A 57,671-nucleotide genomic window follows, 5' to 3' on the forward strand; every position below is an offset into this window, starting at 1 on the left:
TACGTCCGGTTCGGAGGCGAGTATTGGGAAACCTATCATAGAAATATGACAAGGCGCCGGGTACTTAGCCTACATAATCAGATTGTAAAAGCTGTCAATTCGCACTTTTCCAACGTCACGATTCCGCATCAGATCGCCGCATTGGAACAGCGCATGAGGGAATTGAAAGCCTTTAGTATCAAGATACTGAACCTTGCCAAACAAGCTAAGGAATGGTTGCGAATATAAGATCGCGCCCCTCGCCCAGTGGAGCGTTGTATTATAACAAGGAGAAAGTGGATAAGGATGAAGCCGAAGTGCTCCTCTGGCAGAAGATGCTCGAACCGTTCGATAAACACGGGCGAATGGATATCGACGCTTGTATGGATAGTTTCCGGCCATACCTCGAAGCCAACCGCAGAACGACCAATACGGTATTCCATGTTTTACTGAATCCTTCGCCCGAAGACAAACTGACAGGCGAACAGTTACGGGAAACCGCCAAGGAGTATATGGAACGTATGGGATATGGAGATCAACCTTATATTGTTTTCAAGCATAATGACATTTCCAGAGAGCATCTCCATCTGGTATCGTTGCGTGTCGATGAGAACGGACATAAGCTGTCGCATGATTTCGAAACAGAATAACGGAGAGCAACGGCAAAGAATCGGGACTGTGGCTTTTCCGCGGTTCCGTTTTTTGCGCAGCGGGACATTATAAGATCTTCGACATCAACCTGCGGCAGCATTTCTATTCGCCGGAGGTGGTCCACGACTCGCTCTGCCGCAGCAATATTCTGAAAACAAACGACGAGGAGTTGACCGTCGTAAGCCGGATGTTCGGCATACAGGCGCAGTGCCGCGACCTGCTCGAAAAATACGGACTCCGTACCGTGATACTCACCTGCGGCGCCGTCGGAAGCCATGTATTCACTCCGGACGGCATGTCGTACGTCGCCACGCCGCACGTCGAAGTGGCCGACGGTGTCGGCGCGGGGGATTCGTTCACGGCGCAGATCAGAAAGGAATAGGCGGCGGTCAGTTGACCGCCGCTTGTTCTGATGAAACACCCGGAGACTTTCGTTTGCAATAACGTTCGCACTGCCCGGCGATGTCGTAGCCGAGCATCGCGCCGAGCATGAAATCCTCCTCGGCGGAGAGTTCGTTGAGCGGCTTGTGGATGAATGTCGCCACGGTCTCCAGACACATGCGGTTGCCGAAGTAAAGATTCACCTTGCTGTCGGTCACCGACTGAATCCGGTAAGCGATACCCAGCCTTTCCAGCCGCTCGGAGAGCAGAGAAGCGCAGGTGCGGCACATCGTGCAGAGCACCAGACTCCGTACACCTTTCTGGAACTCGTAAATCTGGTGCAGGAACAGCTTCATCGAATCGTAACGGCTGAACTCCTCGGCGCTCATCGTTACTCGTTTTTAATCTGTTCGCACCATGCGGCAACCCGCCGGTCGGTCTTGTCGGGCGCGCTTTCATCGACGGCAAGTCCCACGAACTTTCCGCCGCGGCAGACCAGCGAACCTGTTTCGTCATACCCTTCGGGCGCATAGGCTCCGACGAACGTGCAGCCGCTCTGCTGCAAGCCGTCGTAAATCAGCCCGACGGCATCGCAGAACGTATCGGGATAGGAACCGCTGTCGCCGCAGCCGAAAAGCGCCACCTTTTTACCGCTCAGATCCTGCGCCTTCAGCTGATCCAAAAAGCCGTACCAGTCGTCCTGCAATTCGCCTGCGCCCCACGTCGAAGAACCCAGCACGAGCAGGTCGTATTTCTGCACTTCGCCGGCCGGCGTATCGGCCACATTGTGTACATCGGCGTCCGCGACGCCCAATTGTTTGGCAATATCCGCAGCCACGGCCTCGGTCGTGCCCATCGTACTGCCGAAAAAGATACCAGTCATAATTTCGTCGTTTTTGGTTTACGGCAAAGAAACAGCATTCCCACCGGATCGTCAATACCGGATTTTAGGGGTTTTGGCGCGGCCGGATAGCATTATGATGGGATGCCGCACGAACGCAACTCATTATTATTGGTGATGATTGCAATGCAATTTACCAAGATATGGCGATTGCCGCATATGCCGGGGCGCTATACTTTTGTCCCGTGAAAACAGAACTATGCGGCTACTCCTGAAATATTTGCTATTTATCCTGCTGCCTGCGTACACGTACGGGCAGTCCGGCCGGCCCGACGCCGGGATCACGTTCGAAGTTACCGATTCCCTGCACAATCCGCTGGCGTATGCTACGGTGGCGCTGACTCCTATGTCGGGGGGGGGAAAGGCCTACGCGACGACGACCGATGAGGAGGGCCGGGCACGTTTCACCCTGCCCGCGAATACCTACAATGCGGATATCTCATATATCGGATATGTCTCCCAACGGATGGAGGTACGGCCCGTCAGCGGCAGCGACATGCTGCGGACCGTCCGGCTCCGGACAAGCGACACGCAGATCCGCGAGGTCGTAGTCACGGCGACCCAAGTGCGGGGACCGGTCTCGGGCGTGCATATCGGCCGGGACGCGATGAACCACATCCAGCCGTCGAGTTTCGGGGACCTGCTCGAACTGCTGCCCGGCGGACGGGCCTCCGACCCCTCGTTTTCCTCCTCGAACCACATTCATCTGCGCGAGATCGGCACCTCGAACAGCGATTACCAGACTACATCGCTCGGCGTTTCGTTCGTCATGGACGGAATTCCGATGTCGAACGACGCGGGCATGACATACAATTCGGGAACGACCGTCGGCAATAATATTTCATTGAACAGAGGCGTCGACATGCGCACGATGCCGACCGATGAAATAGCTTCGGTAGAGATTCAGCAGGGCATTCCGTCGGTCGAATACGGCGATCTGACCAGCGGACTGATCAAGATCAAGCGCAAGGAGGGAGGCCGCAACCTCGAAGCCCGCTTCAAAGCGGATCTGGGCAGCCAGCTGCTCTATGTCGGCAAAGGATTCGAATGGGGCGCTCCGGCCGACCTGCTGACGATGAACGTCGGCGCGACATGGCTCAACTCCCACGACGACCCGCGCAATACGCGCCAGAACTACCAGCGTGCGACCGGATCTTGGCGCATGAAGAAACGCTGGGAAAGCACCTCGGCCTACCGTTACACGTTGGGCGGATCGCTCGACTACACTGGCTCTTTCGACCGCCAAAAAAGCGACCGGGATATCGACGAAGGCCCGGCGGGCATCCCCCTCGAACGCTACAAATCGAGTTACAACAACGTCGTCGCGGCGGTGAATTTCACCGCCGAATCCAAGGGTGCGAATTTTTTCCGCAGCTTCGATTTTTCCGCTTCCGTCTCTTCCGAATTCGACCTGATCGACCGCTGGCGTTACCGAGCGAACAGCGGCAACGTCCCTATACGCACGGCAGTCGAAGAGGGCGTCTTCGATATGGAAGTGCTGCCGGTCCGCTATGAAGCGACCCTGCAGGTGGACAACAAACCGTTCTACGCCAACGCCAAGGCGGCAGCCCTGCTGGGAGCCGACACCCCGCTGAGCCGCAACACGATCCGCATCGGAGCCGAATGGAACATGTCGAAAAATTACGGTGGCGGTCTGCTTTACGACGTGACGCGCCCATTTACCGACCTGATGAGTTCCCATCCGCGGCGTTACGACGCCCTGCCGGCGCTGCACCGGCTCTCGGCGTTTCTGGAGGACAATACGACGATTACGGCCGGCGAGTGGCGGATCGAGATAATGGCCGGACTGCGTACGACGGCCATGGCCAATCTCGGAAGCCGTTACACCCTGCAGGGCAAATTCCATTTCGATCCGCGTGCCAACCTCTCGGTGACGCTTCCGGCGTTCGACATGGCAGGCGACCCGATGCGCATCACATTCGCGGGCGGCGCGGGATGGCACACCAAAACGCCTACGCTCGACCAGCTCTTCCCCGAACCGGACTACTCCTATTACACGCGGCTCAACTATTTCCCGGCGGACGACGAATCGAAACGCCGTATCAATGTGGAAGTCTTCAAGCACGACCCCACCAATTACGACCTGAAGGCGGCGCGGAACTTCAAATGGGAGGTGCGCGGCAATGCGGAGTGGAACGGATACGGATTGTCGGTAACCTATTTCCGGGAGAATATGACCTCGGGATTCCGCACCTCGACCGACGTACTCACCCGGACCTACCGCGAATACGACACCGGACCGCTCAAGAATATGGAGTTCACCGGACCGCCGCAGCTCGAATGGCTTCCCTACAAGGACAAAACGGTATTCCAGACCGTCGGCGTCAAGACCAACGGAAGCCGCACATTCAAGCAGGGCATCGAATTCTCGCTCTCCACGCGGCGCATCCGGGGGCTGGCCACGAAACTCATCGTCTCGGGCGCCTATTTCAAAACCCGCTATGAGAACAGCGAACCCCAGTACGTCCTGACGACCGTACAGCTCGCAGAAGGGACGCCCTATCCTTACATCGGGCTTTACGATCAGGACGACAACACGTTTCACGAAGTATGCAACACCAATTTCCTGCTCGACACCCAGATTCCCAAACTGGGGCTGATTTTCTCCACGTCGTTCCAATGCCAGTGGTTTTCCGGCATGAAGGCCGAATGGTGCAATCCTGCGCCGACCAGCTACCTCGACCTGCAGTTACAGGAACATCCGTTTACGGCCGAGTCGGCAGCCGACGGTATTTTGCAGCATATGATCCACGACAACGTATCGAAAGAAGCCTATCTCTACCGTCTCACGCCTTTCAGTATGAACGTCAATCTCAAAATCTCGAAACGGCTTTACCGCGACCGGCTCAACATTGCGATTTTCGTAAACCGGCTGTTCACATACAGTCCTTCGTACAGAAACGAGACCAGCGCACTGGTACGCCGCTATTCCAGCCCCTATTTCGGCATGGAACTCAACTTCAAACTGTAATGCGATGATGATGAAATCTACCATACGGACCCTGTTTCTGCTCTCCGCACTGCTGTTTTCGGCCTGCGAAAAAGACGATTCGATTTTCACCGAACTGTCCATCCGGTTCGTGATGCCGGACAGCCGCCCCGTCGAAAAGCTGGAAATACGCACGGACATCTCCTACTTCGACAATATCAACTCCGGAGAGCGGGTGCCATTTCCCGCCGCCGAACAGAACAGCGCGACAATACGGCTCCGCAAAGGGGTTTACACGTTCATCGTCGAAGCCGACGCGACCTATTCGACCGGAGAAAAGAAGATTCTGCGCTGCACGGATTACAATCAGATTCCAGCAGCAATGACTTGGGTAGAGGACAGCGAATCGATCGTGTTGTTACTAAAATCGATCTGACGATGATGAAGGCCCTTTTTCTGTCGATACTGGCGCTGCTGCCCGCCGCCGCTTCCGCCCAGCGCGATACGCTCGGCGTATTGGAGCGTTCTTCCGTTTTCAGCGCGGAGGACGAACGGGCCGTAGCCGGATTTCATACGGAGTCGCCCGCGATGATGCTCTACCGCAGCGAACAGTCGCTTTCGCAGATCTCGCTCCGCATCGACCTGCGCCGTGAGCAGGAGGCGCTGCTGCAGCCGCTGGGCGACGGAGCCTTCGACGGGGGATTTTATGCCGAAAGCTACCGGCGGCTCAGCGAGCGGTCGGCAGCGTGGGCAGACGCCCGGTACGTCCGCGGCAACCGCCGCAACGTCTGCTGGAACTCCACGGCCGACTACCTGCTGCTCTATCCCTGCATCACGGCGGATTCCGCCGGAGGAAACCTCTCGACCGAGGAATATGCTTTCGGCGGCGGCTATGTCCACCGGGTGGGACGCTTCGACCTTGCGATCCGGGGCGACTACCGCGCCGGACAGGAATACCGTCAGGTCGATCCGCGGCCCCACAACGTCGTGTCGGATTTCACGATCAAACTCGGCGTAGGCATGCAGTTCCCTCAGTACGTTTTGGGGCTGGACCTGCAGGGGCGGCTCTATAAACAGGATCAGGACATAGACTTTTTCTATCCGCCCGGCGCCAGCTCTTCCGAGCTGTATATGACCGGACTGGGCAGTTATTACACCCGCTATTCACTGAACAGCGAGAGTTTCAACATCGGCTATGACGGAAAGGGTTGTCTGCTGGCGGCACAGCTCATGCCGCGGCACGCGAAAGGCTGGTATGCCCGTGCCGCATTCGAAAGCCTTACGACGGAGCGGCTCAACAAATCCAACAACACGGTCCCCATAACCCGGCTCAAAACCCGTCAGGCGACCCTCTCCGCAGCCTACCGCAGCGGCCGCTGGAGCCTGCGCGCCGGAGGCGGCTATGAACTGCGCCGCAGTATCGAAATGATAGCCGACCGTACGGGACACAGCGTCATCGTCGATGAACAGGCGATGTATAAGAACCGTATCTGGCACGCCGACGCCGAAGCGACCGTCGAATGGCGGCGCGGCACGGTGAATTACATGCTCAGTCCCCGCGCGGAATGGCGGCAGTCCACGGCCACGTACGCCTATCCGGCACGGCGGATGCGGCTCGCGCAGTTCTGCGGAGCGGTACGCGGCAGCGCAGAATGGCTCCGTCCGCAGTGGCGCGTGAAAGCGACGGCAGGAATCGGCTGTTACGTCTCGCCCGACGAGGAGGTTTCGCTCAGCAACGTGCTGAACAACATTTCGGAATACCTGACTTACACGGCGGCGCGGCTGAGCGGCCGGGCCGTCTCCCCCGAGGTGTCCCTGCGGGCCGAACGCCGCCTGAGCCGGAATCTGGCCTGCTTCGCCGAGGCGGGGTGGACGCCCCGGTTTTACAGCGGAGGATTGTCCGAACACGTTCTGACGGCGACGTTCGGCATCCTGTTCTAAACGATCGAACCAATATTTGTCAAACCAATAATAAAAACCAATTATGAAAAAGCTTTTCTTAATTCTCACCACGGCCCTCTTCGCAGCGGGCTTCGCATCCTGCACCGACGATCCCGAAGAAACGGTCAATCCCGTCGTCGTATCCGAAATCTTGCGCGCGCTCGGCGGCAATGTGCTGGTAAACGTGCCCGAGGAAAATTTCGACGTGAATATTCCCGCCGATGCTGCGTCGTGGGTTCAGATCAATAAAGCCGAATCTTCGGGCAAAGCGCTGGTGCTGTCCGTCGATGAGAACGAAACGGGGACGGAACGTTCGACCGTCGTGAACGTGACGCGGAGCGGCAAGAGCACCGTTCTGGCGACCGTAACCATCAAACAGAGCGACATCACGCTGCAAGCCGGCGAATTCGTGATCGAGGAGATCTACTTCACAGGCACGGCGCTTCCCGAAACGGGAAAGCCTGACAAGTGGCTGGGCGACCAGTACATCAAGATCCGTAACAACTCCGACGAAGACCTCTATGCCGACGGCATGATGCTGATCCTTTCGAGCGGACTCAATTCGGGCATGAACAGCGAGATGATCGAAGGCAAGGACTTCCGCAAGGAGTGTTGTGCGGGCAATGCGTTCTACTGCATTCCCGGCAACGGACAGGATGTGCTGGTCAAAGCCGGCGAGTCGCTGATCGTCGTCAACAACGCCCAGAACCACACCATCGGCAACCCGAACTCGTGGGACGCCACGAAAGCCGATTTCGAGTGGTACGACGTTTCGTCGAACGAGAACTATCTGGATATCGACAACCCCGACGTGCCCAACCTCGACAAATGGTACGCTTCGACATTGACGGTCCAAGTGCTCCACAACCGCGGCTTCAACGCCGTGGCTATCGCCATGCCGCCCGTCGGCCTGACTGCAGAGCAGTTCCTCGCCGAATACCCGCTCAAAGACGCCCAGTATATCTTCCACTCCCCGAACGGCTCGGACTACACGCTGCCGCTGCGCAACTGCTACCGCGTGCCTAACGAATGGATACTCGACGCCGTGAACACAGGCTGCCGCGACGCATACTACATCGCCCCGTGGGACGCTTCGCTCGACGCAGGTTACGCATGGTGCGGTACGGCCGACGGAGATGCCGGCCGCTTCGGCAAGTCGGTGATCCGCAAGAGCGGTTCCAGCGGCAAACTCATCGACTCGAACAACTCGACCAACGACTTCGAGTCCAATACGAAGGCGTCGCTGATCAAGTAAGCCGGAAGAACGACCATTCTTTATGACCGATTCTGTCATCGAATGCCGCAACCTCACCCATTGTTACGGGGAGCGGCTGATATACAAAGACCTGAGTTTCGAGGTTCCGCGCGGGCGGATCCTCGGACTTTTGGGTAAAAACGGCACCGGAAAAACCACGACCATCAACATTCTGAGCGGCTATCTCCAACCGCGCGCCGGACAGTGTCTGATCTTCGGCGAGGATATCCGCACGATGCGGCCCGAAACCCGCGCCCGGATCGCCCTGCTGATCGAGGGACACGTGCAGTACGCCTTCATGACCATCGAGCAGATCGAACGGTTCTATGCGCGGTTTTATCCCCGCTGGAACCGCGACGCCTATTACGGACTGATGGAAATGCTGAAGGTGGCGCCCCGGCAGCGCATCTCGCGCATGTCGTGCGGACAGCGTTCGCAGGTGGCCTTAGGGCTGATTCTCGCCCAGAACGCCGATCTGCTCGTGCTCGACGACTTCTCGATGGGGCTGGACCCCGGTTACCGCCGCCTGTTCGTGGAATACCTGCGCGACTATGCGCAGAGCGAGGAGAAGACCGTTTTCCTTACCTCGCACATCATTCAGGACATGGAAAAGCTCGTGGACGACTGTATCATCATGGATTACGGAAGCATTCTGGTACAGATGCCCGTCGGCGAACTGCTCGGCACGTTCCGGCGATACACCTTCACGCCGGGCGCCGACGTCACGATCCCCGCCGGCGACGGCCTCTACCACCCGAGCGTCGTGAACGGGCGCGCCGAACTCTATTCGTTCGACTCCCCTGCGACGGTACAGGGCGTGCTGGAGCGCGCGGGCATTGTCTGCAGCGACCTGCGCGGCGAAACGCTGAACCTCGAAGACGCTTTCATCGGACTGACCGGAAAATACTAAACCCGAATTATGATCAAAGCCATATTCTACAAAGAGTGGATCAAAATGCGCTGCTTCTATCCGCTGAGCGCATTGTTCCTCTTCGGAGCCACCGCCTATGCGCTGCTGCGCGTCCAACGGGTGATAACCTTCAAGGGTGCGGCGCACGTCTGGGAGGTGATGCTCGAAAAGGAAGTTGTCTTCATCGACATTCTCCAATACCTGCCGGCCCTGCTGGGCGTATTGCTCGCAGTGGTTCAGTTCGTCCCCGAAATGGCCCAGAAACGGCTGAAGCTGACGCTTCACCTGCCCTTTCCACAGTGGAAGATGATTCTGCTGATGTCAGGCATCGGGCTGGGAGCGCTGGCATTGCTGTTCATCGTGCAAACCGCCGTGCTGTGGGGGTACTTCCACGCCCTGCTGGCGCCCGAACTGGTCGCGCGGATTCTGCTGACGGCGCTGCCGTGGTATCTGGCCGGGCTGACGCTCTACCTGCTGACGGCATGGATCTGTCTCGAACCCACATGGAAACGGCGGCTGGCGAATCTGCTGATCGCCGTGGGCGTCTGCCGGATCTTCTTCCTCTCCGACACCCCGCAGGCCTACGACGGCATGCTGCCGTGGCTGGCGCTGCTGCTGGTATGTTCGCTGTTCTTCCCGCTGCTTTCGGTATACCGTTTCAAGCAGGGATGTCAGGATTAACCCGCAAAACGACAAATCTATGATAAAGAGTATCAAAACCGGAATAATCCTCCTTGCGGCGCTTCTGCTGGCATGGCTGCTGCCGTGGTGCTACGCGTTCGTGTTCGCATCGCCTTCGTGGTCGCCGTTCACGCTCTACAGCTGCGTGACGCACGGATTCGCATCGGTGGATTTCGACCGCGAAAACAACGTCGCCGGACGCGATCTGCAGGGCAACACCTACACCCAGCAGCAGTTCGACAGTATCCTGCCGACGTTCTATTACCGCCAACTCGCCGCCGAAGGGAGGTTTCCGTCCGAAATCGAGGGCGTGGCGGTCGAATCGCGCGACGTGGAGCGCACGAACTTCATGTTCCGCACGTCGCCCGGCGAAATCAACCGCCGCAGACCGACGGTCTATCAACTGCTGGAATCGATGCCCGACCGCATCGATTTAGAACCGGCGACGGACGTGTTCCGCATCACCGGCGAGGGAATCGAGTTCGTCGATATGGAGACCAACACCATCGACCAAAAGAAGAGCGCGGCATTCACCAAAGTCCTGCGGGACAAGGGATTTTCGTTCCCGGCCCGCGTCGTCTCCGGCAACCCCTCGACGCGCAAGCGGTACGACAACGGCTACCTGCTGGTGGACGACGCGCAGCGCGTCTACCACATGAAGCAGGTCCGCGGCCGCCCGTTCGTGCGCCGTACCGACGTTGCGGACTCGCTGCAAATCGGCCAGATTTTCGTCACGGAGTTCGCCGACCGCAAAAGTCTCGGTTTTCTGGTGGACAGCAAAAAGCGTTTCTATACGCTCGGTGCGGAGGATTACAAACTGCACGAGATTCCCGTCGGGAAATTCGGCCCCACACGGGAGAACATGATGATCATCGGCGACATGTTCTACTGGACGGTCACCATCCAAGGCGCCGAATCGAAACGCTATGTCGCCGTGAACGCCCGCGACTATTCACTGGCGGACGAATACCGCCCCGAAGAGAAACCGCAGGCATGGGCCGAGTACGCAAAATACCTGTTTCCCTTCGAACTGTCGTTCACCTCGCCGCTGGACGGCTACGTAAAGCCCCGGATTGCGGAGGTGTCGTTTCAGGCCCTCTGGCTGGGACTCGCGCTCGGCGCGTTCTATGCGCTCATCCGCCGCAGATCGCCCGGCGGACGGCTCTGGCAGACCGTCGGCGTCGTCTTGTTCGGACTCTTCCTCTTCGTCCCGCTGCTGGTATTCGGCACGGCAAAACGATGACAACAAACCCATACGCAAGAGAAGGGCGGACGTTTTCGACGTCCGCCCTTTTATCACACGCAGTTTCCCGGATCAGGTCAGGAAAATAAACAGCAGCGGAATCAGAATCCCCGCGATCAGCTCGACGCCTCCGCGGCCCCGCAATCCTTTCGGGCCGCGCATCATCACCAGCCCGGAAAGCACGATTACGATCAATCCCGCTAAAAAGACATCCGAAAAGACCGTCCACCAGCGCGACGGATTGTAATGCAGCCGGTTCAGACTGCTCAGCACGGGCCGCTTGCGGATCGACTCGTAGACGGCGTGTCCCGACGCCAGATCGACCGTCAGCGAACTGCCGCCCCGGATAAAGACTTTCAACCGGTCCGGTTCGGGAAAGTAATGTTTCAGGTAATTGCCCTCCTCGCCGACGCGCAGGAGCAGTTCCTCGGCCCGCGCACGGGTCCACTCCTGCTCGGCGCGCGGTATCTCCTGTGCGAAGACCAGCTCGGTCCGGCGCACCGAATAATCGGAATTGAAATCGCGTTTGTGGTTGAGCATGAAGCCCGAAACCGCATAAATCAGCAGTACGCCCGAAAAGAAAAAGGAGAGGTCGCGGTGAACGGGCCTGCTCCATTTCCTCACGGCGGACATAAACGACCGTGTCCCCATGACGTGCAAAACTTCTTATTTCAAAACTTCATAACTCCCGCCGTCCACATGGTAGAACGAAAGGTATTCCTTGCCTTCTTTGGCTTTGCGGTCGGCGATACGGGCACGGAAGTCGGCGATACGCTTTTCGGTGCTGCTGGCAACCGATTCGCCGCGGGCCTGATGTTCGGCGCTGCATCCGGCTTCGCCCTCGCCGTGCTGCCGGGCGATCTGGTCCTTGAGCCGCAGCTCCCACTCGGCAAGGTAAGCCTCGTCGATCCGGTCTTCGACCAGCGTGCCCGTCACCCGCACGACGTTGTTCACGCATTCGGGCTTGAAGCTGCCGATCTTCTCTCCGGCTTCAATGCGGATCACCTGCGTATCGTCGGTTCCCATTAGGAAAATCTTGCGGCCCCCGTGGCGGCAGATATGCGTGCAGACGCCCTCGACCGTCACCTTGCCGCCGGTCAACTTCTCAGCATCGGCGAGCAGGTTATCGACCTCCATGACGGAACTCTGCGTTTCTGAGGTTTGAGTCTCCGAAGCGTTCTTTTTATTCGGGTTCCCGCCGCACCCAGCAAGGAAAAATACGGCGGCTGCAAGCGCCGCACAATAAACGAAATGTCTCATAATCGGTTTGAATTTTTTCTTCGTTTTCCGCATTCGGCGCAACGGGCCGTCCCGCAGCGTCTCGGCAGATTTTAGTAATACAAAGAAACGACATTACGCCGGGAACGGCAATACCTAATTTTAGGGGTTTTCAGGAGCCGCAATACCTTTATAGATGGATAGCGGCCGCTCCGAGACCGGGGTTTCAACGCTCCGTGATCTTATAATCTTCGCTCAGCACCCGCTGCAATTCGGCCAGCTCCGGCTCCCGCCCAGTGAATTCGACCGTCGCGGCAGGAGGATCGAGAGTAACAACGGCACGGAGACCTTCGATGCCGTTCAGGGCCTTTTCGACATGCATTCGGCAGTGGTTGCACATCATTCCTTCGATACGATACTCTTTTTTCATGGCTGTTTGTTTTTTGGTTATAAATTCTGTATTTATTTTATGGACGGCTTTCGTGCCGAGCCGTTTTGTACTCAGCTGCAGGCTATTGGCTACAACGCTCACACTACTCAGGGCCATGGCGGCCCCGACGAGCATCGAATTGAGCAGAAACCTGGTCAGCGGATAGAGCACGCCAGCGGCGACAGGCACGCCGATCAGGTTGTAGATAAACGCCCAGAAAAGGTTCTGCCGAACGGTGCGCACGGTCGCGGCCGAAAGGCGGACCGCCGCGGCGATCTTCGTCAGGTCGGACGAAAGAATCGTGACCTTCTCCACGTCGATCGCAATGTCGCTCCCCTGCCCCATGGCAATGCCCAGATCGGCCTGCGCCAGCGCCGCACTGTCGTTGATGCCGTCCCCGACCATTGCGACACAGCGACCATGGCAGCGAATTCTTTTGTCATAAGAAAATTGCAAAAACTATCGGTACAAAAGTATGTTTTGTCGATTCATATGCTTCCCCTGACAGAAAAGAGGCAATTGAAAATCAGAATAAACCATCAGACAATATATACTGAATGGGGCAGATTTCTTTGTGTTAACGGAAGAGTTTATTAAACAAGTGCAATACAATGAACAGAAGACATCGGGAAAATTAAAATTTTCTTCGTCTAAAAAAGTTCTTTAAACTAATTTCTTAAAATTGCACTCGCCGGTTGACCCTGCCTAATTTGCCCATCTCGAAAATTTTTCGTATCTTGCGATAGGTTATTTGAAATGCGGTATTTGAGCGCAAGAAGCTGAAAACAAACCGTTGCCTTCTCGTTACCTACTCTCCTATACAAAAATGTAACTACCATATAAATCAAGTCGTTACATTACTTTAATCCCGCACCCGAAAAGGCCGGGGATTTTTTGTGCAGTTCCCGGTGGGGCGGATCGGTCTGTCGGGTATTGTTTGCGACGAATTTGGGGATTGAATTTCTGTTTGTCAGATGCAAACTATATTTTTTAGTTTAAAAACTATGTAAAATAGTTGGATGTGAATTTTTTTTAGTTACCTTTGCTGGCGGACACCGGGATATACTCGTTTGCCCGGTTTTAAAAACAACCGACGCTATGGAAAAACTGACACGAAGGGAAGAGGAACTGATGCGCTGTTTCTGGGAACACGGCCCGCTGTTCGTGCGGGAACTGGTCGCGCTGGCCGCTGAGCCTAAACCCCATTTCAATACGCTTTCGACGATGGTCCGCGCTCTCGAAGCCAAGGGCTATGTCGGTCACAAGACCTTCGGAAGCACCTATCAGTATTATCCGGTGGTGACCGAAGAGGAGTTTTCCCGCCGCACGCTTGGCGGTGTCATCAGCAAGTATTTCGAGAATTCCTATCTTGGGGCGGTTTCCGCGCTGGTCGAGGAGGAGAAGATTTCGGTCGAGGACCTTCGAGAGCTGATCGACCGCATCGAAAATCAAAACCGCCGGTAGCCATGTACGCCCTGATGATCTACAGCCTGAAGGTCGGCGCCTGTCTGGCGGTGTTTTACCTCTTTTTCAAACTGCTGCTGAGCCGCGAGACCTTCCACCGCCTGAACCGTATCGTGGTGCTGGCGGCTATGGTGCTGTCGTTTATACTGCCGTTCTGCGTCATTACGATCTACCGTGAACTGCCTGCCGCACCGGAGATGCCGGCTGCGGAGCAGCTCTTCGAGGCGCCTGCCGAACCGCAGCCCGAACCGTTTCCGTGGGATAAGGCCGCGGCCCTTGTTTTTCTGACCGGAGCGGGGGCGACGCTGCTCTGGACGTTCGGATCGGTTTTCGGCGTGATCCGCATGATCCGCCGGGGACGTCGTGAACGTCTGGCCGACGGAACGGTGCTGGTGCGTATCGGCCGCTCGGTGACGCCTTTCAGCTGGTATCGTTATATCGTATTGTCAGAGAAGGATTTGGCCGAAAACGGCGACGCGATCGTCCTGCACGAAAAGGCTCATCTGCGTTTGCGCCATTCAGTCGATCTGCTGCTCACCGATCTCGCGGGCTGCCTCCAGTGGTTCAATCCCGCGATGTGGCTGCTTCGCCGCGAACTGCGGGCCATTCACGAATACGAAGCCGACGAGGCTGTCCTCGACAGCGGCGTCGATGCGAAACATTATCAACTATTATTAATAAGGAAAGCTGCCGGCGGGAGGTGGTACTCAGTCGCCAACAGCTTTAATCACAGTAAACTTAAAAACCGTATTACCATGATGTTACGTAAAAGATCGTCGCGGTGGGCCGTAGCCAGAGTGCTTTTCGTGCTGCCGCTTGCGGGACTCGCCCTCGGAGCGTTCGCCCGCACCGCCTATGTGTTTCCTGATGACAAAGGTAAAAAAGAAAATGTTACGATTCTCATTCGGAACGCAAAAATCGACCCTTCGGACGGAAAATCCGGCAATCCGCTGATTCTGGTGGACGGCCGCGAAGTGAGATCGATCGATTCGCTGTCGCCCGACCGGATCGCTTCGATTTCGGTGCTCAAGGATGCTGCGTCGGAAGCCCAGTACGGTGAAAAGGGCCGGGACGGCGTGATTATCGTCACGACGAAGGAGGGCGGTGCCGACCCGCAGATGCAGACGTTCACGTACGGCGGCAACAGCAGTTCGACTGCCGTCGTGGTGCGCGGAGCCGGGACAGAGCCTGATTCCCTTGCGGGGAGGGTGCGTACGATGACCTACAGGATCGACGGCAGGCGAGACTCGCTCGGCGGAGACATGGTCTGGAAAATAAACGGGCGGGACGTCGATGCCGGCGACTTGGAAGAGTTGTCCGGAAACGTCCGGTCGATCCGCATTACCAAGGACGCCGCCGTGCAGGGGGAAGATTCCGCTGCTGCGGAGGGGATGATGCGCATTATGACCGGACAGACGATGCAGGCTGCGGACGCCGGCCTGAAAGCAGCCGAAGCGGGGATGCAGGCCGCCCGTGCCGGGCTGGATGCGGCACGCCGGTATATGTCGGCCGAGGAGTGGAAGCAGGCGCAGAAACAGCTCGAAACGGCGCAGAAGCAGCTGGACGAAGCCCGCGCGCAGGCAAAGTCGGAAATCTCCTTCTCCGAGGCGATCGCAGTCGATATGCAGGACTCCTCCGCCGATACTGCTGACGGCGGGGCGGTCGTCGCGGGTGCGGTCGGCGGGACGGCGTCGGAAACGCCGTCTTATTGGCGCGTTACGACCGGCGAAGGCACGACGCGCGTGGATCATTCGAAAACGGAGTCCGGCAAAACGGTCTTTACGGGCCGCGTCACGCTGCACAATCCTTCGGAGATACCGGATAACTACGTGATTTTCATTAACGGCGAGCAAGCGTCCAAAGCGGACGTGCTTCGGCTTGCACCCCAGAAAATCAAGCGTATGGAGGTGTTGCGGGGCAAGGAGGCCGCCAAGGAATACGGTGCCGGCAGCGAGGGCGTAATCAAGATTACGACGCGCAGATAGCCGCAGGTAACCGCAGACAGCCGGAGGGGGACGGATTGCCGGGTTGAGACGATAAAATCCGTTGCCGTCCGGTTGTACACGACGAAAACCAACCGCCATAAGCATAAAAAGTTCGCGCCCGGAACGGTTCTGCCGTTCCGGGTTTTTTCGGCGTGCGGGCAATGCAGGCCCGAAACTTGCGGAAATCGTCCGTGACAAGTTGTCCTTGCCGGCGTAAATTCCGGTTGGCGGCAGTCTCGGCGGGTGTCGGCGCGGTGAATTTTCAGCCCGGCCGCCGTCGGTTTTGCCGGGACGACGCCTTCCCTGCGGAGAACCGTTCCGTGCAAAACCGAAAAATTTGGTTCTGCGCCCGGCTTGCGCTATCTTTGCATGGGAAACACAAAACAGAAGCTATGAAACGCCTGCTATTTTTTCTTACAGTCGTAACGCTCGTCTCGTGCGGCCGGTCGTTCGAGAAGCGTACGGCCAAATATGCCGAAGTAGGGGAGGTGAGCGACAACCGCGCGGCCGTGCTCGACATCAACGAGGGCGTAGGCCGCTGGGGCTATGTCGATGGAACGGGGCGGCTGGCGATCGAATGCCGCTATGCCGACGCCCGCCGATTTGCCGACGGACTGGCTGCGGTGCAGGTCCCCGAAGGAGCTTGGGGATATATCGACACCGTGGGACGGCTCGTGATCGCTCCGCAGTTCGTGCTTGCCGAACCGTTTGAGGACGGCATGGCGTGGGTGCAGGCCGCGGGCGAGCTTTGGGGCCGCGTTGATAAGTCGGGGAAGATGGTTATTCCCTGCCTGTATTCCGAAATCGGCGAGCCGGACGAGCGGGGCTGGATGCGCGTGCTGCGCGACGGCAAGTGGGGCTATCTGCGCGAAAACGGTGAAGTGGTCGTGCCGTGCGACTACAACCTGATCGGCGAGCCTAACGCATACGGGCTGATTCCCGTGACGAGCGGCGGCAAGCACGGCTTCTTGGACGCCGACGGTCGCGAGGTGCTTCCCTGCTTTTTCACCTACATTTCCGATTTCAAGGACGGCTATGCCCGGACGAACTACGGCGGCAGCATGGTGCTGCGCGACGAGCCTTACGGCGGGCAGTGGGGATTGATCGACACGCTGGGCCGCGAGACGATTCCCTGCCGGTACTACTACCTCGATACGCCGGGTGAAGGACTTGCGGCCTTTATGCTCGAACAGTTCGGCAATTACGGCTATGTGGACGTAAAGGGCAATGTGGCGATTACGCCCCGTTTCGCCGTGGCGCGGCCCTTTTCGGGCGGTGTCGCCGTGGTGAGCTACAACAATGTCAATTACGGACTGGTGGACCGCAACGGCAATGAAGTCAGCTCGTTCCGCTATAAACGCATCGGGGAGTTCCATGACGGTCTGGCGCCGTTCAATACCAACCTTTACGGCATGAATTTTCAGGGGATGGAGCCGCGCTGCGGGTATATCGACACCGAAGGGCGCGAAGTGCTTCCCGCCAAGTGGGACGATGCCGGCGAGTTCAGCGAGATGCGCGCCCCGGTGATGCGTTTCGGCGTAAATTCCGAGGATTTCTACGACGCCCGCTGGGGCTATATCGCCACGAACGGCCAGCTCGTCGTACCCTTCAAATACCACGAGGCATATCCTTTCAGCTGCGGTCTGGCCCGCGTTTTCGTCAAGGGGCTGGGGTACGGCTATATCAACCGCAAGGGCGAAGAGGTCGTTCCCTGCAAGTATCAGGAAGCCGAAGATTTCCACGACTTTACGGCGAAAGTGAAACAGTACGACCGGGTGATGACGATCGACGACAAGGGGCAGATCGTCGAAGGGCAATAAAAAAACGGAGGTCCGAGACCTCCGTTTTTTTGTTGGCTGTCCGGTCCGCCGACTTATTTGAATCCCACGATTTCGGGCCGTGTCGGACGGTAACGGTATTGTTCGATGCGGGTCTGGTTCGATACGCGGACATATTCGCTCTCGACCAGTCCGCGTTTGCCGAAGGCGAGTCCCAGACGTATCTGTATCGTGTTGAAAATCAGCCTTTCGTTCTTGATGCGCACGCCGAAGCCGAACGAAGTGAAGAAGTCGTTCTTGAAGATGTTGGGGGAATAGCCGATCAGTCCGAAGTCGGCGAATCCGAACAGGGCGATACGGAAGCCGAGGGGCTGATAGGGCGTGAAAAATACGGTCTCCGTGTTGAGGATCATGCGGTTGGTGCCGGTGACATGCTCCTTGAGCGCCTGCAGTCCGTTTATGCGGGTCATGCGGATTATTTCGTCGCTGCCCGTGCCGCGGTTCCAGCCCTGCGTATAGTTGAAGGCCAGAAACTGGCGGATGCGGCTGCGTTTGAACATGAACAGGTTCGAGAACCACTTCAGGTCCACGTCCACCGCACTATGGCGCCACATGCCGGTTGCGAGGTCGATATAGCTTCCCAGCGTGATACTTCCCATGACATAGCCCACCGAGCGGAATCCGCCGGTCGTATAGGTCATGCCCAGATACATTTCGTCGTTGAATTCGCCCCACGAGTATCCGCCGACCAGCTCGGCCTTGTAACCCGTCGCAAGGTACTCCCTTGTGCCGAATCCGTAGATCATGTTGGCCGAATAGAACTTCTCGCGGTAGAGACCGGCCCCGAAGAGCATGGCGTCGTAGTCGTGCAGCGCGGGGTTGTGGTTGGGGGCTACCAGCGGCCGCCGGCTGAAACGGGCGTAGCTGTAGCGTCCCGTGAAATATATGCTCGAATTGATGGAGCGGATATAGCGCGACTTGCCGCCCCATGCGTCCAGATTGCGGACCTTGATGAGCAGCGAAGTGTCGAGGTCGATCATGTAGCGCTTCGACTTGACATCGCTGTACGTAAGGCCGATTTCATAGTCCGTCGGACGTATGAACTCCTTGCGCAGCCCCATGTTCAGCTCCGAGTTGTAGAAGTCGCGTCCGGCCGAAAAATCCGCCGTGTAGAAACTTCCCAGAACGTTGGGGATTTCGTATTCGACGATGTTGCCGCCGTATGAGAAGTCTTTGCGGCTGAAGTTGGTATTGAACTTCAGGGTGTTGCCCCAGCCGAAAATGTTGGCGTCCGACAGTCCGACCATCGTGCGGCCCTCGCCGTGGATGGCGCCGTCGACGCTGATCGTCCAGCTGTCACGGGTGCATATGACCATATTGACGCGTGTCGAATCCAGCGAATCGGGCATCAGGGTGATATCGACGTCGGAGATGTAGGGGCGCGAGCGGAGCAGCTGCTTGTTGCGCACGATCAGCTGCGGGTCGATCTTGTCGCCCGGCTTGAAGAGCAGGTCGCGGCGGATGACCCGGTCGCGCGTCAGCATGTGTATCTTGTTGCCCGTGCGTTCGAGCCAGTTGCCGTCGGAGTCGAAGGGATGCTGACGCTCGATGGTGATGTCGCCCACGGTTTTTCCCGCATAGGGTTCCAGCAGGCGGCTTTCGTCCACTACGCGGCCGCTGAATGTGGTGTCCAGCACGGGCTTTACGAAAAGCATTCTGTAGAGCATGCGCGGCACGGCGCGGCGGTTAGTCTTGGACTGGATGCTGTCATATAGCCTTTGATTGCGCTCGGAGGTGGCGGTGTTCAGGCTGTCGGGCTTGAATCCGTCGGGCGAGTTTATGTTGGGCGAAGTTATTTCGGGACCGCGCATGCCGGGACCGGCCGTTCGGGCGAAACAGACGCTCACTGCCGCGAGGACGGTTAGTACGAGTATGCAGATCCGGCGATACATGTCATCAAAGATAACGTAATTTTTCGGCAAAACGTATAAAAAAGCGGCTCCCCGAAACAGGAAAAGACGGCCGTGACGGTCGTCTTTTCCTCAATATACACTCTCTGCGGATGTTATCTCCGGGCATGTCCTGCGATTTTTCCGCCTTCCGGAATCGTACCGGGGCCGTGACGCCACGTCGGAGTCCGTCTGCGCGCCCTTCCGGTTCTACCTGCGTCCCTCCTTGGCCTCGATACACTCGGTGGCGTGGGGCACTTTCATCAGGCGCTCCTTGGGAATGAGCTTGCCCGTGGTTTTACAGATGCCGTAAGTCTTATTCTCGATACGCACGAGCGCCATTTCCAGATTGCGTATGAACTTCATCTGGTGCGCCGCCAAGCGTCCGCTCTCCTCTTTCGAGAGAGTCGCTGCGCCCTCTTCGAGGACCTTGAACGTCGGCGAGGTATCTTCCGTGTCGTTGTCTGCCGTGTGGGTGATAGTGGCGCGCAGCAGCTCGTAGTCCGCACGCGCGTTCTCCAGCTTCTTCAGGATAAGCTGCTTGAACTCTTCGAGTTCGGCGTCGCTGTATCTCGTTCTTTCGTCTGCCATAGTCGTCTTCTCCTTAATTAGGTTTTATGTAAAATTAACTATTTTTTTCGTAAATACCAAATTTTACATCTCATTATACGATTCCGCCCGGACATACCCGCGCATCGTGCTCAGCATGAAACGCTTGCCGTTCCAAATTCACCGAAAAAGGGACTTGGAGACGTTCCGGACGGGCTAAATCCGCGTTACGGCGATCCGTACCGGCTCGTCATCGACATCCGAATCGACGATCACTCCGCCCGCAGGTTGTGCCGCGGTCTTGACCTCGACGGCCAGCGTCTGCGATGCGATGTAACCGGCGTATTTGGCGACGGCGTCGGCCACAAGCTCCTTCTGCTCGATCTCGACCCGGATCTTGTCCGTCACTTCGAATCCCGAATCCTTGCGGATATTCTGGATGCGGTTTATCAACTCGCGTGCCACGCCTTCCGCGCGCAGCTCCTCCGTTACGGTGATGTCGAGCGCCACGGTCAGCTTGCCTTCCGACGCCACGAGCCAGCCCGGCATGTCCTCCGAGGTGATCTCGAAATCGGCGGGGGTTACGGCGATCTTCTCGGCGCCGAGGTCGAGGATCGTCTCCGGAGCGGCTTCGATTTCGGCGATCCGCTCCTGCGTGAACTCCGCGGTCATGGCGGCGATCTGCTTCATGTATTTGCCGTAGCGCGGTCCCAGCGTCTTGAAGTTGGGCTTGATGCGCTTGGTGATAATGCCCGCCGTGTTCTCGATCAGCTCGATCTCCTTGACATTCACCTCGTTCATGATGAGCGTCTTCACGGCGGCGATATGCTGCGCCATTGCCGGGTCGAGCACCGGAATCAGTATTTTGGTCAGCGGCTGGCGCACCTTGATCGAGACTTTGCGGCGCAGGGCCAGCACCATCGACGATACGCGCTGGGCCAGCGACATCATCTCTTCCAGATCGGCGTCGATCAGCTTCCCGTCGGCCTTCGGGAAGGTCGAGAGGTGTACCGATTCGTCCGTATGGCGGCCGCTTACGGCGTTCAGGTCGCAGAAAATGCGGTCCGAGATGAACGGTGCGAACGGCGCCGCGAGCATCGAAACGGTCTCCAGACAGGTGTAAAGCGTCTGATAGGCCGCCAGTTTGTCCTCGTTCATGCCGCCGCCCCAGAAACGCTTGCGGTTGAGGCGTACGTACCAGTTGGAGAGGTTTTCGCCCACGAACTCCTGAATGGCGCGCGCCGCAGGCGTCGGGTCGTAATCTTCGAGCGAACGCGTCACGTCCCTGACCAGCGTGTTGAGCAGCGAGATGATCCAGCGGTCGATCTCCGGACGCTTCTCCACGGGAACCTCCGGCTCCCGGCCCGTAAATCCGTCCACGTTGGCGTAGAGGGCGAAGAACGAATAGGTATTGTAGAGCGTTCCGAAGAACTTGCGGCGCACTTCGTCCACGCCGTCCCTATCGAATTTGAGGTTGTCCCACGGCTGCGAGTTGGAGATCATGTACCAGCGCGTGGCGTCGGCTCCGTAGGTGGCCAGCACCTCGAACGGATCGACGCCGTTGCCCAGGCGCTTGGACATCTTGTTGCCGTTCTTGTCGAGCACAAGACCGTTCGAAATGATGTTCTTGAAAGCCACCGAGTCGAACAGCATCGAGGCGATGGCGTGCAGCGTGAAGAACCAGCCGCGCGTCTGGTCCACGCCTTCGGCGATGAAGTCGGCCGGATAGACCGTCTTGAAATGCTCGCCGCCGTTCTCGAACGGGTAGTGCAGCTGCGCATAGGGCATGGCTCCCGAATCGAACCACACGTCGATCAAGTCGCTTTCGCGCTTCATCGGCTCGCCCTTCGACGAGACCAGCACGATGCCGTCCACATAGGGGCGGTGCAGGTCGATATTTTTGGTCGAATAGTTCTCCGCCGACATGTCGCCGACCTTGAAATTTTTGTAGGGATTCTCCTTCATGAAGCCTGCGGCGACCGACTTTTCGATTTCGCCCGTCAGCTCTTCGATCGAGCCGATGCACTTCAGCTCCGAGTAGTCCTCCGTCGCCCATACCGGCAGCGGGGTTCCCCAGAAGCGCGAACGCGAAAGGTTCCAGTCCACCAATCCTTCGAGCCACTTGCCGAAACGGCCCGTGCCGGTCGATTCGGGCTTCCAGCGGATCGTCTTGTTTAGTTCGATCATCCGCTCGCGCAGGGCCGTGGTGCGGATGAACCACGAGTCGAGCGGGTAGTAGAGCACCGGTTTGTCCGTACGCCAGCAGTGGGGGTAGGAGTGGGTGTGCTTCTCGATCTTGAAGGCCTTGTTTTCGGCTTTGAGCATCACCGCGATGTCGATGTCGAGCGTCGTCTCGGCATCGCAGGCGATATTCGGATCGTATGCGTTTTTCACATAACGGCCCGCATACTCCCTGTATTTTGCGGCGTCGACATTATTTTTCACGAATTCGGGATCGAGCTCCTCCAGCAGAAAGAATTTGCCCTGCCTGTCTACCATCGGCTGATTTTTGCCGGCCTTGTCCACCATGAACAGCGGCGCAATGCCTGCGGCGCGGCCTACGCGGTCGTCGTCGGCGCCGAACGTCGGCGCGATATGCACGATGCCCGTACCGTCCGAAGTGGTCACGTAGTCGCCGACGATCACGCGGAACGCGTCGCCCATCGGCTTTACCCACGGGATGAGCTGCTCGTAGCGGATGCCTTCCAGTTCGGGACCCTTCCAGCTTTCGCCCGTGATCTCATAGGTTCCCTCCATCTTCTTGGTGAAGTATGCGGGCACGAGCTCTTTGGCGAGGATGACCGTCTGCGGACGGTCGGTATAGGGGTTGCGGCATTTGACCTTGACGTATTCGATCGCGGGACCTACGGCCAGCGCCGTGTTCGAGGGCAGGGTCCACGGCGTGGTAGTCCAAGCCAAGAAATAGAGCGGTCCCTCGACGCCGGCGAAAAGCTTCTCGCTCTTCTGGTCGCGGATGACTTCGAACTGCGCCGTGCAGGTCGTGTCCTTCACGTCGCGGTAGCAGCCGGGCTGGTTCAGCTCGTGGGTCGAGAGACCCGTTCCCGCCGCCGGCGAGTAGGGTTGGATGGTGTAGCCCTTGTAGAGCAGCCCCTTGTCGAAGAGCTGCTTGAGGAGCCACCACAGCGTCTCGATGTATTTGTTGTCGTAGGTGATGTAGGGATCGTCCATGTTGACCCAGTAACCCATTTTGCGGGTCAGGTCCTCCCACATGCCCGTAAACTCCATGACGGCTTCGCGGCAGGTGCGGTTGTACTCCTCGATGGTGATCTTTTTGCCGATGTCCTCCTTGGTGATGCCGAGCTTCTTCTCGACGCCCAGTTCGACCGGAAGTCCGTGCGTATCCCAGCCCGCCTTGCGGTGCACGAGGTAGCCCTGCTGCGTTTTGTAGCGGCAGAAAACGTCCTTGATCGTACGGGCCATGACGTGGTGGATGCCCGGCGTGCCGTTGGCCGACGGGGGGCCTTCGTAAAATACGAACGCGGGGTGTCCTTCGCGCGTGGTGATGCTTTTATGGAATGTATCGCGGGCGTCCCACTCGCCGAGCACGTCGGCGGCCGTCTGCGCCAGATCGAGACCTTTATACTCTTTGAACTTCATGGTGTATGTGTTTTGTTTTCGTTCGGATCCTGCACCCGGAGCAAAGCCGGAACTGCCGGAAACGTCATTCGTTTTCCGACAACTCGCAAAGATATAAAAAAGATTTGAAAATCTGCAAAATTCCGCCGATTAGGCCGCCGCCGCAAAAACGGCGTGGGCTTATTCCGCGATCGGCATTTCGACCCGGAAGCAGGAACCTTCGCCGACGGCGGAATCGACGCCGATTTGTGCGCCCATCTGCTCCGCGATGCTCTTGCAGATCGAAAGTCCGAGTCCGGTGCCCTGCGTGAAGGTGTCCACCTTGTAAAACCGTTCGAAGATTTTGTCCAGCTCTTCGGCCGGAATGCCGATGCCCGTGTCGCGGACATAGAGACTCAGCCGGTCCCGTTTGCGTTCGAATCCCACCGTGACGAATCCTTTTGGTGTGAATTTCAGTGCGTTGCGGATGAAGTTGGCCAATATCTGCATCAGCCCCTGCCTGTATTGGCAGACGGTGCAGGAGGGCAGTCCCTTTTCGACGTCCAGCACGACTTCCTCCGGAGTCTGCAGGCGGAACGTTTCGACGGCCTCGCGGCAGAGCGTCCGCAGGTCGAAACGGCTCTTGACCGGATCGATGCGTCCCGATTCGATGCGCGAGAGGTCCAGCACGTCGGATATGATCTGCAGCAGCAGTCCGTTGTTGAGCGACACGATGTCGTTGTACTCTTTGCGCACTTCGGGGTCCTCCTCGGTGGTCAGCAGCTGCGAAAAACCTACGATGGCGTTGAGCGGCGTACGGATTTCGTGGCTCATGTTGGCGAGGAACGCCGTCTTGAGCTTGTTGGACTCCTCGGCCCGCTCCTTGGCGGCGATCAGCTCCTGCTCGGTCTGCTTGAGCGCCGTGATGTCGTAATTGATCCCCAGCATGTCGATGACCTGCTCCTGCGGCCGGTAGTCGCGGCAGATGAGGTGGATTTTGATCCATGTCGTCCGGCCGTCGTCGTGCAGGACGCGGCAGGAGACCGATGCCGACTGTATCTCCCCGGACTCGAACTGCGCCAGCCGGTTCAGCAGCACCGTGCGGTCGTCGGGGTGGATATGACGGTATTTGCCGATGACGTCGCCGATGGCGGCCGTGTCGGCTTCGCCGTAGTTGCGCAGCCAGACGCTCTGCGCATAACCCTCTTTGTTGCAGAGGTTGTAGTTGGTGTATCCCACCTGCGCGTATTCGGAGATAAGGCGGAACAGCGCTTCGAATTCCGTGAGCCGGTCCTGCGTCTGGCGGAGTTCCGTGTTGTCGATGTTGATGAGCAGGTAGTGGGTGATTTCGCCCGTGTCGTTGTAGAGACACCGGATGCGGGCCGTCCAGTCGATGTAGCCGCTCCGGCTGGTGTCGTAATAGCTTCGGGCTTTCGAAAAATCGTAGCGTGTGGTGAAGTCCGTACCCCGGCCTTCGCGGATGCAGTCCTTGATCTCGGCCGAGAAGTTGGGGTTGTCGAAAATGCTGAGTCCCCGGATGCCTGCTGGATCGGTTACGCCGAACATTTCCAGATCGCGGGCGTTGATGTCCACCAGATGCCCTGTGCGGTCGTATATCTCGATGCCGATCGGGGCGTTCTGAATGACGTTGCGCAGCAGTTTCTCCTTTTCGTCGAGCGCCTGATGCGCCGTGACGACGTCCGTGATGTCGAGGATCAGGATCACGATCTCCGTCGCGTCGTTGGGGGTGTTGTAGAGGAAGCTGCGGCAGTAGCGGCCGGTTTTGGAGGCATGCCACTGGTCCATCTTGTAATCCCCCAGCCTGATGGCCGCCAGCTCGTCGATGTGCCGGTCTACGGGGATGTCTATTTCGCGGGCGGTCTTGTCGAGGTAATCGGCGGCGTCTACGCCCAGAATCTGCTGCGCCGTCTGGTTGACCGAGAGGAAAAGGTAGTCGGTCGCCCGGCCGTCGTCGTCGTAGAGCAGCCGGATGCGGAAGTAGCCGATCGGCAGGTGGTCGAGCAGCTCGTCCATGTGTTTGTTCTCCTTCAGCACCGCGTAATAGTTGCTTTCGAGCGTGAGGACGTCCGCCTCTTTCCGGCCGGCGACCGGAACGCGCTGGAGGTAGCCGAAGAGTTTGATGCCCTGCTGCGGGTCCGATTGTTTGCGGACGAGCTGCGTATGGATCCATATTTCGCCTTCCGGCAGTACGACGGGGAACGTTTCGTCGAAATGGTTTCCGACCTTGAGCGACAGGAATTCGTTGTGTATCCGTGTCCGGTAATCTTCGCGCGTCAGCGGCATCAGTTCCCCGACTGCGGCCCGGTTGCTGCCGAGTCCCAGCAGATCGACGATGTAGTCGGAGAAGAACAGTTCGCCCGTGCGGAAATCCGCCTTCCACCACCCCATTTGGGCCGCGTCGAGCAGCTGCATCAACGATTGAAGATCGGGAGCGCCGGAGGTAAACATAACGGAGTCGCAGTTAAGTGTGTGAAAGCGTGCGGGTGACGCGGGCCGGATTGCCGACGGCAACCGAATTCGCGGGAATGTCGCGCGTAACTACCGAACCCGCTCCAATTATCGCGCCGTTGCCGATCCGGACGCCCGGACAGACGATGACGCCGCCGCCCAGCCAGCAGTTGTCGCCGATGGTGATGGGCTTGCCGGCTTCGCGGCCTGTCGCGCGCAGGTCGGGGTCCAGCGGGTGGTGCGGGGTGAGCAGCTGTACCTTGGGCCCTATCAGCGTATTGCGCCCGATACGGATCGGAGCCAGATCGAGGAAGACGCAGTCGAAATTGACGAAAGAGCCTTCGCCGATATGGATGTTGTAGCCGTAATCGCAGTAAAAGGGCGCGCGGATGAATCCGGCTGCATTGGGACAGAGCTCGCGCAGAGCGGCGCGGTATGCTGCGTCGTGGCCGGGACATTCGGCGTTGAGACGGTGCATCAGCAGCGTGGCGCGGTCGCGGTCGGCCGTCAGCTCCTCGTTGCGCGGGTCGAACCATTCGCCCGCCAGCATCTTCTCTTTCTCGCTTTTCATACGAGCGGGATATTCGTTTTATTCGAACGACTGCAGTTCGATCAGTTTGGCGTAGATTCCTCCGCGGGCCATCAGTTCGGCGTGCGTGCCCTGCTCGGCGATGCGTCCGTGATCGACGACGATGATCTTGTCGGCGTTGTGGATCGTGCTCAGCCGGTGTGCGATGACTACCGAAGTGCGGCCCTCCAGCAATTTGTTGAGGGCGTCCTGCACGAGTTTTTCGCTCTCGGTGTCGAGAGCCGAAGTCGCTTCGTCGAGAATCAGGATGTCGGGGTTTTTCAACACGGCGCGGGCGATGGAGAGACGCTGCCGCTGGCCGCCCGAAAGTTTCACGCCGCGGTCGCCGATATTGGTCCGGTAGCCTTCGGGCGCTTCGGTGATGAAGCAGTCGGCATTGGCGATTCGGGCCGCCTCGACGATCTCCTCGTGCGAAGCTCCGGCCTTGCCCATGGCGATGTTGCCCTCGATGGTGTCGTTGAAAAGCACGGTGTCCTGCGATACGACGCTCATGTGGGCGCGCACGCTCTCCTGCGTGTAGTCGCGGATCGAAACGCCGTCGATGAGGATGTCGCCCGCCGTAACGTCGTAGAAACGCGGGACAAGCTCGCTGAGCGTCGATTTGCCGCCGCCCGACGGTCCCACGAGCGCCACGGTCTCCCCGCGTTTGATGTCGAACGAAATGCCGTCGATCACCTCGCGGCTGCCGTCGTAGGAGAAGTGTATGTCGCGGAATTCGATCTTGTCTTTCAGGCCGTTCAGCTCCAGCGCGCCGGGCTTGTCCTGAATTTCGCTCTGGGCGTCGATGATCGAGAAGATGCGCTCTCCGGCCGCGATGCCCTGATTGATGTTGGCGAACTGGTCGATGAAGGTGCGCACGGGGCGCGTGATCTGCGAGAACATGGCGACGAAGGCGATGAAGCCTTCGGGGCTGAGCGACCCCTTGAATACGAGCGAACCGCCGAATACGAGGATGACGCCCACGGCCGAGATGCCGAGGAATTCGCTCATCGGCGAAGCCAGCTGCTGGCGGCGCGCCATCGAGAGGGTCAGCCGGGCCAGATCGGCGTTCAGGTCGTAGAACTTCTGCTTGATATAATCCACGGCGTTGTAGCTCTTGATGACCTTGATGCCCGAAAGGGACTCGTCGAGCGTCGATACCAGCTCGCCCATGCGCTGCTGGCTCGTGCGGGCCGGGTGGCGCAGGCGTTTGACGATGCTGCCGATGATGAGGGCCACCACGGGCAGAAACAGCACCGAGAAGAGGGCCAGCTCCCACGATATGGCGACCATCATCACCGTGTAGCCGATGATGAGGAACGGCTCGCGGAAAGCCACCTGCAGGGTGTTGGTGATGCAGAACTGCACCACGCCGACGTCGGAGGTGATTTTCGAAATGATGTCGCCCTTGCGCTGGTCGCTGAAAAAGCCGACGTGCATGTCCACCACCTTCGAGAACATCTCGTTGCGCATGCGCTGCAGGGTGCGGGTGCGCATGTTCTCCACCGTCCACGAACCCAGATAGCGGAACAGGTTGCTCAGCAGGCTCACGAAAATGGTCACCACGGCGAGCATGAGCAGTACGTTTTCGGGGTTGTATTCGTTGAACAGATGCGAGTAGGTGAAGTTGAACAAGGCTGTCAGGTATTCCTGATTGAAGGCCAGCGGGGGAAGTTTCTCTACATATACGAACGTGTAGTCGGCGTCGAACATCGTCTTGAGGATCGGCATGATCAGCAGGAACGTGAGCGAGTTGAACAGCGCGTAGAGCAGCGAGTAGAAGAAATAGGGAATTGCGTACTTCTGGATGGGTCGGGCGAAACCCAAGAGCCTCATGTATATTTTAAGCATTACGGGCGGATTATTTGCAGGTTATGTGATAATCGGGACAAAGATAGGAATAATAATGATAAAATCGGACCCTGCGGGTCAAAAGTGCGAAGTTTAGGAGAAATAAGGGCCGAAAAAGGAAAAGAGGCGGGCGTTGCCGCTCACCTCCCTTCCGGTTCATAACCAGTGTCTTCCGATAAATGCGCCTTGTCGTTGGCGGCGGCCACGGCCAGTTGGTCGCAGCGGTTGTTCTCGACCGTATCGGCATGCCCCTTGACCCATACGAACCGCACGTTGTGGCGTCGGTATATGCGCAGGAAACGCATCCACAGGTCGGGATTCTTCTTGCCGGCGAACCGTTTCTTCTCCCAGCCGAACACCCAGCCTTTCGTCACGGCGTCCACGACGTATTTCGAGTCGGAATAGACCGTGACGTCCGACCCCTCGAACTTGAGCGCTTCGAGCGCCGCGCAGACGGCCGTCAGCTCCATGCGGTTGTTGGTCGTCAGGCGGAATCCCTGCGAAAGCTCCTTGCGGTGAGGGCCCGAAAGCAGCACCGCGCCGTAACCGCCCGGTCCGGGATTCCCCAAGGCCGAGCCGTCGGTGTATATGGTGATTTGTGCCACGCCGGATTATTTCAGCGCCGCCAGCTGCTCCCTGATGGCCGCGATTTTCGCTTCTGCGTCCGCCTGCTTGGCGCGCTCGTTCATGACCACCTTTTCAGGCGCCGACTGCACGAAGCGCTCGTTCGAGAGCTTCTTCATGACGCTTGCGAGGAATCCCTCGTAGTAGGCGAGACTCTCCGTCAGTTTCCCGATTTCGGCTTCGACGTCGATCTTGCCCGCCATCGGCACGAAATACTGGGTCGTCTTGACGATGAACGCCGCTGCCGCGGGGTCTTTCTCCGTCACGGTTTCGACGGCCGTCAGGTTGGCCATCTTCCGCATCACGGGAGCGTATTCGGCGGGGTAGTTCTCGTCGGCGATCACCTTGAGCGTCAGCGCTTCCTTCTGCGGCAGGTTCTTCTGGTTGCGTATGTTGCGCACCGAGGAGATCGCCTCCTTGGCCAGCTCGAACCGGGCCAGCAGGCGCTCGTCGGCTTCGACCGGCTGCGGCATGGGGGCCGTGCAGATCGACTCGCCCTCTTTGCGGGGCGCGAGGTCCTGCCAGATCTCCTCCGTCACGAACGGCATGAAGGGGTGCAGCACGCGCATCAGTTCGTCGAAGAATCCGCACGTCGCGGCGAACGTCTCCGCATCGACGGGCTGTCCGTAGGCGGGTTTCACCATTTCGAGGTAGAGACCGCTGAAGTCGTCCCAGAAGAGCTTGTAGGCCGTCATGAACGCCTCCGAAATGCGGTACGACCTGAAGTCCTCGTCGATCTGGCGCAGTGCGCGGCCCAGCGTCTGGCGGAACCATTCGACCGCCAGCCGGTTGTTGTCGTCCTGCGCGGCCTTGTCGTCCGCCGACCAGCCGTTCACCAGCCTGTAGGCGTTCCATATCTTGTTGCCGAAGTTGCGGCCCTGCTCGCAGAGCGCTTCGTCGAACATCACGTCGTTGCCGGCCGACGACGAAATCAGCATCGCCATGCGCATGCCGTCGGCGCCGTATTTGGCGATCAGGTCCAGCGGATCGGGCGAGTTGCCCAGCTGCTTGGACATCTTGCGGCCGATCTTGTCGCGGACGATGCCCGTGAAGTATACGTTGCCGAAAGGCTTTTCGCCGCGGTATTCGTAACCCGCCATGATCATGCGGGCCACCCAGAAGAAGATGATGTCGGGACCTGTCACCAGATCGTTGGTGGGGTAGTAGTAGCTTATTTCCTGATTGTCCGGATTGCGGATGCCGTCGAAGACCGAAATCGGCCAGAGCCACGACGAGAACCAAGTGTCCAGCACGTCCTCGTCCTGACGCAGGTCGCTCGGCTGCAGCGAGTCGTCGCCGGTCTTCGCACGCGCCTTTGCGAGCGCCTCTTCGGCCGTCGGGGCCACGACGTACCCGCCCTTGGGCAGGTAGTAGGCCGGAATGCGCTGTCCCCACCACAACTGGCGCGAGATGCACCAGTCCTTGATATTTTCCATCCAGTGACGGTAGGTGTTCTTGTATTTTTCGGGCACGAAGCGGATCGCATCCTCCATGACGGCTTTGGTCGCGGGCCGGGCCAGCTCCTCCATCGAGAGGAACCACTGCATCGAGAGCTTCGGTTCGATGGCCACGCCCGTGCGCTCCGAGTATCCCACGTTGTTGGTGTACTCCTCGGTCTTTTCGAGCAGGTCCGCCGCGGCGAGGTCCTTCTCGATCTGTTTGCGGACGTCGAAACGGTCCATGCCGACGTACATGCCGACCTTGTCGTTGATCGTGCCGTCGTCATTGAAGATGTCGATCGTTTCGAGACCGTATTTTTCGCCAAGCATGTAGTCGTTCACGTCGTGCGCCGGGGTGACCTTCAGCGCGCCCGTACCGAACTCGATATCGACGTATTCGTCGCGGATCACCGGGATCGAACGGTTCACCAGCGGCACGATGACGCGCGCATCGGCCGGCAGGGAGGCGTAGCGCGGGTCGTTAGGGTTGACGCACAGCGCCGTGTCGCCCAGAATGGTTTCGGGGCGCGTCGTGGCGACGATGATCGCCTTGTCCGTGCCTTCGATCTTGTAGCGCAGGTAGTAGAGTTTGCCGTGCGACTCCTTGAAGACCACCTCTTCGTCCGAAAGCGCCGTTTTCGCCGCGGGGTCCCAGTTCACCATGCGTACGCCGCGGTAAATCCTGCCCTTTTCGAACAGGTCGCAGAAGACTTTGATGACGCTCTCGGTGCGCGGCCCGTCCATCGTGAAGCAGGTCCGCTCCCAGTCGCACGAGGCGCCCAGCTTGCGCAGTTGCTTGAGGATCATGCCGCCGTACTTCTCCTTCCATTCCCAAGCGTATTCGAGGAACTTTTCACGCGAGAGCGACGATTTTTCGATGCCCTTTTCGTGCAGCATCGCCACGACCTTGGCCTCGGTGGCGATCGACGCGTGGTCCATGCCCGGCACCCAGCATGCGTTCTTGCCCGACATGCGGGCGCGGCGCACCAGCACGTCCTGCAGCGTGTTGTTGAGCATGTGACCCATGTGGAGCATGCCCGTTACGTTGGGGGGCGGAATTACGATCGTATAGGGTTCGCGCTGATCGGGTTCCGAGTGAAACAAGCGTTTTTCGATCCAGTAGTCGTACCATTTCGACTCGATCTCCTGCGGCGAGTATTTGTCTGCGATTTGCATAGGGATGAAATTGTTTTACTTCGTTATTTGACCTGCAAAGTTATTAACATTCTGTCAAAGATGAAATAAATATGACGAAAAAATCGTTACCTTTGCGACATTATATATTTGTAAGCTATGAGTAAAAAAGATAAATTCGAAACAATCGAAGTCGAAGACGTGAACCTGCTTCCCGATCTGCTCGACGGCAATCACCGCGTGATCCCCATCGTGACGGGCGGTGACGAAGTCGTCGAAGAGGTGGAGGTTCCTGAGATCATTCCGATTCTCACGCTGCGCAGCTCCGTGCTCTTTCCCGGCGCCATCACCCCCATTACGGTGGGCCGCGACAAGAGCATCAGTCTGGTGCGCGCCGTGAATGCCGAAGGCGGTATTCTGGGCGCCGTGCTGCAGCGCGAAAGCGACGTCGAAGACCCCGCGCCGGACGACATGTACAAGGTCGGTACCGCGGCGCGCATCATCAAGATTCTCGAAATGCCCAACGGCAACCTCACGGTGATCCTGAACGGCTTGGAGAAGGTCGAGATCCGCGAATACATTACTACCGAACCCTACTTCCGGGCCCGTGTCACCGCACTGCGCGATACCACGCCCGATCTGAAGAGCGTCGAGTTCGAAGCCCTCATGGACTCGATCCGCGACGTGGCGCTCAATATCATCAACGTCTCGCCGTCGATGCCCAAGGAGGCGGCGTTCGCCATTAAGAACATCGACTCCAAGCGCGGCATCATCAACTTCATCTGCTCGAACATGGAGCTGACGGACGAGGACCGCCAGTCGCTGCTGGAAGCCCCCGGCCTGCTGGCCCGCGCCCGCAAGCTGCTCGAAATACTGATCCGCGAGCAGCAGCTGGCCGAGTTGAAAAACCAGATTCAGGAGCGCGTGAAGCAGGAGATCGACAAGCAGCAGCGCGACTACTACCTCCAGCAGCAGATGCGCACGATTCAGGACGAGCTGGGCGACGGCGCCGACGCCGACATCGAGAAGATGCGCGAGGAGGCCAAGAAGAAGAACTGGCCCAAGGAGGTCGGCGAGACCTTCGAGAAGGAGCTGCAGAAAGTCGAGCGGCTGAACCCCGCCGTAGCCGAGTATTCGGTGCAGATGACCTATTTGCAGCTGCTGCTCGAACTGCCGTGGAACGACACGACCAAGGACAACCTCGACCTCAAGTGCGCCCGTGAACAGCTCGACCGCGACCATTTCGGTCTGGACGAGGTGAAGGAGCGTATTCTGGAGCATCTGGCCGTCATCAAGCTCAAGGGCGACCTCAAGTCGCCGATCCTCTGCCTCTACGGCCCTCCGGGCGTGGGCAAGACCTCGCTGGGCAAGTCGGTGGCGGCGGCGCTGGGCCGCAAGTTCGGCCGCATTTCGCTGGGCGGCCTGCACGACGAGTCCGAGATTCGCGGACACCGCCGCACCTACATCGGCGCCATGCCGGGCCGGATCATCCAGACCATCAAGCGGTGCGGTTCGTCGAACCCCGTGATTATCCTCGACGAGGTGGACAAGGTGACCGTTTCGAACCACGGCGACCCGTCGAGCGCACTGCTCGAAGTGCTCGATCCGGAACAGAACACCACCTTCCACGACAACTATATCGACATGGAGTACGACCTGTCGAAGGTGCTCTTCATTGCCACGGCCAACAACGTGGCCAACATCGCCCCGGCCCTGCGCGACCGTATGGAGATGATCAACATTCCGGGCTATCTGGTCGAGGAGAAGATCCGCATCGCCTTGGACCACCTGCTGCCCAAGCAGCGCGAGGCCCACGGCATCAAGGAGCAGGAACTCGTGATGACGCCCCAAATCGTCGAGGACATCATCTCCGGCTATACCCGCGAGTCGGGCGTTCGTTCGCTCGACAAGCTGCTGGCCAAGATCGCCCGCGCCCGCGCCAAGCAGATCGCTTTCGACGAAGCTTTCGCGCCCGAAATCACGGCCAAGGACGTCGAGAAGATTCTCGGCATGCCCAAGTTCCTCCGCGAGGAGTACGAAGTGGGCGGCATGACGGGCGTGGTGACGGGCCTTGCGTGGACCGAGGTCGGCGGCGACATCCTCTACATCGAATCGGTGCTGACTCCCGGCAAGGGCAAAGTCAGCCTGACGGGTAATCTGGGCGAGGTGATGAAGGAGTCGGCGACGATCGCCCACGAGTGGGTGATGGCCCACCACGCGGAGCTGGGAATCGACGCTTCGGCGTTCGAGAAGAACGACATCAATATCCACGTGCCGGAGGGGGCGATTCCGAAAGACGGGCCCTCGGCCGGTATCACGATGGTGACCTCGATCGTCTCGACCTATACCGGGCGCAAGGTGCGGGAGCGTATCGCCATGACGGGCGAAACGACCCTCCGGGGCCGCGTGATGCCCGTGGGCGGCGTCAGGGAGAAGATTCTGGCGGCCAAGCGCGCCGGCATCACCGAACTGATCCTTTCGGAGGAGAACCGCAAGGACATCGCCGAGATCAAACCCGAATACGTCGAAGGGCTGACGTTCCATTACGTGAAGACCAACGACGAAGTGCTGAAACTGGCGCTCGTCTGAAGCGAAGATGCAAGTAAAAGGTGAAAAGTTTTGATTTTCACCTTTTACTTTTTATTTTTATGGCTAAATAACCGAGACGATGAAATTTATCGCAATCATACCGGCGCGTTACGCCTCGACGCGCTTTCCGGGCAAACCGCTGGCGATGCTGGGCGGCAAGCCCGTCATTCGGCGCGTCTACGAGCAGGTGGAGGGCGTGTTGGACGACGCCGTGGTCGCCACCGACGACGAGCGTATCTACGACGCCGTGCTCGCTTTCGGCGGCCGGGCCGAGATGACCTCGCCGGACCACAAAAGCGGCACCGACCGTTGCTGGGAAGCCTATCTCAAACAGGGCAAGACCTACGACGTGGTGGTCAACGTGCAGGGCGACGAACCTTTTGTCCGGGCCTCGCAGCTGGAAGCCGTGAAACGCTGCTTCGACGATCCGGCGACCGACATCGCCACGCTGGTCAGGCCTTTCGCCGCGACGGACGGTCTCGAAGCCCTTGAAAATCCCAACTCTCCGAAAGTGGTGCTCGACGCGCAGTCGCGCGCCCTCTATTTCTCGCGTTCGGTGATCCCCTACCTGCGGGGCGTCGAACGGTCGGAGTGGCTGGCGCGCCATACGTTCTACAAGCATATCGGTCTCTATGCGTTCCGCACGGAGGTCCTGCGCGCGGTTACGGCCCTGCCGCAGTCCGCGCTCGAAAAGGCCGAGTCGCTCGAACAGCTCCGCTGGCTGGAGAACGGCTATAAGATCGGCGTGGGCGTTACCGATGCCGAGACCATCGGCATCGACACGCCCGAAGATCTGGAGAAGGCCGAAGCCTTCCTGATCAGGCATGGAAAATGAAAAGTCGGGAGTCGAAGCCCGGCTGCTTGGCGGGCGGCGGCTTCCCCGGCCTTTGTTCTTAACTCATAATCGAATCTTATGAAGATCAAATTTATCGCCGGACCGTGCGTCATCGAGTCTGCCGAACTGCTTGACACCGTGGCGCAGCGTCTTGTGGCGATCAACGAAAGACTCGGCGCGGACATCATCTTCAAGGCGTCGTTCGACAAGGCCAACCGCACCTCGATCTCGTCGTTCCGCGGCCCCGGACTCGAAAAGGGGCTTCGGATGCTCGCCGACGTGCGTGCGAAGTGGGGGCTGAAGCTGCTGACCGACATCCATGAATCGTGGCAGGCCGCGCCCGTGGGCGAAGTGGTCGACGTGATCCAGATTCCCGCGTTCCTCTGCCGCCAGACCGACCTGCTGGTCGCTGCCGCGAAGACGGGCAGGACGGTGAATATCAAGAAGGCGCAGTTCCTGTCGGGCGCCGACATGCTCTATCCCTACGAAAAGGCCCGCGATGCGGGCGCTTCGGAGATATGGCTCACCGAGCGCGGCAATATTTACGGCTACAACAACCTCGTCGTCGATTTCCGCAATATTGCGGACATGCTGCGCATCGCTCCGACTGTGGTGATGGACTGCACCCATTCGGTGCAGCGTCCCGGCGCCGCAGGCGGCAAGACGGGTGGCAACCGCGAATTCGTACCCGCCATGGCGCAGGCCGCCAAAGCCTTCGGCGCCAACGGCTTCTTCTTCGAAGTGCATCCCGACCCGGACCATGCCAAGAGCGACGGCCCGAACATGCTGCAGCTCGACGAACTGGAAAACCTCATTAAAACTCTGCTATAATGACCGATACCACGAAAGCCCAGATTCTCGATCTGGCCCGCAAGGCGATCAACACCGAACTGCTGGCGCTCAAGCGCATGAAGGAGACGTTGGGCGATAACTTCGCCGACGCCGTCGAAATGATCCTTTCGGGTCAGGGCAAATGTATCGTTACGGGCATGGGCAAGTCGGGGCTGGTGGGGCGCAAGATCGCCGCGACGCTCGCCTCGACCGGTACGCCCAGCTTCTTCCTGCATCCCGGCGAAGCCTTTCACGGCGATCTGGGCATGATCTCGAAAGAGGATGTCGTGCTGGCGCTCTCCTATTCGGGCGAGACCGACGAAATCCTGAAAATCGTGCCTTTCATCCACTCCAACGGCAACAAGCTGATCTCGATGACCGGCAATCCCGAATCCGCGCTGGCCAAGAACTCCGACGTGCACCTCGACGTGAGCGTCGAAGAGGAAGCCTGCATCCTGCACCTCGCGCCGACGACCTCGACCACGGCGCAGATCGCCATGGGCGACGCGCTGGCCGTGTCGCTGATGCAGATGCGGGGCTTTACGAGCGTCGATTTCGCACGCCTGCATCCGGGCGGAAGCCTCGGACGCCGCCTGCTGATGACCGTCGGCAACGTGATGCGTTCGCATGATCTTCCGGTCGTGGCGCCCGACTGCTCGGCGACGGACATGATCCACGCCATCAGCAAGGGCGGATTGGGACTCATCATCATCTGCGACGGCGACCGCATCGAGGGTATCGTGACCGATGGCGACGTGCGCCGCGCCATGGAGCGCCGCCGCGCCGAGTTCTTCAACATCAAGGCCGCCGATATCGCCACGCCGAATCCGAAGACGATCTCTGCCGACCGGAAGCTGATCGAAGCCGAGAAGATGATGACCCGCAACAAGGTCACCTCGCTGCTCGTGACCGACGAAGCCGGCAAATTGCAGGGCGTGATCCAGATTTACGACATAAAACTGTAGCGGGTGTTCATCGTACTGCTGACTTACAAACTGCCGCTTGCGGAGGTCGAACGGCACCTCGCGGCGCACCGCGAATACCTCGACCGTCAGTATGCCGCAGGGACGTTTCTCTGTTCGGGGCCGCAGAATCCCCGGACGGGCGGCGTCATTCTCTGCCGCGCCGCGGACCGTGCTGCGGTCGAGACCCTGACGGCGGAGGACCCGTTCCGCATCCACGGCGTCGCCGATTACGAGATCATCGAATTCTCGCCCGTCAAACGCCTGCCCGGATTCGAAGCTTTCCTTTGATTTAACCGTTTGCTTAACCCGACCGATATGAAATCCTTCCTCTTCTCTCTTGCCGCGCTGGCCTTGTGCGGAGCCTGTTCGCAAAATACCGGGGTTACCTCCCCCGACGGCACGATCCGTCTGGCGTTCGCCGTAGACTCCGCCGGACGCATGACCTATTCGGTTACGGACGGCGGTGTCCGGCTGTTCGAACCTTCCCGACTGGGATTCGAAGCCGCCGAGGCCGATCTCGGCGGTGGTTTCGCCGTCGAGCATGTGTCGCGCACGAGCGTCGATGAGACGTGGACCCAGCCGTGGGGCGAGAACAAGGAGAACCGCAGCCGTTACAACGAAATGGCCGTGCGGCTGTGCAACGGCGGCGGCGTGCGGCTGACGCTGCGCTTCCGGGTATTCGACGACGGGCTGGGATTCCGCTACGAATACGAAGCGTGCGGGGCGGATTCGCTCCGTGTGACGGACGAACTGACCGAATTCCGTTTCGCCGCCGACGGCGATTCGTGGACCATTCCCGCCAGCTTCGACACCTACGAACTGCTTTACCGCAAACTTCCGCTGAGCGAACTGGCCGACGCCAATACCCCCGCGACGTTCAAGGTCGGCGGCCTCTACGGCAGTATCCACGAAGCGGCCTTGTACGACTTTCCCGAAATGACGCTTCGCAAGACGGACGGACTTGCGTTCAAATCGGATCTCGCGCCTTTGCCCGACGGCACGAAAGCGCATGTCGGCAATAAATTTACGACCGCGTGGCGCACCGTGCAGCTGGCGCCCGATGCCGTGGGGCTGATCAATTCGTCGCTGATTCTCAATCTGAACGAACCTTCGAAGATCGGGGATACGAGCTGGATCCGTCCGATGAAGTACGTCGGCGTGTGGTGGGGCATGCACCTCGGCGTCGAGACGTGGGCGATGGACGACCGCCACGGCGCGACGACCGAAAACGCCAAACGCTATATCGACTTCGCGGCGGCTAACAATATTCAGGGAGTGCTGTTCGAGGGCTGGAACGAAGGCTGGGAGAACTGGGGCGGCAGCCAGTCGTTCGACTTCACGAAGCCCTATGCCGACTTCGACATTGCAGAGATCGTGCGTTACGCTCGCGAACGCGGGATCGAGATCATCGGCCATCACGAAACGGGCGGCAACATTCCCGATTACGAACGCCAGCTGGAGCGCGCCGTCAAATGGTACGCCGATTTGGGAATACACAACCTCAAAACGGGCTATGCCGGCGGTATCTCCGGCGGCAACAACCATCACGGGCAGTACATGGTGCGCCATTACCAGCACGTGGTCGAGACGGCCGCGAAATACCGGATGACGGTCAATGCGCACGAACCGATCAAGGACTGCGGCATCCGTCGCACGTGGCCCAACATGATGTCGCGCGAAGGTGCGCGCGGCAAGGAGTGGGACGCTTGGAGCGCGGGCAATCCGCCGTCGCACGAAGTGACGCTTCCTTTCACGCGCCTGCTCGCCGGGCCGATGGACTTCACGCCCGGCACGTTCGACATTCTCTATGAAAATACGCGCAACTCGCCGCGCCGCAAACTCTGGAACTGCGGTCCTGAGGTCGATATGCGCGTGAATACGACCCTTGCCAAGCAGATCGCCGAGTGGGTGATCATCTATTCGCCCGTGCAGATGGCTTCGGACCTGATCGAAAATTACGAGGGGCATCCCGCCTTCCGGTTCTTCCGCGACTTCGATGCGGACTGCGACTGGTCGCGCGCGCTGGCGGGCGAACCGGGCGAATTCGTCGCCGTGGTGCGCCGCGCGGGGGAGAATTATTTTCTGGGTGCGGCGACCGACGAACAGCCCCGCACGCTGTCGCTGCCGCTCGACTTCCTGAAACCCGGCACGAAATACCGCGCGACGATCTACGCCGACGGTCCCGATGCCGATTGGAAGACGAATCCCACTTCCTATACCATTTCGGAACGCGAAGTCTCGGCCGCCGATACGCTCGAAGTGGCGATGGCTCCGGGCGGCGGGCAGGCCGTGAGCTTCATGCCCGCGATGTAGCGGCGCAAGTCGTCGGGAACTCTCGGCCCCGAAGCCCTCAGCCCCGGATGTAATGCGGCATCTCGGCGGGTATTTCCATCGAAATCTCCACCAGACCGCCTACCTTGTCCCCGGTCCGCCAAGCCGTCTGATAGATCATCTTGCGGACTCCCTGTTTCTCGATGGTGTAGGCGTTCGAACCGCCCTCGGCCGTCAGGCGGCGGATGATTTCGCGCGAACGTTCGTTGTGGCAGCCGAAAAGATTGCTGCCGATCAGATTGCCGTGCCGGATATAGGTCGCACGGGCTTTCTCGTTCATGTAAAGGATCACGCCTTCGGTGTCGCAGACCGTGACGGCGCAGTTCATGCCGTCGGCCCAAGGGAAAGGATTTTCTGTCGTCATGGCTGTTCGTTTTGTGTCGGTGGGAAGAGAGCCCCTCTCCTTGCGGAAAGAGGACGGCTGCATCTGCGCGGGCCGAGGGTCACTGCTGTATCTTGACCAGCTGTTCGCGGTAGGCGTTCAGGATGCGGGATTTGGAGATGAAGCCCATGTAGCGGTTCTGTTTGTCCACGACGGGCAGCATCCACGTATGTTTGTCCTCGAACTTCTGGACGACGCTCTGGATGGCTTCATGCTCCAGAATCTTGTCGGGCGGCTGAATCATGTAGTCCGAAATCGGATGGCCGTATTTCTCGCGTTTGAACATGTCTTCGCGCAGGTCGTCCAGCTGGATGATGCCGAGCAGATGCCCGAAGTTGTCGATCACGGGGAAGATGTTGCGGCGCGCCGTCGAAATGATGTGTACGATGTCGCCCAGCGTGAAGTTCTCCCTGATGCGCAGGAAATCGGTCTCCATCAGTTCGTCGAGTTTCAGGAAGACGAAGACCGACTGGTCCTTGTCGTGGGTCAGCAGCTCCCCGCGCAGGCGCAGCTGCTTGGTGTAGATCGAATCCGGATCGAGGTAGTAGTCCACGGCGAACGAGATGCAGGCGGTGATCATCAGCGGAATGAACAGCCCGTAACCGTTCGAGAGTTCGGCGATCAGGAAGATCGAAGTCAGCGGCGCCTTCATCACGCCCGACATGACGCCCGCCATGCCGACCAGCGTGAACGAGACGATCGACACGTCCCAGTCGAAGAAGGCGCTGCACAGCAGGGCTATCGACGCGCCCGTGAATGCGCCCACGAACAGCGACGGGGCGAATGTTCCGCCCACGCCGCCCGCGGCGTTGGTCGAAGCCATGGCGATGACCTTGAAGAACATCGTGGCGATGACGAAGAGTATGACAACCCAGTCGATGTCGCTGAAACGGTAGAAGAGCGAATTGTCGAAGAGTTTTTCTGCCTGTCCGTGCATCAGCGAGGTGAATCCTTCGTAACCCTCGCCGTAGAGCGGCGGGAAAATGAAGATCAGGACTCCGAGCACGGTGCCCCCGACGATCCACTTCTTGTACTGCTTGTCGATCTTCTTGAAAAGCGTGCTCACGCGCAGGTTCGTCGAGGTGAAATACCACGACATCAGTCCGCAGCATACGCCCAGCAGGATGAAGAGCGGTATCTGCCAGAGTTCGAACGCATCTGCGGGTGCCAGCGTCACGGCCAGAATCGGGTCGAAGCCCCGCAGCATGAAGGCCATCGTCGTGGCCGTGATCGAGGCGATGAGCAGCGGAATGACCGATCCTGCGGTGATGTCGAGCATCAGGATTTCCAGCACGAACACCACGCCCGTGATCGGAGCCTTGAAAATGGCGGCCAGCGCCGCGCCGGCGCCGCAGCAGAGCAGCAGCGTGGTGTGCTTGTAGTTGAGCCGCGCGATCCGTCCGACATTCGAGCCGATGGCGGCTCCCGTCAGCACGATGGGGGCCTCAGGTCCCACCGAACCGCCGAATCCGATGGTCGTGGCGCCGCCGACGATCGAGGTCCAGCAGTTGTGGCCCGCGATGCGCGAATTGCGGCTCGACATGGCGTAGAGCACGCGCGTGACGCCCTCCGAAATATTGTCCCGGACGATGTATTTGACGAACAGCGTCGCCAGAATGATGCCGACGGCGGGGTAGATCAGGAACAGGATGTGGGCGCTGTCCACCGGAAACCAGTTGGTCAGTCCGTATTTGATGCCGTACAGCAGCATCTCGAACAGATAGGTGCCCACTCCGGCGAGCACGCCGACGACCACGGCTAGAAGCATCATGATCTGGCTGTTGCTCAGCCGCCTCGTAAGGCGGAGGAACGTGCGGTAGATGTGGTCGGCGCGTAAGTTCAAATCCGTCGCGGTTTTATTGCTGTTGCTGTTTTATTCCTTGTGTGCGAAATGTTCGGCCTGACTTGCGATCAGCTCCTTGTCGTCGAAGTAGTCGATCTTCATGGCGCGTTTCACGTCGGCGAGCGTTTCGGCGGCGACTTCGCGGGCCGCTTCCGACCCCGCGCGGAGGATTTCGTACACCTCGCCGATGCGTCCCTCGTAATATTTGCGGCGCTCGCGGAACGGCTCCAGCATCTCGTTCAACACCGCGATCAGGAACTTCTTGACCTTCACGTCGCCCAAGCCTCCGCGGCGGTAGTGGGCTTTCAGCTCCTCCAGCGAAGGGTAGTCGGGCAGGTATTTCGGGAAGTGTTCGGGACGGCTGAAGGCGTCGAGGTAGGTGAATACCATGTTGCCCTCCACCTTGCCCGGATCCTCCACGCGCAGGTGGTCGGGATCGGTATACATGCCCATGACCTTCTTCTTGATCTCATCGGCGCTGTCCGACAGGTAGATGCAGTTGCAGAGCGACTTCGACATCTTGGCTTTGCCGTCGGTTCCCGGCAGCCGCATGCAGACCGCGTTTTCGGGCAGCAGAATCTCCGGTTCGACCAGCGCGGGGCCGTATACCGTGTTGAATTTGTGGACGATTTCGCGCGTCTGCTCGATCATCGGCTCCTGATCCTCGCCCGCGGGTACGGTCGTGGCCTTGAAAGCCGTGATGTCCGCCGCCTGACTGATCGGGTAGGTGAAGAATCCGACGGGAATGCCCTGACGCTGCTGGGTGTCGCCCTCCGTGTTGTTCTCGGCAAAGCCGCGCAGCTGGATTTCGGCCTTCACGGTCGGGTTGCGCTGCAGGCGCTGTACCGTGACGAGGTTCATATAGTAGAACGCCAGTTCGCACAGTTCGGGAATCTGCGACTGGATGAAAAGCGTCGATTTGTTCGGGTCGAGACCGACCGAAAGGTAGTCGAGGGCGACTTCGATGATGTTCTGGCGCACCTTTTCGGGGTTGTCGGCGTTGTCGGTCAGCGCCTGCGCGTCGGCGATCATGATGAAGATGCGTTCGAACTCGCCCGACTCCTGCAGTTCGACGCGGCGGCGCAGCGAACCCACGTAGTGTCCCAGATGAAGCCGGCCCGTCGGACGGTCGCCGGTAAGAATGATTTTTCCCATAAAACGATTAATCCTCCGCTTGACGAATTTAAGTTATCTATGGCTTCGGGGCAGCTCCAGAGATGCGGAATTCGCCAAGCTCGCATTACGGCATCCTCGATGCCGGTTCCACATCCGGAATCCTGCCCAAACTCCCTTTCTGCCGGGAGTTCCGGCTTCCCCGCGGCACTGAAACTGCGGTGAAAATCAGTGCCGGCTCTCGTTTTTTCGGTATTTTGTGGACAAACATACGAAAAAGCGCGCGGGCGACCTAATAAAGTTGTTGTTTATAGATTTTTTTTATATTTTTGCTCGTCGGAATAATTGTCTACTATGACTATAATTCAGCTTGAATACCTGTTGGCCGTAGCCAACTGCGGCAGTTTTTCGCTGGCCGCCGAACATTGTTTCGTGACCCAGCCCTCGCTGAGCATGCAGGTCAAAGCCCTCGAAGAGGAGCTGGGCGTGGTGCTGCTCGACCGTTCGAAGAAGCCCGTGATCCCGACCGAAGCGGGCGACGTGGTGCTGGAGCGTGCCCGCGAAACGCTGCGGGCCTATAACAACATCCGCGAATCGGTGGCCGAACTCAAGGGCGAGACGTCGGGTAAACTCCGGCTGGGCGTCATCCCGACCATTGCTCCGTACCTGCTGCACAAATTCATCCCCGCTTTCGTGCGCGATTATCCCAAAGTCGAACTGGAGATCTCCGAGATGATCACTTCCGACATCGTCGAGGCCCTCAAGCGCGACCGTATCGACGCGGCGCTGGTGGCCAGCGGCACCTGCGGCGAGGGGATTCTGGAGCAGGAACTCTTCAACGACCGTTTCTTCGCATACGTTTCGCCCGAAAACGCCCTTTATGAGCGCTCAAACATCCGCATCGAGGACATCGACCTGCGCGATCTGGTGATTCTGAGCGCAGGAAACTGTATGCGCGACCAGATCATCGAACTCTGTCAGGCCAAGCGCGACATGCCGTCGCACTACTCGTTCGAATCGGGTTCGCTCGATACGCTCATGCGCATCGTGGACTGCACGTCGTGTCTTACGATCATTCCCGAAATGGCTGTCGAATACATTCCCGCGGATCACCGCGACCGGCTGAAGATGCTGGCCAAAGGCGCCACGTCGCGCAAGATCGCGGTCGCCGTGCGCCGGACCTATGTCAAAAGTTCGATCATCAAGGCCCTGACCGATACGATTATGGCCAATGCCCCGGAGGTCGGGAACTGACGTGCTTTTCACGAAATGAATGCGCCCGGCGGTTTTTTCTGCCGGGCGCGTTTTGTTTTTCGGATCCTGTCTTTTCGTTCCGGTCTGTGGCGCGTTGCTGCTCCGGTCTGTGCCGCGCCGCTGTTCCGCCCTATGCCGCGTCGTCATCCTCAGTCTGCATCGGTCGCCGTCCCCGTTTGTGCCGTGTCGCCGCTCTCGCCTTGTGCCGTGCCGCTGTTCCGCCCTGTGCCGTGTCGTCATCCTCGGCCTGCATCGGTTGCCGTCCCCGTTTGTGCCGTGTCGCCGCTCCGATTTGCGTCGCATTGTAATCCGCTGTCTGCGTCGTGTCGCCGTTCCGGTTTGCGGATGGCGGCCGCCACCGCAGAATTCCGCGGACGGTCTGACGGGGATTCTGCCCCTGCTGCGGGTCTCTTGCGGCCTTTCCCTGCTTTGCGGCGATTCCGGTCGGGTCGCCCGTCCGCTTTTTTGTAGCTCTTAATTTTCAAATCTCATTCTATTTTCGTACCTTTGCAAGGTTATAGACACCTATTGAAGATTTATGGATAAACTGATCGAAACTATCGTAAGTGCGATTGAAGATAAAAAAGGTAAGGATATTGTATCGTTGGACCTCTCAGGTTTCGACGGAGCCATATGCTCCCGGTTCATCGTGTGCAACGCCGATTCCACGACGCAGGTATGCGCCATCGCCGCGAGCATCGAAGAGAAGGTGCTCGAAACGCTGGGCGAGAAGGTCTGGCGCATCGAAGGCCAGCAGAACGGCGTATGGGTCGCCATGGACTACGTGGACGTCGTGGTGCATATTTTCCAGACCGAACTGCGCAGTTTCTACAAACTCGAAGAGTTGTGGGCCGACGCACCCATGACCAAATACGAATACGAAGAGTAATTTTTTAGTATGGCACAACAACGCAAAAACAATAATAGGATGAATATGAACATGCCGAGGCCCTCGATGCTGTGGATCTACGGTCTGATCGGCGCGTTCATCATCGGCTGGTACGTATTCGGCGATGTCAACGACACGCCGCTGCCCAGCGACTGGACGACGGTCCGGGAGATGGTCGAAAAGGGCGACGTGGAGAAAATTCAGGTCGTGAACCGCGATCAGGCGCAGGTTTTTCTGAAGAAGGAGGCTGCCGAACAGTACCGCAGGGATACGGTGGACAAACGTTTCAAGCGGCTGCCCGAAACGGGCGTGCAGCTCACCTTTACGATCGGATCGGTCGATTCGTTCCGCGAAGATTTGAAGAACGCCGAGCAGCAGTCGGGACAGACCGTGCCGGTGGTCTATGAGAACAAAGCCAACGACTGGACCAACGTACTTATCAACCTGCTGCCGTGGGTGCTGATTATCGGCGTCTGGATTTTCATCATGCGCTCGATGTCGCGCGGCGCCGGAGGCGGTGCGGGCGGCGGCATCATGAACGTCGGTAAAGCCAAGGCGCAGGTCTTCGACAAGGACGCTTCCAAGCGTGTGACGTTCAAGGATGTGGCCGGACTGGAGGAAGCCAAGGTCGAGATCATGGAGATCGTCGATTTCCTCAAGAAGTCGGAAAAGTACAAGGAACTGGGCGCCAAGATTCCCAAGGGCGCCCTGCTGGTAGGCCCTCCGGGAACGGGCAAGACGCTGCTGGCCAAAGCCGTGGCCGGCGAAGCCAACGTGCCGTTCCTTTCGATTTCGGGTTCCGATTTCGTGGAGATGTTCGTGGGCGTGGGCGCATCGCGTGTCCGCGACCTGTTCGAGCAGGCCAAGCAGAAGGCTCCCTGCATCGTCTTCATCGACGAGATCGACGCCATTGGCCGCGCCCGCGGCAAGAACGCCGGATTTTCGGGCAACGACGAACGTGAAAATACGCTGAATCAGCTCCTCACGGAGATGGACGGCTTCCAGACCAATACGGGCGTTATCGTCCTCGCGGCGACCAACCGCGCCGACATTCTCGACAAGGCGCTGATGCGCGCCGGGCGTTTCGACCGTCAGATCGAGGTGGGGCTGCCCGACGTCAAGGAGCGCGAGGCGATTTTCAACGTCCATCTGCGTCCGCTGAAACTCGATCCGCAGCTCGACCGTGAGTTCTTGGCGCGCCAGACGCCCGGTTTTTCGGGCGCCGACATCGCCAACGTCTGCAACGAAGCGGCGCTGATCGCCGCGCGGCACAACAAGAAATTCGTGTCGAAGGAGGATTTCCTCGCGGCCATCGACCGCATCGTGGGAGGTCTCGAAAAACCCAATATGCCGATGACGGCCGCCGAGCGGCGCGCCACGGCGATTCACGAAGCGGGGCACGCTACCGTCATGTGGTCGCTTCCCCAATGCGATCCCGTGCTGAAGGTCACGGTGGTTCCGCGCGGGCGGAGTCTGGGCGCGACGTGGTATGTGCCCGACGAACGCCGCATCCACGTTACCAACGAAGCCCTGCAGGAACGGCTGGCCGGGTTGCTGGGCGGCCGGATCGCCGAGGAGGTCAACTACGGAACGCTGGGCGCAGGCGCGCTGAGCGATCTGGAGCGGGCGACCGAGACGGCCTATGCGATGGTGGCCTATTACGGCATGAGCAAGAAGATCGGCCCGATCAGTTATTACGACTCGTCGGGCACGCGCGATACGTTTACCAAGCCTTTCAGCGAGCAGACGGCCCGCGACATCGATACGGAGGTGCGCCGCATCATCGAAGAGGCGTATGCCAAGGCGCGTGGCATCATCGAACGGAAAAGCGAACAGATCAACCGGATGGCGGATCTGCTGCTGGAGAAGGAGACGATCTATGCCGAGGATATCGAACGCATACTCGGCCCGGCGGCGCAGGTGCCGCGGGAGGATGACGACCCGAAAAAGGGTGTCGTCGTCGCCGACGACGATGCCGCGTCCGGAACGGCGGCTGCGCCGCCGGACGCTCCGACAGCCGGGACCGGAACGACGCAGGAAGGCGATGCCGGAAGTGCGTCGGGAACGAAAACCGCCGCTTCGGGAGCCGCGAACGCCGAAAAATCCGAACTCAAGTAACCGACGAATCTAACCCGCTGATATATCTGATGAGTGAAAAAATGAAGAACCTCATGGTGCGTACACTGAGCGGCGCAGTCCTCGCAGTGGTGGTGCTGGGGGCCGTAATCTGGTCGCAGTGGAGTTTCGGCGCACTGTTGCTGGCGATGCTTGTCGCCGGCATGCTGGAATTTTACGGGCTGGCCGAAAAGCAGGGCAATGCCCCGCAAAAAATCGTGGGAATGGCGGCAGGCATCGTGCTTTTCGCGCTTAATTTCGCGTTCGTGTCGGACGACATCGAAATTCTGGGCGGCGCCAGTCAGGCTTTTGCCTGCGGAATGGCGTTTATGCTCCTGCTGATACCCGCGATGTTCATCTGCGAACTTTACCGCAAACAGCAGAATCCGGCTTCCGGAATCGGCACGACGCTGATGGGCGTCTGCTACATAGCATTGCCCCTTTCGCTGATGTGTTATATTCCGATCATCGGAAGCGAGGTGTGGACTCCGTGGGTGATGATTTTCTACATCTTCATCATCTGGGCCAACGACGTCTTCGCCTATCTGGTGGGAATGTCCGTCGGACGGCACCGCATGTTCGAGCGTCTTTCGCCCAAAAAGTCGTGGGAGGGATTCTTCGGCGGGCTGGCCGGCGCCGTGGCGATGGGCTATGTTGCCGCGCGGGTATTGGATGCCGATGTATGGGCGTGGCTCGGTCTGGCGCTGGTAGCGGCCGCAACGGGCGTGCTGGGCGATCTGGTGGAGTCGATGTTCAAACGCGCCGCGGGCGTCAAGGATTCGGGCAATCTGATCCCCGGACACGGCGGTGTGCTGGACCGCTTCGACGCCTTGCTGCTCTCGGCGCCGTTCGTCTTCGTCTATATGCTTTTTGTTATGTAACTGCAATCCTAAATTAAGTTATGAGAATAAATAAAGAAGGCTACAAAATTATCGGCATTTCCGGCGCCGTTTGCGTATTTTTGTGGTGGTTGATCTATCACCTGCTGGTCAGCGACGCGAATATTTCGCTGTTGTGGGTGAGCGCCGTGCTGTTGCTGCTGTTCTGGTTCTTTATCGTCGCGTTTTTCCGGGAACCCCGCCGCGTGCGCATCCACGATGCCGACCTCGCCTTTTCGCCCTGCGACGGCCGCGTCGTCGTGACCGAAGTCGTGAAGGAAAACGAGTATCTGAATGAGGAGATGCTCCAGATTTCGATCTTCATGTCCGTCACCAACGTCCATATGAACTGGGTTCCCGTGGGCGGTACCGTCGAATATTTCAAATACCATCCGGGCCGTTTTCTGGTGGCGTGGCATCCCAAGTCCTCGACCGAAAACGAACGCACCACGACCGTGGTGAAGATGGCTTCGGGACAGAAGGTTCTCTTCCGTCAGATCGCAGGCCTGATCGCGCGCCGTATCATCTCCTATATGAAAGTGGGTTCGCCTGTGGAGCAGAACAGCGTCTGCGGCTTCATCAAATTCGGGTCGCGCGTCGATGTGCTCGTTCCGAAGAACAGCGAACTGCTGGTCGAGATCGGCGATCCTGTGGTGGGTTCGCAGACTCCGATCGCACGCCTTCCGAAAGCTTAATTCATCCGATGTATGAGGGCGACACCCCAGACCTTCCTGCGGTTTATTGCGGGCGCGGCGGTTGCTGCGGCCGTCCTCTTTCTGGTCTGGTACTTCCGGTCGATCGTCGTCTATGTGCTGATCTCGGCCGTGCTGGCCGTCATGGGCAATCCGCTGGTCAAACGGCTCGCGGCATTGCATATCAAGGGCTGGAAAGTGCCCCGCTGGCTGGCGGCGCTGGCGACGCTGATCGTCATCTGGGTGGTGCTGGCGACATTGTGTTCGCTGTTCGTGCCGCTGGTCTTCAATAAGATCTACCAGTTGTCGAACGTCGATTTCGCCACCGTCGTGGCGAGCATCGAAGAACCGATAGCCCGCGCCCAAAGCTACCTGCACGAATTCTTCGCCATGCCCGAAAGCACCTTCTCGCTCTCGGAGGCCCTCGCGTCGGCGCTCAAGCAGGTGATCGACATCGAGTCGCTCAACACGGTCTTTGCGTCGATCGTCAATGTCGTGCTCTCCTCCGTGATCGCTATTTTCTCCATCACCTTCATCACCTTCTTCTTCCTGCGGGACGAGGGGCTTTTCTATGCTATGATTACGGCGATGTTCCCCGAACGTTATCACGAGAACATCACCCGTGCGCTCGACTCCGTAACCCTCTTGCTGGCGCGCTATTTTACGGGAATCCTCTCCGAAAGCCTGCTGTTGATGGTCGCCGTGTCGCTGACGATGATGGCCTTCGGGATGAAAGCCGCCGACGCGGCGTTCATCGGGCTGGTCATGGGCGTGATGAACGTGGTGCCCTATGCCGGGCCGCTTATCGGCGGCGTGGTTTCGGTCTTCGTGGGCATCGTGACCCCGATCGGGGGCATGACCGTGGGGCATACGGCCGTCGTCATCATCGGTTCGCTGCTGATCCTCAAGGGACTCGACGACTTCGTGCTGCAGCCGACGCTCTATTCGTCGCGCGTCAAGGCGCATCCGCTGGAGATCTTTCTCGTGATTCTGATCGCCGGGTCGCTGGCCGGAATCCTCGGCATGCTGCTGGCGATTCCCTCCTATACCGTACTGCGCGTCTTCGCCAAGGAGTTCTTCTCGCAGTTCAGTCTGGTGCGTAAACTGACCGAAAAAATCTGATGGAAAAGGTGATTATCGAGGGCGTTGTGGAACACGGACGCCGGCTCGGACGCGAGCTCGGATTTCCGACGGCGAACGTGGCCGTTCCCGATTCCGTCGCCGCGAAGGACGGCGTTTACCGTTCGCGCGCCGAGGTGGACGGAGCGGTTTACGACGCGATGTCGAACCTCGGCCGCAATCCTTCGGTCGGCGGGACGGCGCGGCGTCTCGAAACGCATGTTTTCGGGTTCAGCGGCGCATTGTACGGCCGTATGCTGCGCGTGGAACTGCTCGAAAAGATCCGCGACGAGCGGCGGTTCGATACGCTGGAGGAGCTGCGGGCGCAGATCGAAAAAGACAAGGAATATATTTTGAAATTAAAATAAACAGTTATGTATTTAGACTTGACAATGCCCTACAAGGTAGCCGACATGTCGCTGGCCGGGTGGGGACGCAAAGAGATCGAGATCGCCGAGCACGAAATGCCCGGACTGATGGCCGTGCGCCGCAAGTACGGCCCGCAGAAGCCGCTGAAAGGCGTGCGCGTCATGGGTTCGCTGCATATGACGATCCAGACCGCCGTGCTGATCGAGACCCTCGTGGAACTGGGCGCCGACGTGCGCTGGTGTTCGTGCAACATCTTCTCGACGCAGGACCATGCCGCCGCCGCGATTGCCGAGACGGGCGTTCCCGTTTTTGCATGGAAGGGCGAGACGCTGCCCGAATACTGGTGGTGTACGGCCATGGCGCTGTCGTTTCCGGGCGGCAAGGGCCCGCAGCTGATCGTGGACGACGGCGGCGATGCGACGCTTCTGATTCACAAGGGCTTCAAAGCCGAGGACGACGCTTCGACGCTCGATTACGCCCCCTCCTCCTACGAAGAGGAGGTGATTATCGACACGCTGAAGAAGGTGCTTGCCGAGGACAAGGATAAATGGCACCGCACGGTGGCCGAATGGAAGGGCGTCAGCGAGGAGACCACTACGGGCGTACATCGGCTCTACCAGATGCAGGAGGCGGGCGAACTGCTCGTTCCGGCCATCAACGTCAATGACTCCTGCACCAAGTCCAAGTTCGACAACCTCTACGGCTGCCGCGAGTCGCTGGCCGACGGTATCAAGCGTGCGACCGACGTGATGATCGCCGGCAAGGTGGTGGTCGTGTGCGGCTACGGCGACGTGGGCAAGGGCTGCGCCGCGTCGATGCGTTCGTACGGAGCGCGCGTTATCGTGACCGAGATCGATCCGATTTGCGCCCTGCAGGCGGCGATGGAGGGCTTCGAGGTGAAGACCGTCGAAAGCGCCCTCGACGAAGGCAATATTTTCGTGACCTGCACGGGCAACTGCGACATCATCACGCTGGAGCATATGGAGCGGATGCGCGATCAGGCGATCGTCTGCAACATCGGCCACTTCGACAACGAGATACAGATGGCGCGGCTCGAAAAATCGGGCGCCGTCAAGACCAATATCAAGCCGCAGGTCGATAAGTTCACCTTCCCCGACGGACATTCGATTTTCGTGCTGGCTGAAGGCCGTCTCGTGAACCTCGGCTGCGCGACGGGCCATCCCTCGTTCGTGATGTCGAACTCCTTCACGAACCAGTGTCTGGCGCAGATGGAACTTTGGCAGGAGAAGCTCGAAGTGGGCGTTTACCGCCTGCCCAAGCATCTCGACGAAGAGGTGGCGCGCCTGCATCTGGACAATCTGGGCGTGGAGCTGACCCGCCTGACCGAAAAACAGGCGGATTATATCGGCGTGAGTCCCGACGGTCCCTACAAGGCGGAGCATTACCGCTATTGAGACCGGCGGCATCCGGCATGGAAAAAGAGGATACCTTGTTGGGTATCCTCTTTTCGTTTTCAACCGTTCCGCAGATCAGCGGCGGCGGGGAAGGGCCTGCGGATGTGCGAGCCGGTTGGCTGCTGCGACGGCAGCCTTATATGCCGAAGGTGTCTGCTGGGGCGTTACGGCGGGTATCTCCGCGGGCAGGGTCACCGTGTAGCAGGCCGGGACGCCGGGAACCCCGTCGGCATCGTAGGCCATGTAGATCACTTCGAAGGTTTCGTTTGCCATCGAAACGTCCCAGAACGTGACGTCGTAGTAATAGAACCCGTCGGCGCTCACTTCCAGATCCATGCTGCTTTTCCAGCCGGAGTAGTAGCCGTCGTAGTCTTCGCCGTAGGCGTTTGCGAGCGACGAGAAATACTGGCGCCAGTAGGAAGTCTCCTTTTTGGCGAAATCGCCCTTGTAGTAGCCGTCCTCGTAGCGGAATGCGCGGGCGCCGGCGGTCGGTTCGAAACGGTACACCGTTGCAAAGCAGTTTTCGGGGGCACCTTCGAGTTCGGAGGAGTTGACCACCACGTGCTGGATGCGCAGCGCGGCCTCGCTCTGGCCCTGATCGCCCGACGACGAGCGTGCCGGAGTCTTGAGTTTCGCCCAGTTGAGCTTGCCGAAATTGCCGTCGGCATCGACGCCGACTACCGCGAGGATGTACTCGGTGGAGTATCCCCAAGACGATTCGGTCAGCGTGTTGTTGGAAATGGGTTTTTGGGCGCTCAGATACCCGATCATGTCCTCTTCGGTGTTGGGCTCGAAGTCGGGATCGTCCGGGTCGTCGTCGAAGTAGCTGCCGTATACGCACGTGGCGTAATAGGCGACGGTCTTGTCGTTGGGGGTAAACGTCGCCGTGATGCGGCAGTAATAGCTGGTGCGTTCTTCGTAGTTGACTTCGAACGTCACCCACGGACCGGAGAGATATTCCGGTTCGCCGGTCGTTACCGGGCATTCGCACCACTCCGAGTCGAGCGTCTTTTCGCCGTCGCCCAGCGCCTTGATGCGGAAAGTGTAGGCTGTCGATGCTTTCAGTTCGGTGAAAGCAGCCGAGAGCGCATCGGTGTTGGTTTCGGGAACGATCACCGTGATTGCGCCGTGGGTGTTCTTATGCAGCAGGGTGTAGGTGTAGGATACGGCTCCTTCGACCGCTTCCCATGAGATTGCAAAGGAGTCGGAGGTGATGTCCGATGCGGTGGGGGCCGGCGGCATCACGGCTTCCGGTTCCGGAACGGTCGGATCATCGTCGGAGCAGGAAACCCCCCCCCTGCCAATATGAAAAGCAGCAGATACGGTAATAATTTTTTCATAACGTGTGGGATAAAAGAGTTGAAGATTTTTGATGAGTTTAAAAAATTGCGAAACGAATTTACAGGTTTTCTCCGAAAATTCCAATACCCGTTCGCCCTCCGCGGAAGGGCTCCGAAAACGGATTGTAACCGTAATATTCGGTTTGTTTTATAATTTTTTTCTTTTCCTGCGGCTGAAATTTGCAGGCTTTTTTCGAACCGGGGCCTGAAAATTACGAATCGTAATTTTATTTTTTTTCGAATATTTTTTCCGGCCCGGTGCGGATTGGAAGCGGGACGTACGCACTGCCGCTATCTGTCTGCCGGGCGGAATTATCCGGAAACTTCATCCGTCAGCCGTGCGCAGATGCTCCTTTTTCGGGCAGTTTTTTCGGACGGCTGTTAAATATTGTCCCTTCTGTTTTCCCGATTGATTGGTTTTTGTCATGAAAATACCTATCTTTGAACAGGTTTACCGATTCTGCAAGTTATTTCTATCCGTATATAATTATTGTCGGCTGTCGCTTGATGCGGCGCCGTCATGTATCCGACCCTACTTTTGTTTAACTTAAATAAATTGCTATGAGATTTTTTACGATGCGGAGACTGGCCGCCTGCATGGGCGCACTGCTCCTTGTTTCCCCCCCCCTGCTGACGGGTTGCGACGACTATGACGACTCGGAACTGTGGCAGAATGTGAACGACCTGAAGAGCCGGATCGAGGCTCTCGAAACCAAGATCGGCCAGATGAACACCGAGATTGCGGCCCTCCAGAAAATCGTGGACGATGCGGTGACCGTCGTCAAGGTCGAAAAGGGCGCCGACGGCTATGTCATCTATTTTTCGGACAACACGACGGCCGAGATCAAGAACGGCACGGCCGGAGCCGATGCACCCGTTATCGGCGTCAAGCAGGATACGGACGAGGTCTACTATTGGACGATCACGACCGACGGCAAAACCGAGTGGCTGATGGCCGGCGGCGCGAAACTGCGCGTGACGGGCGAAAGCGTCAAACCCGTGATGTCGGTCGATGACGAGGGCTACTGGACGATCAGCTACGACGGCGGCAAGACCTCCGAGCGGATTCTCGATGCCGCGGGCGATCCCGTTTCCGCCGTGACCGAGGGCAGCAGCATCGGTTCGCTGTTCAAGAGCATCAATTACGACGACAACAATGTCTATTTCGAACTGAGCGACGGTTCGATCGTGACGGTGCCCGTGCGCAGCAATTTCTACATGCTGATCCGCAAGGCGCCCGAAGTCGCGACTTTCGTTTTCGGCGAGACCAAGGTCTGGGACGTCGAGTCCGCCGGGGTGACGAAAACCCTTGTTTCGAAGCCCGACGAGTGGAAGGTGACCTATGCCGACGGCAAGCTGACGGTCACGGCCCCGACCGAAGCGCATAAGGAGTGCGCCGATCTGCGGGGTACGGTGGGCATCACCTACTTCAGCGCCAACGGTCAGGCCGACGCCGTGATGATGGACGTGGTGGCCGACGCCGACTACAGAGGCGAGACCGTGGGTGAAGATTTCACGGTCAATATCACGGAGATCACCGACAAGATCGTTACGATGGCCGTTACCCCGAAGAATACCGAGACATATTGGTATGTAGGATATGGTACGAAAGAGGAGATCGACGCTAAAGGGACTGATTATCTGGTCAAAGCCCCTAACGGTTACCTTTCGATGCTGGGATTCTATGCCACCATGGGCTGGCTCGACAATTATGCCAGCAAGGGGATGAAATCGGACCTTTCGTTAAGTATCGGGTTGCAACCCGCTACGGAATATTATGCCGTGATATTTGGCTTTGAAGCCAATGCCGCCACTTCCAGCAGCACCCTTACCACAGGTGTGATGACGGTTCCTTTCAAGACTCAGGAGCCGGTCGTAATCAATACCGTTTACCGCATCGACGTCTCCGACGTGTCGTGGTACGGCGCCAAGTACGTCTGCGTTCCGTCGGACGATCTGGGGTACCTCCACGGTTTTATCCGCAAGTCGGAATTCGACACTTATGACGATGACGCCGCCTTTATGACGTCGCGTATCGAGATTTACAAGAAGGCCTACAAAGACGAACTGGAGAGCGGCGCGCTGACATGGGCCGATCTGACCTTCACCGAAACGCAGACTGTCGTGGCTCCGGCCTATATCGAAGAGGCAGGCGCTACGCGCATGGGACTGGTCGATGATACGGAGTACTATGTCTATGCCTTCTCCTGCACCGACGGCAATGCCACCTCGCCGTTGTCGAAGGCAGCCTTCAAGACCGGAAAATTCACCCCTTCCGAGGAGTGTACGTTCGAAATCACCACCACGGTCGAGCGTCAGGACGTAACGGTGAACGTCGTGCCGTCGAACAGGAACGTCACTTATTATTTCAGCGTCACCAGAGCCGCGCAGCAGGAGCAGTTCGACGCCGACCTGCAGTTTGCCGTGGACGACCTGATCTGGACCAAGATATGGGCCGAGTCGCAGCAGATCACGCTTTCCAGCCTGCTTTCGAAGGGTGAGGACAGCAACAAGTGGACCGACCTCTGGGCCGCGACGGCTTATATCGTTTGCGCCTACGGCGTTTCGGAGGACGGGGCGATCACGACGCGTCCGACCCTCGCCCGCTTCGTGACGAAGGGGACGATTGACCAGACGAGCGTGAAAAACGCCGCCGCGAGCGCCATGGGCGGCAAGGTCTTCCGCCGTTAGCCGTTCCGGACATACTGAAAACGGGAACGCCGCAGGAGATTTCCTGCGGCGTTCTTCGTTTCTGCGGATTCCGGCGCGTCAATAGCCGAAAATCTCCTCCTGCGATACGGTCTGAATGGGACCGAGGGTTTTCAGGTAGTTGAGATCGAGGTCCTGAATGTCGCCCAGAATGCCGTAGACGTATTTGCGGCCTTTGACCCACTTCTGCTGGGCGGCTTTCACGTCGTCGAGCGTCATGGACTGGACCTTCTCGAAAATCTGCTTGTCGCGGGGGGCGTCGAGGCCCAGATCGCGGGCGCGGAGATAGCTCCACAATACGCCGTCTTTGACCGTGCGCTCGGTGCGCAGGCGGGAGACGAGCGCCTCCTTGGCGATGCCGAACGCCTTCTCCGATTCGGGCATGTTGTTGATGATGTCGTCGAACGCTTCGACGGCTTTTTGCATCTTGTCGTTCTGCGTGGCGATGAAGGCGTAGTAGCTGTAATCGCCGTTGGCGTTGCTCGGCGTAGCGAGGGTGGCCCATGCCGAGTATGCCAGACCGCGCGCTTCGCGCATCTCTTGGAAGACGATGGTGTTCATGCCGCCGCCGAAATATTCGTTGTAGAGCGTGATTTCGGGATCGGCCGCCACGTCGAATTTCTCGCCGCGGTTCGAGAACTGCAGGTAGTAGAGCTGCTTGGCGTCGTACTGAGCCAGTACGACCTTGTTCGCGTCGGTGGGCAGCAGGGCGCTGAACTTCTTCTCCAGCGGCTGCAGGTCGGCGGCGACCTTGTGGTGTTCAGCCAGCGCACTCTTGATTTCGGTCTCTTTCTGCGGGCCGTAGTAGAGCACTTCGTGTTGTTTGCCCATCAGACCGCCGATTTTGGCGAGCAGCTGCTCCGAGGTCAGCGCCTGCAGCGCCGGGTCGGTAAGGGTCGTGCGGCGGATGAAGTCGCCGCCGTAGAACAGATAGCGCTGGAGTGCGCCGAAACAGCGGCTCTGATTGAGCTTCGCATCCGCACGGCTCTTGAGCATGTCGCCTTTGAGGTTCTCCAGAATCGCTTCGTCGGGCTTGGCGCCGGCGATCAGCCCTTCGACGATCTCCATGGCTTTACCCATGTTTTCGCTCAGTCCGGTGATCTGGATAGAACTCTGGTTGGCCCCGGCGTTCATGTAGAACGAGCAGGCGATGTCGTACATCTCCGATGCGATCTCTTCGGCGGTCATCTTGTCGGTCCCCAGATAGCTCAGGTAGTTGAATGCCAGATTGAGCGCCGGATCGTTCTCCGTACCGGTGTTGAAGACGTAGATCAGCGTGAAGATATCGTTGGTCTCGTTCTTCTTGTAGAGAACGTCGATGCCGGGCTGCGCCTCGAACTGCGACATGTCCTTCTTGTAATCGACGAATACGGGTTCGATCGGCTGCACCTGCGAGGTCTGTATCTCGGAGAGGAATTCGCTCTGTGAGTCGCGGTTGGTCACGATCGGGGTGATCTTCGGGGCGGCGATTTTCTGCTCGTCGGGGTCTTTGCCCTCGCGTTTGTAGATGATGGCGTAACTTTCGGGACCGAGGTATTTGTTGGCCCACTCCACGACGTCCTGCTTGGTGATCTTCGACATGCGGTCGATCCGTGCGACTTCGTCGGCCCAGTCCGCGCCGCTGATGAACGAATAGACATAGAGTATCGCGCGGCTGTCGTTCTCCTCGAACGAGCGCATCAGCTGCATTTTGTAGTTGTTGATGGTCGCTTCGATGAGTTTTTCATCGAAGTCCCCCTCCCGCAGTTTTGCCACCTCCTCCAGAAGCAGGTCGCGGACTTCGTCGAGCGACTGTCCCGTCTTGGGGCGTCCGGCCACGAGGAACGAACTGTAATCGGGCTGCGTCGAGGCGTAGCCGTAGGCCGAGAGCACCTTCTGCTGCTGGTTCAGGTCGAGGTCGATCAGTCCGGCTTGTCCGTTGTAGAGGATCGAACCTACGATGTCGCTGATGTCGGTCGATTTGTCGTTCGCGCCCGGCAGACGCCAGCCCAGCATGACGTTGGCCGCTTCGAGTCCGTAAACCTCCTTCACCACGGGAGTCGTGATCGGCTTTTCGGGTTCGAACTGCAGTTCGGG

Annotated in this window: 43 protein-coding genes and 3 pseudogenes (1 of these 46 running past the window's edge); 28 read left to right on the plus strand and 18 right to left on the minus strand. The window is 58.7% G+C overall.

From position 1 onward, the window contains the following. The 3 genes and pseudogenes from ACESTR_RS13520 to ACESTR_RS13530 form a co-directional block, all read left to right on the plus strand. Positions 1-228: pseudogene (locus tag ACESTR_RS13520) on the plus strand (hypothetical protein); the annotation flags it as partial. Then, positions 213-629 carry a relaxase/mobilization nuclease domain-containing protein gene (locus ACESTR_RS13525; RefSeq protein ID WP_009597725.1) on the plus strand — a complete coding sequence of 139 codons (417 nt, stop codon included), beginning with the start codon at positions 213-215 and terminating at the stop codon, positions 627-629. The pseudogene ACESTR_RS13520 and the gene ACESTR_RS13525, both read left to right, overlap by 16 nt. A gap of 62 nt (positions 630-691) precedes the next feature. Next, positions 692-994: pseudogene (locus tag ACESTR_RS13530) on the plus strand (PfkB family carbohydrate kinase); the annotation flags it as partial. Positions 995-1,019: 25 nt separating this feature from the next. Here ACESTR_RS13530 and ACESTR_RS13535 read toward each other — a convergent pair. Further along, positions 1,020-1,400, minus strand: a complete 381-nt coding sequence (locus ACESTR_RS13535) for a DUF2023 family protein (RefSeq protein WP_009597722.1) — start codon at positions 1,398-1,400, stop codon at positions 1,020-1,022. 2 nt (positions 1,401-1,402) lie between these two features. Continuing rightward, positions 1,403-1,894, minus strand: a complete 492-nt coding sequence (locus ACESTR_RS13540; protein WP_009597720.1) for a flavodoxin — start codon at positions 1,892-1,894, stop codon at positions 1,403-1,405. Between the two features lie 217 nt (positions 1,895-2,111). Between ACESTR_RS13540 and ACESTR_RS13545 the strand changes: the two genes are divergently transcribed. Genes ACESTR_RS13545 through ACESTR_RS13575 form a run of 7 tightly spaced genes read left to right on the plus strand, consistent with a single transcriptional unit; the run spans position 2,112 to position 10,892 of the window. Then, positions 2,112-4,904: a carboxypeptidase regulatory-like domain-containing protein gene (locus tag ACESTR_RS13545; protein ID WP_373179367.1), complete on the plus strand. Its 2,793-nt coding sequence runs from the start codon at positions 2,112-2,114 to the stop codon at positions 4,902-4,904. A gap of 4 nt (positions 4,905-4,908) precedes the next feature. Next, entirely contained in the window at positions 4,909-5,298 is a 390-nt protein-coding gene (locus ACESTR_RS13550) for a hypothetical protein (RefSeq protein WP_009597716.1), read from the plus strand. A gap of 2 nt (positions 5,299-5,300) precedes the next feature. Continuing rightward, a complete protein-coding gene (locus ACESTR_RS13555) occupies positions 5,301-6,803 on the plus strand; it encodes a DUF6850 family outer membrane beta-barrel protein (RefSeq protein ID WP_244076793.1) in 1,503 nt (500 codons plus the stop codon). 43 nt (positions 6,804-6,846) lie between these two features. Beyond that, positions 6,847-8,058, plus strand: coding sequence for a DUF4876 domain-containing protein (locus tag ACESTR_RS13560; protein WP_373179368.1), 1,212 nt, complete (start codon positions 6,847-6,849; stop codon positions 8,056-8,058). A 22-nt stretch (positions 8,059-8,080) separates the two neighbouring features. Continuing rightward, positions 8,081-8,968 (plus strand): ABC transporter ATP-binding protein, encoded by an 888-nt coding sequence (locus ACESTR_RS13565; protein WP_009597708.1) that lies wholly within the window; start codon positions 8,081-8,083, stop codon positions 8,966-8,968. A 9-nt stretch (positions 8,969-8,977) separates the two neighbouring features. Beyond that, a complete protein-coding gene (locus tag ACESTR_RS13570; RefSeq protein ID WP_014776532.1) occupies positions 8,978-9,649 on the plus strand; it encodes a hypothetical protein in 672 nt (223 codons plus the stop codon). A gap of 19 nt (positions 9,650-9,668) precedes the next feature. Further along, positions 9,669-10,892, plus strand: a complete 1,224-nt coding sequence (locus tag ACESTR_RS13575) for a DUF4857 domain-containing protein (RefSeq protein WP_009597715.1) — start codon at positions 9,669-9,671, stop codon at positions 10,890-10,892. Between the two features lie 72 nt (positions 10,893-10,964). On the opposite strand, the gene ACESTR_RS13580 is transcribed toward ACESTR_RS13575, so the two are convergent. The 3 genes and pseudogenes from ACESTR_RS13580 to ACESTR_RS13590 form a co-directional block, all read right to left on the minus strand. Next, on the minus strand, positions 10,965-11,525 hold the full coding sequence (locus tag ACESTR_RS13580) for a PepSY-associated TM helix domain-containing protein (protein ID WP_015547716.1): 561 nt from the start codon (positions 11,523-11,525) through the stop codon (positions 10,965-10,967). 33 nt (positions 11,526-11,558) lie between these two features. Continuing rightward, positions 11,559-12,185 (minus strand): OB-fold nucleic acid binding domain-containing protein, encoded by a 627-nt coding sequence (locus ACESTR_RS13585; protein WP_009597723.1) that lies wholly within the window; start codon positions 12,183-12,185, stop codon positions 11,559-11,561. A 151-nt stretch (positions 12,186-12,336) separates the two neighbouring features. Next, positions 12,337-12,987: pseudogene (locus ACESTR_RS13590) on the minus strand (metal-transporting ATPase); the annotation flags it as partial. Positions 12,988-13,638: 651 nt separating this feature from the next. Between ACESTR_RS13590 and ACESTR_RS13595 the strand changes: the two are divergent. From ACESTR_RS13595 to ACESTR_RS13605, 3 genes are all read left to right on the plus strand, one after another. After that, positions 13,639-14,004, plus strand: coding sequence for a BlaI/MecI/CopY family transcriptional regulator (locus tag ACESTR_RS13595; RefSeq protein ID WP_009598699.1), 366 nt, complete (start codon positions 13,639-13,641; stop codon positions 14,002-14,004). Positions 14,005-14,006: 2 nt separating this feature from the next. Next, positions 14,007-15,989 carry a M56 family metallopeptidase gene (locus ACESTR_RS13600; protein WP_302270015.1) on the plus strand — a complete coding sequence of 661 codons (1,983 nt, stop codon included), beginning with the start codon at positions 14,007-14,009 and terminating at the stop codon, positions 15,987-15,989. Between the two features lie 392 nt (positions 15,990-16,381). After that, on the plus strand, positions 16,382-17,809 hold the full coding sequence (locus ACESTR_RS13605) for a WG repeat-containing protein (protein ID WP_227042773.1): 1,428 nt from the start codon (positions 16,382-16,384) through the stop codon (positions 17,807-17,809). 53 nt (positions 17,810-17,862) lie between these two features. Here the strand turns inward: ACESTR_RS13605 and ACESTR_RS13610 are convergent, their stop codons facing one another. From ACESTR_RS13610 to ACESTR_RS13645, 8 genes are all read right to left on the minus strand, one after another. Next, positions 17,863-19,719, minus strand: a complete 1,857-nt coding sequence (locus tag ACESTR_RS13610; protein WP_227042772.1) for a hypothetical protein — start codon at positions 19,717-19,719, stop codon at positions 17,863-17,865. Positions 19,720-19,926: 207 nt separating this feature from the next. Next, positions 19,927-20,307: a TraR/DksA family transcriptional regulator gene (locus ACESTR_RS13615; protein ID WP_009598700.1), complete on the minus strand. Its 381-nt coding sequence runs from the start codon at positions 20,305-20,307 to the stop codon at positions 19,927-19,929. 174 nt (positions 20,308-20,481) lie between these two features. Further along, positions 20,482-23,883 carry an isoleucine--tRNA ligase gene (ileS, locus tag ACESTR_RS13620; RefSeq protein ID WP_373179370.1) on the minus strand — a complete coding sequence of 1,134 codons (3,402 nt, stop codon included), beginning with the start codon at positions 23,881-23,883 and terminating at the stop codon, positions 20,482-20,484. A gap of 159 nt (positions 23,884-24,042) precedes the next feature. Continuing rightward, positions 24,043-26,310: an ATP-binding protein gene (locus ACESTR_RS13625; protein ID WP_373179371.1), complete on the minus strand. Its 2,268-nt coding sequence runs from the start codon at positions 26,308-26,310 to the stop codon at positions 24,043-24,045. Between the two features lie 13 nt (positions 26,311-26,323). Then, the gene (locus tag ACESTR_RS13630; protein ID WP_278713693.1) at positions 26,324-26,881 is read right to left on the minus strand and encodes a sugar O-acetyltransferase; all 558 of its coding nucleotides are present in this window, start codon (positions 26,879-26,881) and stop codon (positions 26,324-26,326) included. An 18-nt stretch (positions 26,882-26,899) separates the two neighbouring features. After that, complete coding sequence (locus ACESTR_RS13635; protein ID WP_130062823.1) at positions 26,900-28,729, minus strand: ABC transporter ATP-binding protein; 1,830 nt, start codon at positions 28,727-28,729, stop codon at positions 26,900-26,902. Positions 28,730-28,869: 140 nt separating this feature from the next. Then, the gene (rnhA, locus tag ACESTR_RS13640) at positions 28,870-29,334 is read right to left on the minus strand and encodes a ribonuclease HI (RefSeq protein ID WP_009598701.1); all 465 of its coding nucleotides are present in this window, start codon (positions 29,332-29,334) and stop codon (positions 28,870-28,872) included. Between the two features lie 6 nt (positions 29,335-29,340). Then, on the minus strand, positions 29,341-31,968 hold the full coding sequence (locus ACESTR_RS13645) for a valine--tRNA ligase (protein WP_130062825.1): 2,628 nt from the start codon (positions 31,966-31,968) through the stop codon (positions 29,341-29,343). Between the two features lie 117 nt (positions 31,969-32,085). Between ACESTR_RS13645 and lon the strand changes: the two genes are divergently transcribed. The 6 genes from lon (at position 32,086) to ACESTR_RS13675 (ending at position 39,459) form a co-directional block, all read left to right on the plus strand. Further along, positions 32,086-34,515 (plus strand): endopeptidase La, encoded by a 2,430-nt coding sequence (lon, locus tag ACESTR_RS13650; RefSeq protein ID WP_302574608.1) that lies wholly within the window; start codon positions 32,086-32,088, stop codon positions 34,513-34,515. Positions 34,516-34,594: 79 nt separating this feature from the next. After that, positions 34,595-35,350 carry a 3-deoxy-manno-octulosonate cytidylyltransferase gene (kdsB, locus tag ACESTR_RS13655; protein WP_130062827.1) on the plus strand — a complete coding sequence of 252 codons (756 nt, stop codon included), beginning with the start codon at positions 34,595-34,597 and terminating at the stop codon, positions 35,348-35,350. A gap of 78 nt (positions 35,351-35,428) precedes the next feature. Next, positions 35,429-36,181 (plus strand): 3-deoxy-8-phosphooctulonate synthase, encoded by a 753-nt coding sequence (gene kdsA, locus ACESTR_RS13660; RefSeq protein WP_130062828.1) that lies wholly within the window; start codon positions 35,429-35,431, stop codon positions 36,179-36,181. Then, on the plus strand, positions 36,181-37,146 hold the full coding sequence (locus ACESTR_RS13665) for an SIS domain-containing protein (protein ID WP_009598708.1): 966 nt from the start codon (positions 36,181-36,183) through the stop codon (positions 37,144-37,146). The genes kdsA and ACESTR_RS13665 overlap by 1 nt, the downstream gene beginning before the upstream one ends. A gap of 3 nt (positions 37,147-37,149) precedes the next feature. Then, complete coding sequence (locus ACESTR_RS13670) at positions 37,150-37,434, plus strand: YciI family protein (protein ID WP_009598702.1); 285 nt, start codon at positions 37,150-37,152, stop codon at positions 37,432-37,434. Between the two features lie 27 nt (positions 37,435-37,461). Next, positions 37,462-39,459, plus strand: coding sequence for a glycoside hydrolase family 97 protein (locus tag ACESTR_RS13675; RefSeq protein WP_195559885.1), 1,998 nt, complete (start codon positions 37,462-37,464; stop codon positions 39,457-39,459). Positions 39,460-39,496: 37 nt separating this feature from the next. On the opposite strand, the gene ACESTR_RS13680 is transcribed toward ACESTR_RS13675, so the two are convergent. The 3 genes from ACESTR_RS13680 to trpS all read right to left on the minus strand — a co-directional run bounded on the left by ACESTR_RS13680 (position 39,497) and on the right by trpS (position 42,857). Beyond that, positions 39,497-39,841 carry a hypothetical protein gene (locus ACESTR_RS13680; protein WP_014776012.1) on the minus strand — a complete coding sequence of 115 codons (345 nt, stop codon included), beginning with the start codon at positions 39,839-39,841 and terminating at the stop codon, positions 39,497-39,499. Between the two features lie 79 nt (positions 39,842-39,920). Beyond that, positions 39,921-41,702 (minus strand): chloride channel protein, encoded by a 1,782-nt coding sequence (locus ACESTR_RS13685; protein WP_014776013.1) that lies wholly within the window; start codon positions 41,700-41,702, stop codon positions 39,921-39,923. Between the two features lie 30 nt (positions 41,703-41,732). Further along, positions 41,733-42,857, minus strand: a complete 1,125-nt coding sequence (trpS, locus tag ACESTR_RS13690; protein ID WP_130062832.1) for a tryptophan--tRNA ligase — start codon at positions 42,855-42,857, stop codon at positions 41,733-41,735. A gap of 312 nt (positions 42,858-43,169) precedes the next feature. On the opposite strand from trpS, the gene ACESTR_RS13695 reads away from it, so the two are divergent. The 8 genes from ACESTR_RS13695 to ahcY all read left to right on the plus strand — a co-directional run bounded on the left by ACESTR_RS13695 (position 43,170) and on the right by ahcY (position 51,546). Continuing rightward, a complete protein-coding gene (locus ACESTR_RS13695) occupies positions 43,170-44,069 on the plus strand; it encodes a hydrogen peroxide-inducible genes activator (protein ID WP_009598692.1) in 900 nt (299 codons plus the stop codon). Positions 44,070-44,607: 538 nt separating this feature from the next. After that, positions 44,608-44,958 (plus strand): ribosome silencing factor, encoded by a 351-nt coding sequence (rsfS, locus tag ACESTR_RS13700; RefSeq protein ID WP_009598690.1) that lies wholly within the window; start codon positions 44,608-44,610, stop codon positions 44,956-44,958. Between the two features lie 39 nt (positions 44,959-44,997). Further along, positions 44,998-47,076 carry an ATP-dependent zinc metalloprotease FtsH gene (gene ftsH / locus ACESTR_RS13705; RefSeq protein ID WP_217729840.1) on the plus strand — a complete coding sequence of 693 codons (2,079 nt, stop codon included), beginning with the start codon at positions 44,998-45,000 and terminating at the stop codon, positions 47,074-47,076. 53 nt (positions 47,077-47,129) lie between these two features. Continuing rightward, positions 47,130-47,954: a phosphatidate cytidylyltransferase gene (locus ACESTR_RS13710; RefSeq protein WP_373179372.1), complete on the plus strand. Its 825-nt coding sequence runs from the start codon at positions 47,130-47,132 to the stop codon at positions 47,952-47,954. 20 nt (positions 47,955-47,974) lie between these two features. Continuing rightward, a complete protein-coding gene (locus ACESTR_RS13715) occupies positions 47,975-48,646 on the plus strand; it encodes a phosphatidylserine decarboxylase family protein (protein ID WP_009598707.1) in 672 nt (223 codons plus the stop codon). A gap of 12 nt (positions 48,647-48,658) precedes the next feature. Then, positions 48,659-49,765: an AI-2E family transporter gene (locus tag ACESTR_RS13720; protein ID WP_009598703.1), complete on the plus strand. Its 1,107-nt coding sequence runs from the start codon at positions 48,659-48,661 to the stop codon at positions 49,763-49,765. After that, positions 49,765-50,130 carry a riboflavin kinase gene (locus tag ACESTR_RS13725; RefSeq protein ID WP_278713690.1) on the plus strand — a complete coding sequence of 122 codons (366 nt, stop codon included), beginning with the start codon at positions 49,765-49,767 and terminating at the stop codon, positions 50,128-50,130. The genes ACESTR_RS13720 and ACESTR_RS13725 overlap by 1 nt, the downstream gene beginning before the upstream one ends. A 6-nt stretch (positions 50,131-50,136) precedes the next feature. Then, positions 50,137-51,546 carry an adenosylhomocysteinase gene (gene ahcY, locus ACESTR_RS13730; protein ID WP_288488939.1) on the plus strand — a complete coding sequence of 470 codons (1,410 nt, stop codon included), beginning with the start codon at positions 50,137-50,139 and terminating at the stop codon, positions 51,544-51,546. A 75-nt stretch (positions 51,547-51,621) separates the two neighbouring features. Here ahcY and ACESTR_RS13735 read toward each other — a convergent pair whose 3' ends face one another. Then, on the minus strand, positions 51,622-52,788 hold the full coding sequence (locus ACESTR_RS13735; protein WP_373179376.1) for a fibronectin type III domain-containing protein: 1,167 nt from the start codon (positions 52,786-52,788) through the stop codon (positions 51,622-51,624). A gap of 659 nt (positions 52,789-53,447) precedes the next feature. Between ACESTR_RS13735 and ACESTR_RS13740 the strand changes: the two genes are divergently transcribed. Next, positions 53,448-55,577, plus strand: coding sequence for a PL29 family lyase N-terminal domain-containing protein (locus ACESTR_RS13740; RefSeq protein ID WP_373179373.1), 2,130 nt, complete (start codon positions 53,448-53,450; stop codon positions 55,575-55,577). A gap of 78 nt (positions 55,578-55,655) precedes the next feature. Here the strand turns inward: ACESTR_RS13740 and ACESTR_RS13745 are convergent, their stop codons facing one another. Continuing rightward, a protein-coding gene (locus ACESTR_RS13745) for a M16 family metallopeptidase (RefSeq protein ID WP_227042762.1) crosses the window boundary here: on the minus strand, positions 55,656-57,671 show its 3' portion. The gene runs 885 nt beyond the window's last position; only the last 2,016 of its 2,901 coding nucleotides appear in the window; its start codon lies off the right edge, out of view; its stop codon occupies positions 55,656-55,658.

This window comes from Alistipes sp. DJF_B185, assembly GCF_964250025.1.
GTDB lineage: Bacteria > Bacteroidota > Bacteroidia > Bacteroidales > Rikenellaceae > Alistipes > Alistipes finegoldii.

Bases quoted from the DNA above. Each gene is read 5' to 3' on its own strand.
- ACESTR_RS13525 (WP_009597725.1), top strand. From the start codon at position 213: ATGGTTGCGAATATAAGATCGCGCCCCTCGCCCAGTGGAGCGTTGTAT.
- ACESTR_RS13535 (WP_009597722.1), bottom strand. From the start codon at position 1,400: ATGAGCGCCGAGGAGTTCAGCCGTTACGATTCGATGAAGCTGTTCCTG.
- ACESTR_RS13540 (WP_009597720.1), bottom strand. From the start codon at position 1,894: ATGACTGGTATCTTTTTCGGCAGTACGATGGGCACGACCGAGGCCGTG.
- ACESTR_RS13545 (WP_373179367.1), top strand. From the start codon at position 2,112: ATGCGGCTACTCCTGAAATATTTGCTATTTATCCTGCTGCCTGCGTAC.
- ACESTR_RS13550 (WP_009597716.1), top strand. From the start codon at position 4,909: ATGATGATGAAATCTACCATACGGACCCTGTTTCTGCTCTCCGCACTG.
- ACESTR_RS13555 (WP_244076793.1), top strand. From the start codon at position 5,301: ATGATGAAGGCCCTTTTTCTGTCGATACTGGCGCTGCTGCCCGCCGCC.
- ACESTR_RS13560 (WP_373179368.1), top strand. From the start codon at position 6,847: ATGAAAAAGCTTTTCTTAATTCTCACCACGGCCCTCTTCGCAGCGGGC.
- ACESTR_RS13565 (WP_009597708.1), top strand. From the start codon at position 8,081: ATGACCGATTCTGTCATCGAATGCCGCAACCTCACCCATTGTTACGGG.
- ACESTR_RS13570 (WP_014776532.1), top strand. From the start codon at position 8,978: ATGATCAAAGCCATATTCTACAAAGAGTGGATCAAAATGCGCTGCTTC.
- ACESTR_RS13575 (WP_009597715.1), top strand. From the start codon at position 9,669: ATGATAAAGAGTATCAAAACCGGAATAATCCTCCTTGCGGCGCTTCTG.
- ACESTR_RS13580 (WP_015547716.1), bottom strand. From the start codon at position 11,525: ATGTCCGCCGTGAGGAAATGGAGCAGGCCCGTTCACCGCGACCTCTCC.
- ACESTR_RS13585 (WP_009597723.1), bottom strand. From the start codon at position 12,185: ATGCGGAAAACGAAGAAAAAATTCAAACCGATTATGAGACATTTCGTT.
- ACESTR_RS13595 (WP_009598699.1), top strand. From the start codon at position 13,639: ATGGAAAAACTGACACGAAGGGAAGAGGAACTGATGCGCTGTTTCTGG.
- ACESTR_RS13600 (WP_302270015.1), top strand. From the start codon at position 14,007: ATGTACGCCCTGATGATCTACAGCCTGAAGGTCGGCGCCTGTCTGGCG.
- ACESTR_RS13605 (WP_227042773.1), top strand. From the start codon at position 16,382: ATGAAACGCCTGCTATTTTTTCTTACAGTCGTAACGCTCGTCTCGTGC.
- ACESTR_RS13610 (WP_227042772.1), bottom strand. From the start codon at position 19,719: ATGTATCGCCGGATCTGCATACTCGTACTAACCGTCCTCGCGGCAGTG.
- ACESTR_RS13615 (WP_009598700.1), bottom strand. From the start codon at position 20,307: ATGGCAGACGAAAGAACGAGATACAGCGACGCCGAACTCGAAGAGTTC.
- ileS (WP_373179370.1), bottom strand. From the start codon at position 23,883: ATGAAGTTCAAAGAGTATAAAGGTCTCGATCTGGCGCAGACGGCCGCC.
- ACESTR_RS13625 (WP_373179371.1), bottom strand. From the start codon at position 26,310: ATGTTTACCTCCGGCGCTCCCGATCTTCAATCGTTGATGCAGCTGCTC.
- ACESTR_RS13630 (WP_278713693.1), bottom strand. From the start codon at position 26,881: ATGAAAAGCGAGAAAGAGAAGATGCTGGCGGGCGAATGGTTCGACCCG.
- ACESTR_RS13635 (WP_130062823.1), bottom strand. From the start codon at position 28,729: ATGCTTAAAATATACATGAGGCTCTTGGGTTTCGCCCGACCCATCCAG.
- ACESTR_RS13645 (WP_130062825.1), bottom strand. From the start codon at position 31,968: ATGCAAATCGCAGACAAATACTCGCCGCAGGAGATCGAGTCGAAATGG.
- lon (WP_302574608.1), top strand. From the start codon at position 32,086: ATGAGTAAAAAAGATAAATTCGAAACAATCGAAGTCGAAGACGTGAAC.
- kdsB (WP_130062827.1), top strand. From the start codon at position 34,595: ATGAAATTTATCGCAATCATACCGGCGCGTTACGCCTCGACGCGCTTT.
- kdsA (WP_130062828.1), top strand. From the start codon at position 35,429: ATGAAGATCAAATTTATCGCCGGACCGTGCGTCATCGAGTCTGCCGAA.
- ACESTR_RS13665 (WP_009598708.1), top strand. From the start codon at position 36,181: ATGACCGATACCACGAAAGCCCAGATTCTCGATCTGGCCCGCAAGGCG.
- ACESTR_RS13675 (WP_195559885.1), top strand. From the start codon at position 37,462: ATGAAATCCTTCCTCTTCTCTCTTGCCGCGCTGGCCTTGTGCGGAGCC.
- ACESTR_RS13680 (WP_014776012.1), bottom strand. From the start codon at position 39,841: ATGACGACAGAAAATCCTTTCCCTTGGGCCGACGGCATGAACTGCGCC.
- trpS (WP_130062832.1), bottom strand. From the start codon at position 42,857: ATGGGAAAAATCATTCTTACCGGCGACCGTCCGACGGGCCGGCTTCAT.
- ACESTR_RS13695 (WP_009598692.1), top strand. From the start codon at position 43,170: ATGACTATAATTCAGCTTGAATACCTGTTGGCCGTAGCCAACTGCGGC.
- rsfS (WP_009598690.1), top strand. From the start codon at position 44,608: ATGGATAAACTGATCGAAACTATCGTAAGTGCGATTGAAGATAAAAAA.
- ftsH (WP_217729840.1), top strand. From the start codon at position 44,998: ATGAATATGAACATGCCGAGGCCCTCGATGCTGTGGATCTACGGTCTG.
- ACESTR_RS13710 (WP_373179372.1), top strand. From the start codon at position 47,130: ATGGTGCGTACACTGAGCGGCGCAGTCCTCGCAGTGGTGGTGCTGGGG.
- ACESTR_RS13715 (WP_009598707.1), top strand. From the start codon at position 47,975: ATGAGAATAAATAAAGAAGGCTACAAAATTATCGGCATTTCCGGCGCC.
- ACESTR_RS13720 (WP_009598703.1), top strand. From the start codon at position 48,659: ATGAGGGCGACACCCCAGACCTTCCTGCGGTTTATTGCGGGCGCGGCG.
- ACESTR_RS13725 (WP_278713690.1), top strand. From the start codon at position 49,765: ATGGAAAAGGTGATTATCGAGGGCGTTGTGGAACACGGACGCCGGCTC.
- ahcY (WP_288488939.1), top strand. From the start codon at position 50,137: ATGTATTTAGACTTGACAATGCCCTACAAGGTAGCCGACATGTCGCTG.
- ACESTR_RS13735 (WP_373179376.1), bottom strand. From the start codon at position 52,788: ATGCCGCCGGCCCCCACCGCATCGGACATCACCTCCGACTCCTTTGCA.
- ACESTR_RS13740 (WP_373179373.1), top strand. From the start codon at position 53,448: ATGAGATTTTTTACGATGCGGAGACTGGCCGCCTGCATGGGCGCACTG.